The sequence below is a fragment of the Variovorax sp. GW531-E2 genome (assembly GCF_059423125.1).
Window position 1 is genome coordinate 63,545 of the sequence record NZ_JBWKXQ010000015.1, and the last position, 47,201, is coordinate 110,745.

41 protein-coding genes and 5 tRNA genes are annotated in these 47,201 nt (G+C 66.5%); 11 read left to right on the forward strand and 35 right to left on the reverse strand.

Features of this window, described 5'->3' with window-relative positions; all coding sequences use genetic code 11:
• Both AC07XP_RS11885 and AC07XP_RS11890 read left to right on the forward strand, forming a co-directional pair.
• Window positions 1-308 (forward strand): response regulator (locus AC07XP_RS11885; protein ID WP_495264779.1); only part of this gene is annotated, 308 nt, incomplete at its 5' end.
• A gap of 265 nt (window positions 309-573) precedes the next feature.
• Window positions 574-1,617, forward strand: a complete 1,044-nt coding sequence (locus AC07XP_RS11890) for a helix-turn-helix domain-containing protein (protein WP_495264780.1) — start codon at window positions 574-576, stop codon at window positions 1,615-1,617.
• Here the strand turns inward: AC07XP_RS11890 and AC07XP_RS11895 are convergent.
• The 5 genes from AC07XP_RS11895 to AC07XP_RS11915 all read right to left on the reverse strand — a co-directional run bounded on the left by AC07XP_RS11895 (window position 1,608) and on the right by AC07XP_RS11915 (window position 7,427).
• Window positions 1,608-2,063 carry a hypothetical protein gene (locus tag AC07XP_RS11895; protein WP_369631105.1) on the reverse strand — a complete coding sequence of 152 codons (456 nt, stop codon included), beginning with the start codon at window positions 2,061-2,063 and terminating at the stop codon, window positions 1,608-1,610. The two genes, AC07XP_RS11890 and AC07XP_RS11895, sit on opposite strands and share 10 nt — an antisense overlap.
• Window positions 2,064-2,263: 200 nt before the next feature.
• Entirely contained in the window at window positions 2,264-3,391 is a 1,128-nt protein-coding gene (locus tag AC07XP_RS11900; protein WP_495264781.1) for a fimbrial protein, read from the reverse strand.
• 43 nt (window positions 3,392-3,434) lie between these two features.
• Window positions 3,435-6,041, reverse strand: coding sequence for a fimbria/pilus outer membrane usher protein (locus AC07XP_RS11905; RefSeq protein ID WP_495264782.1), 2,607 nt, complete (start codon window positions 6,039-6,041; stop codon window positions 3,435-3,437).
• A gap of 13 nt (window positions 6,042-6,054) precedes the next feature.
• On the reverse strand, window positions 6,055-6,825 hold the full coding sequence (locus AC07XP_RS11910) for a fimbrial biogenesis chaperone (protein WP_495264783.1): 771 nt from the start codon (window positions 6,823-6,825) through the stop codon (window positions 6,055-6,057).
• A 65-nt stretch (window positions 6,826-6,890) separates the two neighbouring features.
• The gene (locus AC07XP_RS11915) at window positions 6,891-7,427 is read right to left on the reverse strand and encodes a fimbrial protein (protein ID WP_095949448.1); all 537 of its coding nucleotides are present in this window, start codon (window positions 7,425-7,427) and stop codon (window positions 6,891-6,893) included.
• 577 nt (window positions 7,428-8,004) lie between these two features.
• Between AC07XP_RS11915 and AC07XP_RS11920 the strand changes: the two genes are divergently transcribed.
• The 5 genes from AC07XP_RS11920 to AC07XP_RS11940 all read left to right on the forward strand — a co-directional run bounded on the left by AC07XP_RS11920 (window position 8,005) and on the right by AC07XP_RS11940 (window position 14,217).
• On the forward strand, window positions 8,005-8,562 hold the full coding sequence (locus AC07XP_RS11920) for a fimbrial protein (protein ID WP_095743456.1): 558 nt from the start codon (window positions 8,005-8,007) through the stop codon (window positions 8,560-8,562).
• Window positions 8,563-8,782: 220 nt separating this feature from the next.
• Entirely contained in the window at window positions 8,783-9,568 is a 786-nt protein-coding gene (locus AC07XP_RS11925) for a fimbrial biogenesis chaperone (RefSeq protein ID WP_495264784.1), read from the forward strand.
• A gap of 80 nt (window positions 9,569-9,648) precedes the next feature.
• Complete coding sequence (locus AC07XP_RS11930) at window positions 9,649-12,261, forward strand: fimbria/pilus outer membrane usher protein (RefSeq protein WP_495264785.1); 2,613 nt, start codon at window positions 9,649-9,651, stop codon at window positions 12,259-12,261.
• Window positions 12,258-13,253, forward strand: coding sequence for a fimbrial protein (locus AC07XP_RS11935; RefSeq protein ID WP_495264786.1), 996 nt, complete (start codon window positions 12,258-12,260; stop codon window positions 13,251-13,253). The genes AC07XP_RS11930 and AC07XP_RS11935 overlap by 4 nt, the downstream gene beginning before the upstream one ends.
• A gap of 208 nt (window positions 13,254-13,461) precedes the next feature.
• On the forward strand, window positions 13,462-14,217 hold the full coding sequence (locus AC07XP_RS11940; protein WP_095949443.1) for a winged helix-turn-helix domain-containing protein: 756 nt from the start codon (window positions 13,462-13,464) through the stop codon (window positions 14,215-14,217).
• Between the two features lie 132 nt (window positions 14,218-14,349).
• On the opposite strand, the gene AC07XP_RS11945 is transcribed toward AC07XP_RS11940, so the two are convergent.
• Window positions 14,350-14,598, reverse strand: a complete 249-nt coding sequence (locus AC07XP_RS11945; protein ID WP_495264787.1) for a hypothetical protein — start codon at window positions 14,596-14,598, stop codon at window positions 14,350-14,352.
• A gap of 264 nt (window positions 14,599-14,862) precedes the next feature.
• Here AC07XP_RS11945 and AC07XP_RS11950 point away from each other — a divergent pair, with 264 nt between their 5' ends.
• Together AC07XP_RS11950 and AC07XP_RS11955 are read left to right on the forward strand one after the other, a co-directional pair.
• A complete protein-coding gene (locus AC07XP_RS11950) occupies window positions 14,863-17,121 on the forward strand; it encodes a hypothetical protein (RefSeq protein WP_495264788.1) in 2,259 nt (752 codons plus the stop codon).
• Window positions 17,122-17,125: 4 nt separating this feature from the next.
• Window positions 17,126-17,554, forward strand: coding sequence for a DUF1810 domain-containing protein (locus AC07XP_RS11955; protein WP_495264789.1), 429 nt, complete (start codon window positions 17,126-17,128; stop codon window positions 17,552-17,554).
• Here AC07XP_RS11955 and AC07XP_RS11960 read toward each other — a convergent pair whose 3' ends face one another.
• Together AC07XP_RS11960 and AC07XP_RS11965 are read right to left on the reverse strand one after the other, a co-directional pair.
• Complete coding sequence (locus tag AC07XP_RS11960; protein WP_495264790.1) at window positions 17,555-17,881, reverse strand: hypothetical protein; 327 nt, start codon at window positions 17,879-17,881, stop codon at window positions 17,555-17,557.
• Window positions 17,882-17,911: 30 nt separating this feature from the next.
• Window positions 17,912-18,403 carry a ferritin-like domain-containing protein gene (locus AC07XP_RS11965; RefSeq protein WP_495264791.1) on the reverse strand — a complete coding sequence of 164 codons (492 nt, stop codon included), beginning with the start codon at window positions 18,401-18,403 and terminating at the stop codon, window positions 17,912-17,914.
• Window positions 18,404-18,669: 266 nt separating this feature from the next.
• Here AC07XP_RS11965 and AC07XP_RS11970 point away from each other — a divergent pair, with 266 nt between their 5' ends.
• The gene (locus AC07XP_RS11970) at window positions 18,670-19,098 is read left to right on the forward strand and encodes a low affinity iron permease family protein (RefSeq protein WP_495264792.1); all 429 of its coding nucleotides are present in this window, start codon (window positions 18,670-18,672) and stop codon (window positions 19,096-19,098) included.
• A 77-nt stretch (window positions 19,099-19,175) separates the two neighbouring features.
• On the opposite strand, the gene AC07XP_RS11975 is transcribed toward AC07XP_RS11970, so the two are convergent.
• The 26 genes from AC07XP_RS11975 to trpE form a co-directional block, all read right to left on the reverse strand.
• Window positions 19,176-19,251: transfer RNA gene (locus AC07XP_RS11975), tRNA-Phe, on the reverse strand.
• A gap of 18 nt (window positions 19,252-19,269) precedes the next feature.
• Complete coding sequence (locus tag AC07XP_RS11980) at window positions 19,270-19,971, reverse strand: response regulator (RefSeq protein WP_062480363.1); 702 nt, start codon at window positions 19,969-19,971, stop codon at window positions 19,270-19,272.
• Window positions 19,972-20,048: 77 nt separating this feature from the next.
• A complete protein-coding gene (locus tag AC07XP_RS11985) occupies window positions 20,049-22,379 on the reverse strand; it encodes a sensor histidine kinase (RefSeq protein WP_062480362.1) in 2,331 nt (776 codons plus the stop codon).
• Entirely contained in the window at window positions 22,376-22,945 is a 570-nt protein-coding gene (locus AC07XP_RS11990) for a DUF4390 domain-containing protein (RefSeq protein WP_175497139.1), read from the reverse strand. The genes AC07XP_RS11985 and AC07XP_RS11990 overlap by 4 nt, the downstream gene beginning before the upstream one ends.
• A 52-nt stretch (window positions 22,946-22,997) precedes the next feature.
• Window positions 22,998-24,386: a 16S rRNA (cytosine(967)-C(5))-methyltransferase RsmB gene (gene rsmB, locus AC07XP_RS11995; RefSeq protein WP_495264793.1), complete on the reverse strand. Its 1,389-nt coding sequence runs from the start codon at window positions 24,384-24,386 to the stop codon at window positions 22,998-23,000.
• A 94-nt stretch (window positions 24,387-24,480) separates the two neighbouring features.
• Entirely contained in the window at window positions 24,481-25,080 is a 600-nt protein-coding gene (locus AC07XP_RS12000) for a LemA family protein (protein WP_489060761.1), read from the reverse strand.
• Window positions 25,081-25,195: 115 nt separating this feature from the next.
• Complete coding sequence (gene rpoC / locus AC07XP_RS12005) at window positions 25,196-29,431, reverse strand: DNA-directed RNA polymerase subunit beta' (RefSeq protein ID WP_062479330.1); 4,236 nt, start codon at window positions 29,429-29,431, stop codon at window positions 25,196-25,198.
• 21 nt (window positions 29,432-29,452) lie between these two features.
• Window positions 29,453-33,577: a DNA-directed RNA polymerase subunit beta gene (gene rpoB, locus AC07XP_RS12010; protein ID WP_369631092.1), complete on the reverse strand. Its 4,125-nt coding sequence runs from the start codon at window positions 33,575-33,577 to the stop codon at window positions 29,453-29,455.
• Between the two features lie 300 nt (window positions 33,578-33,877).
• A complete protein-coding gene (gene rplL / locus AC07XP_RS12015) occupies window positions 33,878-34,252 on the reverse strand; it encodes a 50S ribosomal protein L7/L12 (protein WP_070063901.1) in 375 nt (124 codons plus the stop codon).
• Between the two features lie 47 nt (window positions 34,253-34,299).
• Window positions 34,300-34,839, reverse strand: a complete 540-nt coding sequence (rplJ, locus tag AC07XP_RS12020) for a 50S ribosomal protein L10 (protein ID WP_056584633.1) — start codon at window positions 34,837-34,839, stop codon at window positions 34,300-34,302.
• 246 nt (window positions 34,840-35,085) lie between these two features.
• Window positions 35,086-35,784 (reverse strand): 50S ribosomal protein L1, encoded by a 699-nt coding sequence (gene rplA, locus AC07XP_RS12025; RefSeq protein ID WP_062479319.1) that lies wholly within the window; start codon window positions 35,782-35,784, stop codon window positions 35,086-35,088.
• Window positions 35,785-36,216, reverse strand: coding sequence for a 50S ribosomal protein L11 (gene rplK, locus AC07XP_RS12030; RefSeq protein ID WP_056584627.1), 432 nt, complete (start codon window positions 36,214-36,216; stop codon window positions 35,785-35,787).
• Window positions 36,217-36,357: 141 nt separating this feature from the next.
• On the reverse strand, window positions 36,358-36,969 hold the full coding sequence (nusG, locus tag AC07XP_RS12035; RefSeq protein WP_062479316.1) for a transcription termination/antitermination protein NusG: 612 nt from the start codon (window positions 36,967-36,969) through the stop codon (window positions 36,358-36,360).
• Window positions 36,969-37,352 carry a preprotein translocase subunit SecE gene (secE, locus tag AC07XP_RS12040; protein ID WP_062479313.1) on the reverse strand — a complete coding sequence of 128 codons (384 nt, stop codon included), beginning with the start codon at window positions 37,350-37,352 and terminating at the stop codon, window positions 36,969-36,971. The genes nusG and secE overlap by 1 nt, the downstream gene beginning before the upstream one ends.
• 101 nt (window positions 37,353-37,453) lie before the next feature.
• Window positions 37,454-37,529, reverse strand: a tRNA-Trp gene (locus AC07XP_RS12045).
• A gap of 21 nt (window positions 37,530-37,550) precedes the next feature.
• Window positions 37,551-38,744 carry an elongation factor Tu gene (gene tuf / locus AC07XP_RS12050; protein WP_062478858.1) on the reverse strand — a complete coding sequence of 398 codons (1,194 nt, stop codon included), beginning with the start codon at window positions 38,742-38,744 and terminating at the stop codon, window positions 37,551-37,553.
• Window positions 38,745-38,817: 73 nt separating this feature from the next.
• A tRNA-Thr gene (locus tag AC07XP_RS12055) sits at window positions 38,818-38,892 on the reverse strand.
• Between the two features lie 42 nt (window positions 38,893-38,934).
• A tRNA-Gly gene (locus AC07XP_RS12060) sits at window positions 38,935-39,008 on the reverse strand.
• A 65-nt stretch (window positions 39,009-39,073) separates the two neighbouring features.
• A tRNA-Tyr gene (locus AC07XP_RS12065) sits at window positions 39,074-39,159 on the reverse strand.
• Window positions 39,160-39,253: 94 nt separating this feature from the next.
• Window positions 39,254-39,976, reverse strand: coding sequence for a uracil-DNA glycosylase (locus AC07XP_RS12070; protein WP_447740738.1), 723 nt, complete (start codon window positions 39,974-39,976; stop codon window positions 39,254-39,256).
• On the reverse strand, window positions 39,973-40,773 hold the full coding sequence (trpC, locus tag AC07XP_RS12075) for an indole-3-glycerol phosphate synthase TrpC (RefSeq protein WP_495264794.1): 801 nt from the start codon (window positions 40,771-40,773) through the stop codon (window positions 39,973-39,975). Before trpC ends, AC07XP_RS12070 begins: the two co-directional genes overlap by 4 nt.
• A gap of 37 nt (window positions 40,774-40,810) precedes the next feature.
• Entirely contained in the window at window positions 40,811-41,833 is a 1,023-nt protein-coding gene (gene trpD / locus AC07XP_RS12080; RefSeq protein WP_495264795.1) for an anthranilate phosphoribosyltransferase, read from the reverse strand.
• A 35-nt stretch (window positions 41,834-41,868) separates the two neighbouring features.
• Entirely contained in the window at window positions 41,869-42,927 is a 1,059-nt protein-coding gene (gene ltaE, locus AC07XP_RS12085) for a low-specificity L-threonine aldolase (protein WP_495264796.1), read from the reverse strand.
• Between the two features lie 6 nt (window positions 42,928-42,933).
• Complete coding sequence (locus AC07XP_RS12090) at window positions 42,934-43,518, reverse strand: aminodeoxychorismate/anthranilate synthase component II (RefSeq protein WP_489062753.1); 585 nt, start codon at window positions 43,516-43,518, stop codon at window positions 42,934-42,936.
• The gene (locus AC07XP_RS12095; RefSeq protein ID WP_495264797.1) at window positions 43,515-43,907 is read right to left on the reverse strand and encodes a GxxExxY protein; all 393 of its coding nucleotides are present in this window, start codon (window positions 43,905-43,907) and stop codon (window positions 43,515-43,517) included. Before AC07XP_RS12095 ends, AC07XP_RS12090 begins: the two co-directional genes overlap by 4 nt.
• Before the next feature lie 61 nt (window positions 43,908-43,968).
• Window positions 43,969-45,471: an anthranilate synthase component I gene (gene trpE / locus AC07XP_RS12100; RefSeq protein WP_056584602.1), complete on the reverse strand. Its 1,503-nt coding sequence runs from the start codon at window positions 45,469-45,471 to the stop codon at window positions 43,969-43,971.
• A 334-nt stretch (window positions 45,472-45,805) separates the two neighbouring features.
• Between trpE and AC07XP_RS12105 the strand changes: the two genes are divergently transcribed.
• The gene (locus tag AC07XP_RS12105) at window positions 45,806-46,411 is read left to right on the forward strand and encodes a chalcone isomerase family protein (protein WP_095743420.1); all 606 of its coding nucleotides are present in this window, start codon (window positions 45,806-45,808) and stop codon (window positions 46,409-46,411) included.
• Between the two features lie 16 nt (window positions 46,412-46,427).
• On the opposite strand, the gene AC07XP_RS12110 is transcribed toward AC07XP_RS12105, so the two are convergent.
• Window positions 46,428-47,105: a phosphoglycolate phosphatase gene (locus AC07XP_RS12110; protein ID WP_495264798.1), complete on the reverse strand. Its 678-nt coding sequence runs from the start codon at window positions 47,103-47,105 to the stop codon at window positions 46,428-46,430.
• Window positions 47,106-47,201 lie beyond the last annotated feature (96 nt).

The window sequence follows — 47,201 nt, forward strand, 5'->3', positions numbered from 1 at the left end:
CCCCCCCCCCCCACGCCACCGCCGCGCTCGAACGCCAGGCCTTCGACCTGGTGCTGTCGGACGTCAGCCTGGGCCCCGGCGGCGACGGCCTGCAGCTGATGCGCGACGTGCAGCGCCTCTACCCGCGCACTGCCGTGGTGTTGATCTCGGGACTTCCCTCCGACCTGCTCGCGCACCGCTACGCGGTGCCGCCGCGCACGCGGATCCTGCGCAAGCCTTTCCTCACGGCCGACCTGGTGCGGGCCATTGCGCAGGCCCTGGCCCACCACCGCACAGACGCACCAGCGACCACGGCCCACGCGGCCTGAGTTCCCCAAGCGGGCGCCCCCGGGCCGCGGGCCTCCGCATGCGCAGAACACTTGTTTGCATTGCGCGTGTTTCTTTGTGCTTTTGAATTGTTTACTTTTTATTTACAGAGCTCCGCCCCAATAGGTCTTGAGCGCCGACCGTTCGCCTGCCGCGAATCCGGACGGCCCGGCAACCGCCACAAGACACATACAAAGGGGAGTGCTCGATGCCAGGACGAGGGACACGCAGGAAGACCGCACGGGGCGCCGCCGCGCCGCATCCGCGATGAGGAGCGCCATCAAGCCGCAAGGCGTGCGCCGCAACCCCGCGCCGGAGATCGAGCACAGCTTCATGCACCATCCGCAGACCGGTCCGGTGCCCTCAGGCCAGCGCGGCTTCCTGCACAGCCTGCAGCACGGCAGCCCGTCGCCGCAGGAGCGCTGGCACTGCCACGACGCGTACGAGCTGCACCTGATCGCCGACACGGGGGGCTGGGCCTTCGTCGGCGACCACGTCGGGCGCTTCGAGCCCGGCCATCTGGTGCTCACCGGGCCCCGGTTGCCGCACAACTGGGTGTCGCTCAACCTCCCGTCCGAAGGCGTGGAACTTCGCAGCCTCGCCTTGCAGTTTCCGGACGCGCCGCTGCGCCAGGGCATGCAGGTGTTCGCCGAACTGCAGGAAGCAGCCCCGCTGCTCGAAATGGCCCGCTACGGGGTCGAGTTCTTCGGCGTCAGCGACGACGTGCGCGAGCACCTCGAGCGCCTGCAGCGCAGCGAAGGGCCTGAACGGTTCTCCGAGTTTCTCGGCCTGCTGAGCCTGCTCACGCGCTGCAGGCAGCATCGCGTGCTCTCGTCGGGCTGGCTGCCGGTCAAGGGCAACGCGGAGACGGTCGCTGGCATCGGCAAGGCCGTCGCGTACATCCGGCAGCACCTCGACCAGCCGTTGTCACTCTCGGAGGTCTGCGCGCAGACAGGCCTGAGCCAGGGTAGTTTCTCGCGACTGTTCAGCCAGGCCACGGGCGTGCCGTTCACAGATTTCGTGAACCGGCTGCGCGTCGGCAAGGCGTGCCAACTGCTGATGGAAAGCGACCAGCAGATCTCGAGCATCTGCTACGCCGCCGGGTACAACAACATCGCCAACTTCAACCGGCGCTTCCTGGAGATCAAGGGCATGACGCCCAAGGAGTTCCGCCTGCGGATGGCCATGCGCCACAGCCAGAGCCAGACGCTGCCGATCTCTCGACTCGACATGGCGGGCGTGGGCGTCGGTGCGATGGCCGCCACCGACATGGTTCACGCCAGCGTCGCGACGTCGCAGCGTCAGTCGTAGGCGAGCGTCACCAGTGCGGCCGATGGGCCGCCTGCTTGCGGCTGCGCCAACGCAAGCAGTGACAGCGTGCCGCCCTGCTGGCCGATCGCATGCCACTGCGCGGGATCGATGGCCTGCGTGCGCCCCCGGCTGTCCACGAAGCGCGCCGACACCGCCTGCGTGCGCGCCATCTCGACCTTCATTCGCGCGCTGGGCCGGTCCACGGTTTCACGGGAAAAGGCCAATTCGGCCTGGCGTTCGCCCGTCGATGTCGCCTTCATCCGCTGCGGCTGTTGTCGTTGATGTTGCTGGGGTTGCACCAGGGCCACTTGGTAGGGCGCGGCGACGATGGCGCCGGTGAAATGAATGGTGCCGTCCCCGGCGTGGCTGCCAAGCGCCAGCCCGCCCAGCCAGGAAATGCCAACCATCGCGGCCAGCCGACGAAGAGAAACCGTGCGTCGTTCCATGGGTGCTCCCTCCTTGCCATCTGCCGCCGAAGCGGCACGTTCAAGAGCGCCTTGGGCAAGGCGAAGGAGCCATGTTAAGCGTGCAATGTGACGCGTTTCTCAGTGCATTCACTCCACCTGACGGCGCTGTCTGCGTGCAAGATGGCGGGTTGTGCCGAGGGCGTGCGGACCGGATGCCCAAGGGGCGCGTTAAGGGCGTGCTACTGGTAGTTCAACGTGAATGTCATCACGGCATTGGCAGTACCGGGCCCGACCACTGCTCCGGTCTGGTAGTAGGCGGCCTGCAGCTTGACGGAATGGGTGCTACCCGAAGTAACGTTGTAGCCCGTCAGAGGATAGTTCTTTCCGAACTGTAGGACTGCGGACGCGGCGTCCTTCAGTTGCACGCCGATCCCCGAGGCGGTCGCCCCCGGAGACAACGCGATCACACCGTTGGATGGCACCAACACACCAGCGGGCGCGGCAAATTGATATCCGATGTTCAGCGGCCGTGAGATGCCGCCGACGGTGACCAGCATGCCCGAAGGGCACGTGACCGTGATCGCGAACGCCTTCGCGGGCCCCGTGGCTCCAATCCTGCTGAAGGCCGAGCTCTTGTGTGATCCCAGGGCAACGGCCACATCCTGCACAGTGCAGGTCGGAGGGCCTTGGATGACAGTGGGTCCCACGGTCACTCCCCATGCTCCCTTGCTGAGAACGCCATTGATGCTGTACCTCGATTCCAGCATCGACGCGGAGGGTGTGACGGTGCCACCGCTGATCGGGCCGGTTTTCACATACTGCATGCGCAGGCCAATCCCCAGCGTGGTCTTGGTCGACGACGCCAGCCCGCACTGGAACCAGACGCCGTATTCAGGCGCCGACTGGACCGTTCCTGCAACGCCTGCCGAAGGCAATCCACCGGGATCCAGTACACCACTCATGCAAGCAAGCCCTTGCACTGAAAGGCCGATGGCAAATGCGACGCCGACCCCTGGAACATTGGTTTCGAAGACACTGACCGCTGCCCCCGAGTAACTGGTCTGAATGCCTGACTTGGACAGTCCTGCGACCCTGATTGCTGCGCCGAAAACGGCATTCCCGGTGCACTCATACATGGAAGTCGTCGCTGAAGGCAGGCCTCGCCAATCCATCAGGATCCCGCCAACCGGCAGGTCACGAGGCACAGCGATCGTGGCTGGCACAGCAAGTATCTGATTGGCCATCGGAGCACATTTCGTTTGCGCAAGGGTCATCGAAGGCACCCCCAGCAAGCACGTGACGAGACACACCAGTGCCGCGCGCATGATGCGGCTGCCCGATCTCGATAGCCATCCCTTGCAGTTCATCGCGTGTCCTTGTTTGTCCGTTGTCTTGAGGCAGGCTCGCCCCTCACTGGGCGCACTGAGCGTCCACCGCCTGCCACGGCGACGCAGGGGCATCGGTCGGCGCCGCGCCCGACAGAAGTGGCAAGCTGCAGCGCTGCCCCTTCTCCTCGCCCCACGCCAACTCGTACTGCGCGGCGTCGGCGATCACGCTGCGCAGCAAGAGCCGCCCGTCCTGCGCCACCGTGCCGACCTCCTGCCCCGCCGCATCCGTCACCCGCGCACCAAACGGCACCGGCGTGCCGTCGGCCAGGGTGACGCGCACGAGCACCGAGCGCCCGCCGCCCGAGGTCTCGAACTTCAGCTTGACCACGGCACCCGCCGTGGGTGCGACGCGCTGCGTGCTCGACTTCAGCTCCACGCTCATCGGCAGGCCCTTGGGATCGAGCTCGACTTCGTTGCTCGCAAAGGGCGCGAGGTTCGACACCACGGCCTGCCCTCCTGGCCCGACACGCAACCCGCTTGCATTGGCGACGCGCGCACCGTTCGCGCCCGTCGCCTCGACGATGGCGAGCGTTTCGCCCATCGCAGGCGCGAACACCACGCCACCGCCGTGGGCCACCACACCGCCCGACACGCCCACGCCCAGCTGCGAATAGCCTTCGCCGGCCGACGCGCTGCCGCGCCAGGTGGCGACGGGCGAGACATGGGCCACCGTGGCGCCACCGCCGGTGCGTGACGACGTCGACACCCCGTCGCCCCCGCTGCTGTGGCTCGCGTTGAGGCTGTAGCTCCACGCGTTGTCTTCGCCGAACACGCCGCCTGCGGAGGTGCGCATGTCGATCGCGCCGCTGGAATCGCGCTGCACGCTCGACGTGGTGTAGACCTCACGCGACCCGGCGTCCAGCGGAATGCCGAAGGTCAGCATGACCGTGTTGTTCCAGCGCTTGCGCAAGGGGTCGAACTGCCGGGCGGCCGAGAGCCCGAGGTTCACGCGGCCGAAGCTCTTGCTGTAGCCGGCCTGGAACTGCGTGTCCCGGCCCTCGCGATTCCAGTAGTCCTGGGTCGAGCCACTCAGGTAGAAGGACCCCATGTCGCCCGGCAGGTTCTGGTTGAGCATGAGCTGAAGGCGGCCGCGCAGGTGTCCGCCCGGCAGGCCGCTGCCGTCGCCGCGCGAGGGCCCCGGGGCCTCGCCCAGCGCCACGGCTTCGCGCAGGCCCAGGTAGCCCTTGCTCGAATAGCGGTAGGCCGCAAGCGTGACGTGGGTGTCGGTGGGCGCCAGGATCTTGGTGTAGGCCAGCCGCACGCTGTGGCCGCTTCGGCGCTCCTGCCCGGACAGGCTGGCCGCGGTGCCGGTCAGGTCGACGCCGAAGGCGCCCCAGCTGGTGTTGAGCGCAGCCCCACCCACCAGGGCGCGATAGCCGCGTGCAACCAGCACGCCGCCGTAGCCCGTGAGCATGTTCGTGAAGCCATGCTGCACCGTGCCCTGGAACAACGCGCGCCGGGCGTGCAGCTGTGAATCGCGCAATTGGCCCGCCGTCACGCGGTAACGCGTGATGCCGGGACGCAGCGCGTTCACCGCAGCCGCATAAGGCACCTTCGACACCTGCACGCTGCCGTCGGCTTCAGTGACTTCGACGTCGAGGTCGCCGCCGTAGCCCGTGGGGTACAGATCGTCGATCACGAAGGCACCGGCCGCCACCGTGGTCTCGCGCAGCAGGTTGCCGTTCTGCCGCACGCGCACCACCGCATTGCCGCGAGCGATGCCGGTGATGCGCGGCGCATAGCCGCGCTGAGACTCCGGCACCATGCGGTCGTCGGTGGCCAGCTGCACGCCGCGAAAGCCGAAGCTGTCGAACAGCGCGCCCTCGGTGAAGGCATCGCCCACCACCAGCTGGCTGCCCCAGGGTTCGACGGCGCGCTGCACGTAGGTCTGCGTGCCCTGGTAGTGGGTGCCTCGCGCCGAGCCGGTCGTGAGGCTGCCGTGGTGCCGCAGCCGCCAGGGGCCGATGTTGCCGCCCGCCATCAGGCCCACATAGCCCTGGCTGTCCGAGCGTCCTGCGGTCTTCGAGCGGTAGTAGTTGGCGTCGTACTGCAGCAAGGCGGCGGGCACGCCGTCGTCCCATTGGCTCGGGTCCACATGGCCGCGCGCCTGGCGCCGAAGCGCCGCCTGCGGCACGCCGATGTCGAGCCGCTGTTCGCCGTTGTCGAAGAACGCGGTCGCGTCGGGCACCAGTTGGGCCAGTGCCACGCAGTCTTGTTGCGAGGGCGAGGCAACTGGCAACAGGGCCACTGCCTCGGGCGACAGCCGTTGCAGGTCGATGCCCACACGCTCCAGCAGATCGCGGTCGAAGCAGGTCGCAACATCGCCGCTGCGCGCGCCCACGGCCTTCAGCGTGACAGTGCTACGCCCGAGCCAGACCTGGTTGACGTAGAGGTCGGCGCGATAGCGCCCCGCCTCAGCGGGGTTGCCCTTGTTGTAGCGGCTCAGGTCCAGCGGCACGCCGTTGCCCAGCCGCAGGAAGTCTTCGTTGAAACGCACTTCCGCAGGCTGCGTTGCGGCGGCCGGCGTGTTGGCCCTGGCCTGCGTGCTGGCCGCCATCGCCAGAAGCGCCGCCAACGCGCAGGGGGACAACCGCCGCACGGTCCGCACGGCGTTCTTCGAGGCCTTCATGCGTCGCCATCCGCTAGCGTGCGGCGCCCTTGGGGAGCACGGCGTTGCCTTGCACGGCGCCACCGTAGTCGTTCAGCGTCTGATAGCGAAGCTGGAGGTCTGCGGCCGCACGGCCATCGAGCGAACCCTTCAGCGGGAGCTCCCTGGTTTCGCCCGGCGCCACCATCACACCATCGTCGAACCCTGCGCGCTTGCCATCGCTCTCGAGTTCCACCGAGACGAGGTTCAGGTGATAGGGCGTCGGGTTGCGCACCTCGAGCGCCGGCGCGCCCTCGCGCCCGACCAGCCGCCAGACCGCCTGGGCCGGGGCCCCTTCGGCCTTGCCCGCCAGCCCGGGCGGACGGAAGAACAGCTTGATCCGCGAACGGAACGCCAGCTGCAGCTTGTTCGCGTCGGCCATGGCCCCTTCGGGACGGGGCGGCACTTCGAGCATGTTGAGCCAGAACACCGACTCGCGGTCCGAGGGCAGCGGCTCCCCCGTGTAGGCGATGCGCAGGGTCTGGCTGCGCGTGGGATCGATGCGGGACACCGGCGGCGTGACCAGGAACGGCGCGCCCTTCGCGGCAGGACCGGCTTCGGCGTTGCCGTCATCGGTCCATACCTGCACGAGGGCGGGCGACGCCCCTTCGTTCGAGAGCCTCAGCGTGACCTCGGTTTCTTTCGCGGGATAGATGACGCGGGTGGCGGCGATCACCACGGCCGCCTGCACCCCGCCACACAGGACGAGCGCGCCGACGGCCGCCGTCACGGTCCGCATCGCAGCCGATGCATGCGCAGTCTTCATGGGTCCTCCCGAAGCGGTCATTCCGGACACGGGCGACCGCTGACTGCGGCCGCCCGCGCAACCCGTCACTGGTAGGCGATCGAATACACGACGCTCGTCGTGACCTTGCCGACGGTGGCGGCACCGCCGCTGGCGACGTACTCGGCCGTGTAGCGCAGCGAGGCCGCGCCGTTGACGATGTCGGCGGCCCTGGAGTTCTGCGCCGACAGCGCCAGGCCGAGCTTGATCGCGCTGGCGTCGTCTGCGTTGCTCAGGCCGACCTGCACATTGGTGGCCCCACCCGGGGCGGGAATGAGGCGGCCGGTCGTGCTGTCCACGGTGGCACCCGGTTCGAACTGGACCTGCACCTTGGCGGGTGTGGCGGCGCAGCCGGTCAGGTCGATGCTGAACGGCGTCTTCCCGGCCGTCTTGCCGGTCGCGCTGAGCGTGCTGGCGGCGACGGTCGGCAAGGTCACGATGATGTCTTTGTTGCCGCCGTTGATCACGCAGGTCTGGCCCGTGATCTCGCCGTTGAAAGAGATGTTCCCGTCCGCCGCCGAGGCGGATTGCGAGAGGGCGAGTGCGCCAGTGAAAGCAACGGCGGCAATGAAATGGGTACGCATATCGAGTGAACTCCTGAAGACGTGGGTTTGGATGTTGTGCGCGCGGGGTTTGTCTTCGGAGGCCCTGTCACGCCGGTGCTCCTGCGCCGGTCGCGTGGGAGTCAGGTCAATTTATGAACGGCATGTGTCCCGCAGGCATACGCGTTTGGAGTCGCGTGATATTCCAATGACCTGCGGACATTCAAAAGTGAACTAAATCACTCGAAAATTAACCGTTTGGCCAAGAGCTGATGCCGCCGGCCCAGCTCAAGCGGACTTTTGCAAAGACTCGATCGGCGTGGTGATCTGCATTTTCAATTAACAATTTGGACGCAATTTCTTGAGCGCCGACAACCCTCAATCGGCGATCTTCCTTTAAATCGCCATATTCATTCGCCTATGCGCGGTGAGTTTTTTAATTCCACCAAGCTGCATTTCTCATGAAATATGTCACCATTTCTTCACAAGAACGAACAACCAAACACAACCAAAGTTAATCACTGAAAACTCCGCATTTCATCGAGAAGATTTAAGAAATAGACTCCGCCCGCCTTACAAAGGCAAACGTTATTCATTCTTAAAAATTCAGGGAAATCAAATGCAAAAGGGTAGTTTTTTCAAGGCTGCAGCAGTCGCGGTCACCGTGGTTCTCTCTCAAGGCGCGCTGGCCGCCGACGGCACCGTGAACTTCACCGGCGAGATCGTCGACACGCTGTGCTCGATCGCACCAAGCAGCCAGAACCTGACCGTGCCGCTGGGCAAGGTGTCGCGCACCGTGTTCGACGGCGCCACCGCCGGCACCGCGGTCGTTGGCAAGAAGGCCACGCCCGCCAGGTTCAACATCGACCTGCTGGGTTGCGGCGCCACCGCCAAGGGCGCGACCGTGACCTTCAGCGGCACCGCCGACCTCGATGACGCCAGCAACCTGCGCCTGGCCAACGCCGGGCAGGTCGGCGTCGGTGCCGCCAGCGGCGTCGCCATCGAACTCGGCGATTCCGCCGGCACCAAGCTCCCGCTGGGCTCGCCGTCGGCGGTCTACATCCTGGGCCAGGGCGACAACGCACTCAAGTTCCAGGCTGCGTACGTCGCCACCCGCTCGGCCGTCACGGCGGGTCCGGCCAACTCGGTCGCGCAGTTCACGATCGCCTACAAGTAATCGCCGCATCCGCGGTCCTCGCACGCCGACCGAAGCCCTTCGCATCGCGTCGGCGCGATACCGCCCCGGCCTCACGGCACCACCGCCCGATCGACACACGGCGGCAGGTGCCACCTCCCGTTTTCTTTTCTTGCCCGCACGCCGGGCGCACTGCGTGGTGCGCCGGCACGGTCGGGTGCGCGCGGTTCATGTGTCGGAAACGCGCCGAGGAATTTTTTCTATGTTCAGCAAGAACCGCTTCCGATGGACCTTGGCCGTCCTGCTGGCGTTGAGCCTTCCGTGGCCGGCCGGTGCGGGCATCACGCTCAGCGGCACGCGCGTGATCCTGGGCGAGAAGGACCGCGAAGCCTCCATCCCGGTGAAGAACACCAGCACCTCGCCCTACGTGGTCCAGACCTGGATCGACGCCGGCGAAGGCCAGAACAAGACCCCGCTGCTCGTCACGCCGCCGCTGTCGCGGCTCGATCCGGGCATGGAGAACATCCTGCGCATCATGCGCGTGGCCGGCGACCTGCCGGCCGACCGCGAGTCGGTGTTCTGGCTCAACGTCAAGGAGATCCCCGAGCGTTCGAAGGAGGAGAACGTGCTCCAGATCGCGGTGCGCAGCCGCATCAAGCTGTTCTACCGGCCGGCGCGGCTGGCGGGCAAGCCGGAAGAGGCACGCGCGCAATTGCAGTGGGTGGTGAGCCCCGGCCCCGAGGGGCGCGGCGCGGTGCTGCGGGTCGCCAATCCGTCGGCCTACCACGTGACGTTCACGGCGCTGGACATCAACGACGGCCAGCAGAAGATCAACGCGGACATGGTGCCGCCCTTCGGCGAAGCCAGCTACCCGCTGACCGCGGTGAAGACGCCCGAAGCGATCCGGGTGAGCTTCACCACGCTCAACGACTACGGCGGCGAGACGCCCGGGGAGCAGGTCCGCGTTCCCCAGGGCTCCACGCCCGTGGCGGTAAAGGCTGAACTGCTGTCTGCGCCCGCCGCCTCGGCGGACGGCAGCAAGCAGTGACAACCCCGCGTCCGGGACGAATCGCCATGCGTCACTCCTGCGTCTTTCGCGCACCCGCCCGATCGGTACTTCATGCCGCCATGCTGGGTGCGCTCGGCATGCTGAGCGTGCCGGCGCTCGCACAGCAACCCGCGCCACGGCCGCCGTCGGGCGGTGCCGACTTCAATGCGGAATTTCTCAGCATCGGCGGCGACCAGCCGCACGCAGACCTGTCCCTGTTCTCCACGGGCAATCGCGTGCTGCCCGGGACGTATCTCGTCGATGTCTCGCTCAACGAGCGCAGCACCGGCCAGACCGACATCCGCTTCACCGCGGTGGAAGGCCATCTCGACGCCACGCCTTGCCTCACACGAGGCATGTTCGACACGTGGGGCCTCAACGTGCTGGTGTTTCCCGGCCTGGCGAGCCTCCCGGACGACGCCTGCGTCGACCTGGTCTCCGCCATTCCCGAATCCGCCGTCACCTACGACGGCAGCAAGCAGCGCCTGACGCTCAGCATTCCGCAAGCGGCCTTGAAGCGGTCGGCACGCGGGGCCGTCGGCCCCGAAAAGTGGGACCGCGGCGTCACCGCCGGGATGCTGGACTACCAGCTGAACTTCGCGCGCTACAGCGGCAACAGCACGCGCGACACCGCGCCGATGCCGACGGCGCCACAGAACATCTTCGACGGCAATCCGTTCGCCGACAACGCGCGCAAGCCGCAGCGCAACACGCTCTTCGCGGGACTGCGCGCGGGTTTCAATGTCGGCGACTGGCGCTTTCGCCATTTCTCGACCTACAACCGCGGCCTCGACGGCCACAGCCGCTGGCAAAGCGTGAGCACGTATGCGCAACGCGACCTGGCATCGATCAACGCCTACCTGCGCATCGGCGACGGCAACACGCCCGGCAACTTCTTCGACAGCCTGCCATTCCGGGGCGTGCAGCTGGCCTCCGACGACGCGATGCTGCCCGACAGCCAGCAGGGCTACGCCCCCACCATCCGCGGCGTCGCCCAGACCAACGCGCGGGTCACGGTGCGTCAGAACGGCTACATCATCTACAGCACCTACGTCGCACCCGGCCCGTTCGTCATCGACGACCTCTACCCCACCTCGTCGAGCGGCGACCTCGAAGTGAGCATCGCCGAGGCCGACGGCCGGCAGACGCGCTACACGCAGGCCTTCTCGGCCGTGCCCACGCTGCTGCGCGAAGGCACGTGGCGCTTCTCGGCCGCCGTCGGCAGGTACCGCAATGGCGAAGGCGTGGAGACCGCGCCGACCACGCCTGCAGCGGCACGACCGGCCTTCCTGCAGGCCACGCTGGCGCGCGGGCTGGGCAACGAGCTCTCGCTGTACGGCGGGCTGCTGGGGGCGAACATGTACCAGTCGCTGCTCATCGGGGTTGGCAAGAACCTGCGCGATTTCGGCGCCGTCTCGGTCGATCTGACGCACGCGCGGACCACCGATCGCACGCCCCTGAACGGCGCGTCGGTCTACAACGGGCAGTCGCTGCGCTTCCTGTATTCGAAATCCTTCCTGGACGCCGGCACCAGCTTTCGCGTGGCGGGCTACCGCTATTCGACCAGCGGCTACCGCACCTTCCAGGAGGCGGTGCAGATGCAGGACCTGCAGCCGCAGGAGTCGCTCCACAGCCGGCGCAACGAACTGCGCTTCGAGCTGTCGCAGCAGCTCGGCGAGTGGGGATCGGTGTACGCCTCGGCGCGCCAGCAGAGCTACTGGGGCACCTCCGCCCAGGACCGGCTGGTGCAAATCGGCTACTCGGGCAGCTACAGGCAGTTCGGCTACAGCCTCTTCTACAACCACAGCACCAGCCTGAACCGCGCGCCGAACCGGCAGATCATGTTCACGCTGACCATTCCCCTGGGCGACACGCGCGCCCATGCGCAGTACGCCGCCACGCGGGAGATCGGTGGCCGGCTGGTGCAGCAGGCCAGCGTCTACGGCGCGGCGTTCGACGACAGTCGCCTGACCTACAACCTGACCGCGGCGCATGCCAACCAGGGAGGCGACAGCAGCGGCAGCGCAAGCGCCAGCTACCTCTCGCCCGTGGGCCGCCTCGACCTCGGGCATTCGCGCGGCCTGGGCTACGGCCAGACCACGGTCGGCGTGGCCGGCGGCCTGCTGGCGCATGCGGGTGGCGTGACGCTGTCGCAACCGCTGGGCGAAACCGTGGCGCTGGTGCAGGCGCCCAAGGCGCAGGGCGTCGGCCTCGAATCGCGTCCGGGCGTGAGCACCGATTGGGCGGGCGACGCCGTCATTCCCAACCTCAGCCCGTACCGGCTCAACCGCGTCGCGCTTCGCACCGGCGACCTGGGTGACACCGTGGAAGTCAAGAACGCCGCCATGGACGTGGTGCCCACGCGCGGCGCCGTGGTGGCCGCGCGGTTCGAGACCTCGGTGGGCTACCGGCTGCTGATCACGCTGACCAACGGCAAGGGACGCGCACTGCCGCTGGGCGCGCGGATCGAGAGCGAGAGCGGCCAGGAAGTCGGCGTCGTCGGACCAGACGGCCAGGCCTTCGTCACGGGCGCGGGCGACAGCGGCCAGCTCACGGTGCGCTGGGGCCAGGACGCGGCGGACCAGTGCAACGTGCCCTACCGCCTGCCGGTCGATCCCAGTCCCCCGCCCATCCGCGAACTGACCGCGCAATGCCAGGCGACAGACAGCGCGCCACCGAAGGGAATGAAATGAGCAGACCCATCCTGTTGAATGCACGCACAGTCGCCTCGGCGCTGGGCCTGCTGCTGTGCGCCTCGCCAGTGCTGGCCGAGTGCTACGTGACCAAGGGCTACGTGGAAAAAATCGTCAACATGAACATCGGCCGCGTCGTCATTCCCAACGACGCCACCGTGGGCACGGTGTTCAAGCAGCAGTTCTTTCCCCTGCCCCTTTCCGGCACGACCGACAAGCCATGGACCTGCAAGAAAGGCGGCGTCGTGAAAGGCGTGATGCTGCAGGGCACCCCCGTGCCGGGCTACGACCACGTGTTCACCACCAGCGTCCCCGGGGTGGGCATCCGCCTGTCGCGCTACTTCGACCAAAGCTCGGTCTCCTACTACCCGCACGAGCGCTCGACCACCGACGACTTCGGCGATTTCAACGCGGCGTCCCGCTTTCAGGTGGAACTGTTCAAGACCGCGCCCGTCACCGGCAACGGCCCGCTCGCGCAGGGCACCTACACCCAGTACTACAGCGTCGCCGACACGCAGTCGGTTCTCACGACGAACCTGCTGGGCGAAGGCATCACCATCATCACGCCCTCGTGTTCGGTCGACCTGGGCTCGCGCAACATCCTGGTGCAATTCGGCAAGGTGCCCAAGGACGGCTTCAAGGGCCGCGGCAGCACCACGGCCGAACGCAAGTTCAGCATCAAGCTCAACTGCAAGGCGGGACAGAACGCGCAGAACACGGTGTACCTGCGCATGGATGCGCCACAAGATCCGTCGAACGAACCCGGCGTGCTGCGACCCACGCGAGGCACGCCGAACCTGGCGACCGGCGTGGGCATCCAGGTGATCGACGCGAAGAACGTGCCCGTGAAGTTCGGGGAAGAAGCGCTGGTCGGCACCTCGAGGAACGGCGACTACGTGCTGAACTACACCGCGCGCTACTTCCAGACCGGCAACCAGGTGACGCCGGGTCGGGCCGACGGCACCGCCACGTTCAGCATCGAATACAAGTAAGAGCCCATGGAGAGGCTCGCTCCGTACCAAGAAGCGGGCAAGGAAGGATCACCCAGCGGCAGGATCGGATCAAGAAAAGCACACCCCCTGACCAGAATCAAGATTCTTCGCGCACCGCGGAGGCAGCTTCGGCGCCTTGCAAGCAGGTTCAAGGTCGCTGGCTGATTCCGCTGTGAGTTACCGCCGTCTTTTGGAATCGACCCATCCCATGACCCTCGAGGGAAAACTGTCCCTGGCCCTGCTGGACAACAGCAGCTCGCGCAGCACCTTGCTCCAGGAGCGCCTGCGCACCATGGGTCACCGGCCCGTGATGTTCAGCACCATCGGCGAGCTGCTGTCCACCTTGAGCCGCGGCAGCCGCTTCGACCTGCTGCTGGCTGCGCCCGATGCCATGGGCAGCGAGAGCCTGCTCACCGTGTGCTGGGTGCTGGGCATGCCCGCGCTACCCATCACCGCACAGGGCGAACCCGACGTGGTCGCGCTGCCCTCCTATTTCGACGACATGCCCCTGCTGGGCAGCGGTACCAATTTCGACCTGCGCCGCATCTCGAACGAGGCGCTGGTGCAGCACATGCACACGCTCTACACGGAGCAGGACACGAGCGCCGCCACGCGCCAGGCCCCCTCCACGGACCGCTGGACCTGGGGCGAGTACCGCTTCGTCGACGGCAACAACACCGTGCTGCACCGCGACCGCGAGATCGCGCTCCAGCCACGGCAGTTCTCCTTCGCACTCGAGCTGTTCCGCAACCTCGGCAACGTGCTGACGCGCTCGTGGCTCATGAGTTCGGTGTGGAAGCTCCCGCCCGAACGCCCCGTCACGCGCTCGCTCGACGCCTGCGCCACGAACGTGCGGCGCAAGCTGTCGCTGCAGCGCGAAAACGGGTACGTGCTGCGCGCGGTCTACGGACAGGGCTACCAGCTGGTGCCTGTCTCGTCGCCTGCGCCGTCGTATCGCATGTGAGATCCGGGGGGCGAACGCACCCTCGCGCATCAAGAGAAAAAAGCGACCGCTTCGAACGGTCGCTTTTCTTTTGGGGAGTGCAACTTCTTGCGGGTCCGAGGTCTGCGCAGAAGATCGCAAGACCGCCCAAGCTCAGGGCCGCGGCGTCCTACCCTCGCGCTGCCGCATGCGCCACTCCCCGACGAAGTAGTCGGCGCGAAACTTCAGCCGTTCGATCACGGCCTCGCGGGTCGGCTGCTGCGCAATCACCAGCATGCACCGCGGCTCGTTGCCCTCGCGAAGTTCCGCCTTGCCCGAACAGGCGCCTTCGGCGGATTGCTGCAGTTCGAGCCAGCAACTCCACCCGTCAGGCAGATCGAGATCGATGCGTGTGGCGGCCATGGCGACCGGAGGATAAGTCGGCGCGGCGCATCCACTCAATACCCTGGCATTGCCCCTGTTGGCCGTGGGTGGGATGACGCGGTCACGCGCGCAATGTCGGCGTCGACCGACATCGCTGCGCGCCGTCTGTCCTCAAAGCCGATCCGTCGCGCGATCTAGGCTGACGCCCACGAGACAAAGGCGCTGCGTCGTGCATGACGGCGCACGCGGCCTCTCCTTCAAACACTCCCGACCCCGCACAACCACCCCAAGGACATCAACCCGTTGACGACCGCCACCGCCCCCGTTCCCGCAGACCTTCCCGGCACCCACACGCCAGGCCCGACGCCGCACCGCTGGCAGTTCATCCGTGCGGGCGGCGTGGACCAGGTGGTGTTCCGCAGCGGCGAGGACATTGCACGCATCGCCGAGCTCGACCAGAAACTGTGGGTCGCACTCGCCTGCCCCACGCGCGGCATCGACTTCGATGCGCGCACGCTCGACCTCATCGATACCGACGGCGACGGCCGCGTGCGACCGCCCGAGGTCATCGCGGCCTGCCAGTGGGCCTGCGAGCGGCTGCGCAGCGCCGACGTGCTGCTCGCGGGCGGCGGCACGCTGTCGCTGGACGACCTCGACGACACGCGCGCGCCGGGTGCCGACCTCGCGAAGGAAGGCCGGCGCATCCTCGACCTGCTCGGCAAGCAGGGCACGCACACGCTGACCCTCGCCGACATCGCCGACCGCGGCGAATGGCTGGCCGCGATGCGCTTCAACGGCGACGGCGTGGTCACGCCGGCCACGGCCGGCACCGACGACGCGCTGCGCGCCACCATCGAGGACGCGATGCGCACGCACGGCAGCACGCCCGACCGGCACGAACAGACGCCCGGCCTCGATCGCACACGCGCCGAAGCCTTCATGGCCGAGGCGCAAGCGGTCCGCGACTGGCATGCGCAGGGCGACGCAGAGGCGCTGCTGTCGCTGGGCACGCGCACGCTGGCCGCGGCCGAGGCCCTGCGCGCGGTCGCGGCCAAGGTCGACGACTTCTTCGCGCGCTGCCGCGTGGCCGCCTACGACGTGCAGGCGGTGGCGGCGCTCAACCCCTCGCCCGAGGCCTACGACGCGCTCGCGGGGCACACGCTCGACGCCAGCGTGCAACGCGTGGCGGAGTTGCCGCTGGCGCCGGTGACGCCCCATCGCTCGTTGCCGCTGGGCGGTGCGAGCCTCAATCCCGCCTGGGCCGAAGCCATGGCCGCGTTCGCGCGCGACGCGGTGGCGCCGTTGCTCGGCGAACGCGACACGCTCGAAGAAGCCCAGTGGCAAGTGCTGCGCGAGCGGCTCGCGCCTTGCGACGCGTGGATCGCCGCGCGCCCTGCCAACGCGCTCGCGGGCCTGCCGCGTGAACGCATCGACGCCCTGCTCGCGACACGCGACGCGTTGCTCGCACTCATTGCCGAAGACGAGGCCGCCGAGCACCACAACCGGCTGCTGACCGACCTCGAGAAGCTGCTGCGGCTGCAGCGCGACCTGCGCGTGCTGCTGCACAACTTCGTGTCGTTCAAGGCGTTCTACCGGCGCGAGGGCGCGATCTTCCAGGCGGGCACGCTCTACCTCGACGGGCGCAGCTGCGAGCTCACGGTGCAGGTGCAGGACACCGCGCGCCACGCCGCGCTGGCCGGCCTGGCGAAGACCTGCCTCGCGTACTGCGACTGCACGCGCCAGGGAGAGAAGATGAGCATCGTCGCCGCCTTCACGGCCGGCGACGTCGACTTTCTTTTCGCCGGGCGCAACGGCGTGTTCTACGACCGCCAGGGCCGCGACTGGGACGCCACCGTCACCAAACTGATCGAGAACCCCACGAGCGTCGCGCAGGCCTTCTTCGCGCCCTACAAGAAGTTCGTGCGGTTGATCGAGGAGCAGGTGGCCAAGCGCGCGGCGGCCAGCGAGGCCGGTTCGCAGAGCGCGTTGCAGACGCTGGCCGGACGCGTCGCCACCGCCGACCAACCGACCGACGCAGCGACCTCGTCAACGAAGACGCCGGCCAAGCCGGGACCGATCCTTCCCACCGCCAGCCGCATCGACGTGGGCACCGTGGCCGCCATCGGCGTGGCACTGGGCAGCATCAGCGCGGTGCTGGTCGGCATCTTCGGCAAGTTCGTCGACCTGGGGCAATGGATACCAGTGGCGCTCGTCGGCATCGTGATCGCGATCTCGGGACCGAGCATGCTGATCGCGTGGCTCAAGCTGCGCCAGCGCAGCCTGGGTCCGATCCTCGATGCGAGCGGATGGGCCATCAACGGGCGCATGAAGGTCAACGTGCGCCTGGGCGGCATGCTGTCGCAGACGGCGCGCGTGCCACCGGGCGCCCAGCGCATCGCACCCGATCCGTACCGCCAGCGGCACGGCCTCGCGGGCGCGCTGGCCGTCACCTGCGTGGTCGGTGCGGTGCTGCTGCTGGCGTGGCGCATGGACTGGCTCGACCCTCGGTTGCCGCCGCGGTTGCAGCATGATCGGGCGACTGCAACCACACCGGGCGCGTGAACACATGACCATCGACTGGCACCTCGAACGCTTCGTGGCGGCGCAAGAGCCCGTGTACGCACAGGTCTGCGCGGAACTTGCGGCGGGACGCAAGCGCACGCACTGGATGTGGTTCGTGTTTCCGCAACTGAAGGCGCTGGGCCGCAGCGCGACCGCGCAGTTCTTCGGCCTCGACGGTATCGCCGAGGCGACGGCGTACTGGCAGCACGCTGTGCTCGGTGAGCGACTGCGCCACTGCGCAGGGCTGGTGCGCGCCCTGCCCGGCACCGATGCGCATCAGGTCTTCGGCTCGCCGGACGACCTCAAGCTGCGCTCCTGCATGACGCTGTTCGAGATCGTGGCGCCTGAAGCCTCCGTGTTCGGCGATGTGCTGGCGCAGTACTTCAACGACGCGCGGGACGACGCGACGATCGCGCTCATCCGAGCTGCGTGATCAGAACCGGCCCTGGCCGTCGCCCGTGCGGTCATGCGCCCAGCGAATGGCTTGCTGCTCGGCGTGGCGCAGCGCCTCGGCTTCGCTGCCGTACGCGACGTTGTCCGTGTCGGGCGGCAGGCGCTGCTCCGCGCCTTCGACCTCGCCGCCCCCATGGGCGCGGCAGAAGACCACAGGCCTGAAGGTCTGATCGTCCACCTGCTGCGCGGCGCACGAAAACCACCAGCCGAGGTAGCTGAAGGTGAGAAGGCGCTCGCCGACGCCGTCCACAACTTCCGTCGCGGACGGCGCAGGGGGCATGGCGGGCGCGTGGCGGTCACCGGTCATGGTGAAAGGCATCCCTAGGGTACCGGCCGGTCAGCCCTTGGCACTGCGGAATTGATCGCGCAGGCCCTTGATCTGGTCGTGGTTGGCCTGCGCGCCGTCGGCCTGGCGCTGCACCAGCATGCGCACCTCGGCCGGCAGGTCGGCCTTGAGGGCCTTGCGGTAGCGCGCGAGTGCCGCGTCCTCGCCGCGCTCGCATTCCTCGAGCATCGACAGCGCGCTGTTCGCGCCGACCGCGCCCTTCACATGCACCCAGCCGCGATGCACCGCACCGCTGACCGTGCCGCCGTCGTCGGGTTTGCCGCCGAGTTGGCGGATGAGTGCGACGAGTTCGGATGCCGCGCTGGCGCATTGCGAGGCGCGGCTTTCGAACACCGACTTCAGTTGCGCCGAGTCGACTTCCTTCGCGCAGGCGCGAAAGCCGTACTCGCCGTCGCGCGTGTTCTCCAGAAGGTCATTCAGAACGTCGATCACCTGATCGTTGGACACCGCGTCCGCGGTGGCTGCCTGGGTATCGTTGGCCATGGGTGGTTGCTCCTTGAAGGCCGGTCGCCGAAGCGAGGGCCGGGTTGAGAAAGAAAGACTGCAATGAGCCTTCATGGTCGACACGGTGCGGGAAGCGCCCTGTCGTCTCGACCCGACGACGCGTGTAAGCCGTGTCCGAGGCCACGGCCGCGCGCCGCCATGCGCCGACAGCCTCAGGGGAATTGCGATGCCATGCGAGGCGGGCGTCGGCTGACGCGCTCGCGCGCACCGCCGCGGCAGCATCGCCCCGACTGGAGGACACGCGCATGGAACGACTCTTTGATTCCTTCGCCAACACCGTCGCACGCTGGACGGGCAGCCCGGCGGCCTTCCTGGTCTGCGTGGTCGTCGTCGTGGCCTGGGCGGTCGCGGGGCCGTTCTTCGGCTTTTCGGAAACGTGGCAGCTGGTGATCAACACGGGCACCACCATCGTCACCTTCCTCATGGTGTTCCTGATCCAGAACACGCAGAACCGCGACAGCGTCGCCCTGCAGACCAAGCTCGACGAACTGATCCGCACCTCCGACGCGGAGGACGACTTCATCGGCATCGAGCGGCTCACGGACAAGGAGCTGATCGCGCTGCACGCGCGCTGCGAGGCGGCGGCCAAGCAGAGCCAGGCCACGCTGGCGAAGGCGCGGGCCGAACGCAGGCGCCGCGGGCATGACGACCTCAACGGGGATCGGGCCGGATAGCGGGAACGTGATTCCCCAAACACGGCGCCAGAATGCAAAAAGCCCAACCTCGGAAGGTCGGGCTTTTTGACTGAATTTGGTGGCCTGGGGCGGAATCGAACCACCGACACGCGGATTTTCAATCCGCTGCTCTACCAACTGAGCTACCGGGCCATTGTGTGCAGCCTCAAATTATACAGCGCTTCTGCGGCCTCGGGAAAGGTCCACGCCCAATTGTTTGAGTTTTCTGTACAGGTGGGTGCGCTCGAGGCCGGTTTTCTCGGCCACGCGGGTCATCGAACCGTTCTCCATCGCCAGATGGAACTCGAAGTAGGCCTTCTCGAAACCGTCGCGCGCGTCGCGCAGCGGGCGGTCCAGGTCGAAGCTCTGGGTCGACTGCGGACCCGCGTCGGCCACCGGCACGGCCGCGAGCGACGCCATCAGCAGGCTGTCGCCCGTGGTCGTGATGGCGGCGGCCTGGTGAGCGCCCGTGGGCGGCGGCACCACGCCGGCGGCGGTGCGGCGAGCGCTCTCGCGCGCCAGCCCCTGCTCCACCGCCTTGAGCAGCTTCTGCAGCGTGATGGGTTTTTCGAGGAACGCGAAGGCGCCGATGCGCGTGGCATCGACCGCGGTGTCGATGGTGGCGTGCCCGCTCATCATGATGACCGGCATGCTCAGCAGGCCCGCGGTGGACCACTCCTTGAGCAAGGTGACGCCGTCGGTGTCCGGCATCCAGATGTCGAGCAGCACGAGATCGGGCCGGGCGCGTTGTCGGGCCGCGCGGGCTTCAGCGGCGTTTTCCGCGAGCTCCACGTTGTGGCCTTCGTCATTGAGAATTTCGAAGAGCAGGTCCCTGATGCCCAGCTCGTCATCGACCACGAGAATGTTTGCCATGAGTGCTGCTTGTTGTATGCGCTGGTGTGTATTGATCCGCTCCCGATCCAGCCCCTATGCGCTGGATTCGCCGGTACTCAGGCGGACGAAGATTTCGAATCTTCGGTGTGAGCGACCGCTGCCCGCGGTTCGCCTGCCAGCGCGAATGATAGCGAGACTTGCGCCCCCGCCACAGCCCCGTCGACGACACGGTTGGAAAGCTCGATGCGCGCGCCGTGTTCGTCGGCGATCTTCTTGACGACGGCCAGGCCCAAACCGGTACCTTTTGTTTTCGTGGTGACGTAGGGCTCGAAGGCGCGCTTGAGGATGTTTTCGGCAAAGCCGGGCCCGCTGTCCTGCACGGTGAGGCGCACGCGCTGGCCCGAATCGCCCAGCCGGGTGCGGATGACGACCTCGCCCACCCGGCCCGTGCCACTGGCGGCGGCCTCGGCGGCGTCCTGCGCGTTCTGCAACAGGTTGTGCACGACCTGGCGGATCTGCTGTTCATCGCCGCGCACGGGCGGGCAGCGCTCGTCGAGCTCCGAACGCAGCGTGATCGGCAGGTTCTCGGCGTGGTACAGCTGCAGCACATCGGCCAGCAGTGCATTGAGGTCGACCGGCTTGAGGTCGGCCGCGGGCAGTCGGGCGTAGTCGCGGAATTCGTTCACCAGCCGCTTCATCGCATCGACCTGGTCGACGATGGTCTTGACCGACTTCACCAGGATGGCCTGCTCGGGCGGCTCGACCTTGCCCGAGAGCTTCATCTCGAGCCGCTCGGCCGACAGCTGGATCGGCGTGAGCGGATTCTTGATCTCGTGCGCGAGGCGGCGCGCCACCTCGCCCCAGGCCTGCGCGCGCTGGGCCGAGACGATTTCGGAGATGTCGTCGAACACCAGCAGTCGCGCGTCGCCCGGCAGTTCGGCGCCGCGCGCGACGATGTTGATGGCGTCGTCCTGCTGCGGCAGGTCGTTGCCGGTGGCATGCAGCTCGAAGGCGTGCTGCCAGTGATCGAGGCCGTGCTGCATGCGCTCGACCAGGAACTCGTCGAACTGCTGCTGCACCTTGGCACCGAAATCGGCCAGCCCCGGCACATCGACCAACGCCTTGCCTTCATAGGCGGCGAGCGGCGCGCGCAGCACGCGGGTGGCGCCCGGGTTGGTGGACAGCACGGTGCCCTTGGCGTCGAGCACGATCACGCCTGAGGTCAGGTTGTCCAGGATGGTCTGCAGGTTGCCGCGGGCGGCGTCGAGCTGGTCCATGGTCTTCTCGACCGCGCCGCGCGCGTCGGCCAGCTGCTGGGTCATGACGGCGAAGGAGCGCGTGAGGCCGCCCAGCTCGTCCTTGCCCTGCAGCACGGCGGTGGGCCGCAAGTCGCCGGCGGCCACCTGGCGCACGCCGTCGGCCAGCACGAGCAGCGGCCGTGCGAGCTGGTTGCCGAACAGCACGGCCAGCAGCACCGCGCCGAACACGGCGAGGAACAGGCTCAGCGTGAGCGTGCCGATGTACATGCGCCGCAACCCCTCGCGCGCGAGGGCCCGCTCCTGGTACTCGCGGTTGGCTTCCTGCACGGCCAGCGCGTTGGCGACCACGGCCGGCGGCAGCGGCCGCGTGACCTGCAGGTAGCGCGGCGCGGTGTCGAAGTCGAAGCCCGGGCGCTGCACCATGGCCAGCGCGCGCACGCTGGCGCTCGACGGCGTGGCGCTGGGCAAGGCGGTTTCCTCCAGGCCCTCGACATGCGCGACGGCACGGTCGGGCCGCACCTGGCGGAACTGCTGCGCCGTCGGCCGCTCGGGGTTGAGCTGGAAGCGCGACGCGCCCGCGCTGGCCACGAGCTGGCCCGAACCGGTCCAGAGGATCACGTCGCTGGCTTCGAGCTGGTCGCGGATGCGCTCCAGCAGCAGCCCCGCGCTCGCGTCGGGCACCTGCGACAGCTGGGCGCTGGCGGTGCGGGTCTTGGCGGCGAGGTCGTCGGACAGCGAATCGAGCGTGGCCCGGCCCAGGTTCAGGCCGGCATCGAGCGCGCCTTCGACCTTGACGTCGAACCAGCTCTCGATCGAGCGCGCGACGAACTGGTAAGACACCACGTAGACCAGCGCCCCGGGCACCACCCCCACGAGCGCGAAGATGGCCGCGAGCTTGATCAGCAGCCGGCTGCCGAACTTGCCCTGGCGCAACCGCCGCAGCAGCCGGAACGCGACCCAGCCGATCACCAGCACCAGCAGCACGGCCACCACCACGTTGATGCCGAACAGGCGCACGTAGTAGCGCTCGTACAGCGCGCGGTTGTTGGTGGCCTGGGCCAGCAGGAACATCAGCACCAGGCCGATGGCCGTGACCATCGCGGCGCCGACGCCCACGGCCCAGCGCAGCGCGCGCGAGCGGCGGGCGGCAGGCGTGGCCGCGGCGCCGCTGCGCGGCTTGCTGCTCACCGCTGTTTCTCCAGCGGCAGCCGGGCTGTGCGCTCGGCGGCGATGTTCCACTCGGCCTGCCCGACCATGCCGATCTGGAAAGGACGCGGCAGCTGCGAGGTGTCGAGCCGGAAGCGGAAGGTGACCTGGTGCAGCGGCTCGTCGCCGATCTCGGCGGCGTCGCCCAGCCGCAGCCGGCCGATGCGCTTGATGGCCTCGAGCGCGTCGCCGAGGCTGTCGAAGTTCTGGTTCAGCGAGATGCCGAAGCCGGCGGCGCCGGTGATCGGCACCGGCGACACATTCAGCCGCCAGCGGCGCGTGAGGGGCTGGTAGGCCAGCCGCATGTGGCGCGCCACCTGGGCGACCTTGCGGTCGGTCCAGTACCAGCGCTCCTGGAAGACCTCGGCCTCGGCCACGAAATAGATGGCGATGCCCTTGTCGAGCACGTCTTCCACCAGCGTGGGCAGTTCGAACTGCACGGCGGCACTCAGGTAGACGCCGTCGTCGGCCTGCTCCAGGCGCATCTGGGTGATGGTGGCGCCGCCGGGCCTGCCCTGGGCGGTGGCGGCGGCCGGGAACAGGGCCATCCACAGGGCCCAGGCCAGCCACAGGCCGGCCAGCAGGATCGACCGGCGGCCGTCAGTGCGGCGCGGGTTTTTCAAGCAGGGCGTAGAAGAAGCCGTCGTGGTCACCAGAGGGATTGTCCGGGACGCCACGGGCATTCGCCCCACTTTGGGGTAGCAAGTGTCCCGGGGACGGCAGCAAACGGGCGTCGGTGTTGCGTACAAGAAACGCATCAATTTGTTGCGAGCCTTCTTCGCGGAACACGGAACAGGTGCAGTAAAGCAGCCGGCCGCCGGGCCGCACGAGCGGCCAGAGCGCCGCCAGCAGCATCGCCTGCTGGGTCGCCAGCTGGGCCGTGTCACTCTCGCGGCGCAGCCAGCGCACGTCGGGATGGCGCCGCACGATGCCCGAAGCGGTGCACGGGGCGTCCAGCAGGATGGCGTCGAACAGGGCGCCGTCCCACCAGTCGGCGGTGCGGCCGGCGTCGGCCACCACCACCTTGGCCTTCAGGCCGAGGCGCGCGAGCGTCTCGTCGATGCGGCGGCTGCGCACGGCGTCGACCTCCAGCGCGGTCACCTCGACGGCGCCGGGGCCGGCCCGTTCGATCAGGTGCGCGGTCTTGCCGCCGGGGGCGGCGCAGGCGTCCAGCACGCGCAGCGGCGCGGCGCCGGGCGTGGCCGGCAGCAGGCCGTCGAGCAGCAAGGGGGCCGCGAGCTGTGCGGCGGCGTCCTGCACCGAGCAGGCGCCGTCGGCGAAACCGGGCAGCTGCTGCACCGGGCGGGCGCGCGCGAGCTGCAGGCCGTCAGCGCCGACGCGCGTGGCCGCGAGGCCCACCGCTTCCAGTTCCAGCAGGTACGCGGCCGGCGTCGATTGCAGCGCGTTGACGCGCAAGGTCATCGGCGCCTGGGCGTTGTCGGCCGACAGCACGCGCTGCCAGTCGCGCGGATGGTCGCGCTTGAGGCGTTCGATCCACCAGCGCGGGTGGTTCCACTGCGCGACCGGTTCGGTGTCGGTGGCGGCCACGAGCTCGTCGCGCTCGCGCAGGAAGCGGCGCAGGCAGGCGTTGATGAAGCTGGCCTGTGCCCGCGTGGCCGGGTTGCGCTTGGCGGCTTCCACGGCCTGGTCGACCAGCGTGAAGGGTTCGTAAGGGGCGTGGTCGCTGTGCCAGGCCAGCGCGAGCGCGGTGCATAGCAAGGCGTCGGGCAATGGCGGTGGCGTGCGCTTGGCCAGGTGGCGGCGCAGCGCCTCGGCGCGGCCGAGCCAGCGCAGCACCTGGAAGCCGAGCGCCTGCACGCCGGGGCGCAGCGCGGGCTCGACGGCCTCGAACGCGACGGTGCCCGAGGTGCCGGCGCGAATCGACGCCAGCGCCCCTGCGGTCAGTTGCAGTTGGCGCCAGAGCGGCGGTTGTTGCGGCGCCGAGGAAGCGCTGCCCGAAGAGGGGTCGGAGGAAAGATCTGCTGGCAAGTTGGAGCCGATGGTAACGGGCGAGAAAGACAGCACGCCGCGCGGTGGGAATGGAAACGAAGGCGTTACCCGCCTGTCGTCGGGTCGAGGCCGGTCAGAGCAAGGGCGCCGCAGGCCGCAGGCGCACGATCCAGGCCACCAGCAGCGCCGGGAACTGGGCGATGCCCGCGTTGTACTGCGCCACGGCCAGGTTGAACTGGCCGCGTGCGATTTCCGCCGCCGCCGAGGGCTCGGGCCAGGCAATGGGCGCGGCCGGATCGGACGCGCCACCCAGGCCGGGCATCAGCGGCGCGGGCCGCGAGAGCGTGCCGTCCGCGTCGAACACGGTGACCGCGCCCGGGTACTGGCGCCGCCATGCGGCGATGAGCACCTGCAGCGCAGTGGCCAGCGCCGCCATGCTGCCCGGGTCGAGCGGGCGCACCCGCGTCGCGCCGAGCAGGGTCGCGAGCTGCGTCGTGGCGGCCTGCAGCGGCGCCACGGTGGGCGCGCCTTCGGGCGGCGACTCGGGCCGGGGCGCCGCGGTGATGCTGGCCTGGACGAAATCGAGCTGCTTGCGAAGCGCCACGTCGAGCACGGCGTAGGCTTGGAGCACGGCCGCGCGCAGTCGCACCAGCCGGTTGTAGGCGCCCACGAACCAGAACAGCAGCAGCGCGGCAACGAGCCAGCCGGCCAGCGAATCGGGCAGGACGCTCATCGGAAACAGAACCTCTTGGTCATCGGTCGGACCCCTGCGAACACAAAGAAAAACGCCCCCCGACCGGAGCGGTCGGAGGGCGTGGGCAACCGGTCATGCCGGTGATGCTAACCAGTTATTCGGTCGCGGCGCCTTCGTTGGCGTCCACCGTGCTGGTCGCTGCATCGCTGTCGCCGGAGCCGGCCAGTTCGGCAGCTTCCGACTCGGCGATGGCGCGGCGCTCGGCCTCGTCCATGGCGTCCTTGACCTTGCGGGCCTGGTGGTAGGCCATGCCGGTGCCTGCGGGAATCAGGCGGCCGACGATGACGTTTTCCTTCAGGCCACGCAGCTCGTCGCGCTTGCCCATGATCGCGGCTTCGGTCAGCACGCGCGTCGTTTCCTGGAACGAAGCGGCCGAGATGAACGAGTCGGTCGACAGCGACGCCTTCGTGATACCCAGCAGCAGGTTGGTGAACGTCGCGGGGATCTTGCCTTCGGCGCGCAGGGCGTCGTTGGTGTTGAGCATTTCGCTGCGTTCGACCTGTTCGCCGGAGATGTAGCTCGTGTCGCCGATGTTGTCGACCACGACGCGGCGCAGCATCTGGCGAACGATCACCTCGATGTGCTTGTCGTTGATCTTCACACCCTGCAAACGGTACACGTCCTGCACTTCGTCCACGATGTAGCGCGCGAGTTCTTCCGAACCCAGCAGGCGCAGGATGTCCTGCGGGTCCGCCGGACCGTCGACCACGCTTTCGCCCTTGTTCACCACCTGGCCTTCGTGCACCAGGATGTTCTTTTCCTTCGGCACGAGGTCTTCGTAGACGCCGCCTTCGGGATCGGTGATCTGCAGGCGAATCTTGCCCTTGGTCTCTTTACCGAACGACACGGTACCGGTCATTTCGGCCAGCATGCCCTTGTCCTTCGGCGAACGGGCTTCGAACAGCTCGGCCACGCGCGGCAGACCGCCGGTGATGTCTCGGGTCTTCTGACCTTCGACCGGGATGCGTGCCAGCACTTCGCCGGGGCCCACGTCCTGGCCGTCGCGGATCTGCACCAGGGCGCCAATCGGGAAGCCGATCGTCACCGAGTGGTCGGTGCCGGGGATCTTCACTTCCAGGCCTTGGGCGTCGATCAGCTTGACCTGCGGACGCACGACCTTGGCAGCGCCGCGGCGCTTCGGGTCGATCACGACCAGGGTCGACAGACCGGTCACTTCGTCCACCTGCTTGGCGACCGTCAGGCCTTCCTCGACGTTCTCGAACTGCGCCTTGCCGGCGAACTCGGTAATGATCGGGCGGGTCAGCGGGTCCCAGTTGGCGAGCACGTGGCCGGCCTTGATCTGCTGGTCGGCCTTGACCGTCAGCGTGGCGCCGTACGGCACCTTGTGACGCTCGCGCTCACGGCCGTGCTCGTCATGGATGACGATCTCGCCCGAACGCGAAATCACGACCAGCTCGCCCTTGCTGTTGGTCACGTAGCGCATCGTGGCGTTGAAGCCGATCGAGCCGTTCGACTTGGCTTCCACGCTCGAGGCGATGGCAGCGCGCGAAGCGGCACCACCGATGTGGAAGGTACGCATCGTCAGCTGCGTGCCGGGTTCGCCGATGGACTGGGCAGCGATCACACCGACGGCTTCGCCGATGTTGATCAGGCCGCCGCGGCCCAGGTCGCGGCCGTAGCAGGTCGCGCAGATGCCGAAACGCGTTTCGCAGGTCAGCGCGGTGCGAACCTTGACTTCGTCGACGCCCTGGGCTTCCAGTGCTTCGATGTTGTCTTCGTCGAACATCTCGCCGGCCTTGAGCAGCACCGAACGGTTTTCCGGGTGCAGCACGTCGTCCGCCGCCGAGCGGCCGAGGATTCGGTCGCGCAGCGACTCGATCACTTCACCGCCTTCGACGATGGCGCGCATCAGGTAGCCGCCGTGCGTGCCGCAGTCCTGCTCGGTCACGACCAGGTCTTGCGTCACGTCGACCAGACGACGGGTCAGGTAACCCGAGTTCGCCGTCTTCAGCGCCGTGTCGGCCAGACCCTTACGGGCACCGTGGGTGGAGATGAAGTACTCCAACACGTTCAGGCCTTCGCGGAAGTTCGCGGTAATGGGCGTCTCGATGATCGAGCCGTCCGGCTTGGCCATCAGGCCCCGCATACCGGCCACCTGGCGAATCTGCGCTGCGGAACCGCGGGCGCCGGAGTCGGCCATCATGTAGATGGAGTTGAACGACTCCTGCTCGACTTCCTTGCCGTGGCGGTCGATGACCTTCTGCTTGGACAGCTTGGCCATCATGACCTTCGACACTTCGTCGCCGGCCTTGCCCCAGATGTCCACCACCTTGTTGTAGCGCTCGCCGGAGGTCACGAGACCGGAGACGTACTGCTGTTCGATCTCCTTCACTTCCTTGGCCGAGCGCTCGATGATGCCGTGCTTCTCAGCGGGCACCAGCATGTCGTCGATCGCGATCGAGATGCCGGCCTTGGTCGCCAGGCGGAAGCCGTTTTGCAGCAGCTTGTCGGCGAACACGACGGTCTCTTTCAGGCCGCACTTGCGGAACGAGACGTTGATGAGCTTGGAGATTTCCTTCTTCTTCAGCGCCTTGTTGATGTTCGAGAACGGCAGGCCCTTGGGCAGGATCTCGGACAGCAGGGCACGGCCCACGGTGGTGTCCACGAGCGAGGTCGACGGCGTGAACACGCCGGTTTCCTTGTCCTTGGTGTACTCCGTGATACGCACCGCGACCTTGGCGGTGAGCTCGACTTCGTTGGCGTCCAGCGCGCGCTGCACTTCACCGATGTCGGAGAAGATCAGGCCCTCGCCCTTGCCGTTGATGCGGTCGCGGGTCGTGTAGTACAGACCCAGCACCACGTCCTGCGAAGGAACGATCGACGGTTCGCCCGAAGCCGGGAACAGCACGTTGTTGGAGGCCAGCATCAGCGTGCGGGCTTCCATCTGCGCTTCCACCGACAGCGGCACGTGGACAGCCATCTGGTCGCCGTCGAAGTCGGCGTTGAAGGCCGCGCAAACGAGCGGGTGCAGCTGGATGGCCTTGCCTTCGATCAGGATCGGCTCGAACGCCTGGATGCCCAAACGGTGCAGCGTAGGTGCACGGTTCAGCATGACCGGGTGTTCCTTGATCACTTCTTCCAGGATGTCCCAGACCACCGGCGTGCCCGATTCGACTTCCTTCTTGGCAGCCTTGATCGTGGTCGCGATGCCCATGGCTTCCAGGCGCGAGAAGATGAAGGGCTTGAACAGCTCGAGCGCCATCAGCTTGGGCAGGCCGCACTGGTGCAGCTTGAGCGTCGGGCCCACCACGATGACCGAACGGCCCGAGTAGTCCACGCGCTTGCCCAGCAGGTTCTGGCGGAAACGACCGCTCTTGCCCTTGATCATGTCGGCCAGCGACTTCAGCGCGCGCTTGTTGGCGCCCGTCATGGCCTTGCCACGGCGGCCGTTGTCCAGCAGCGAGTCGACCGCTTCCTGCAGCATCCGCTTTTCGTTGCGCGCGATGATTTCCGGAGCCTTCAGCTCCAGCAGGCGGCGCAGACGCGAATTGCGGTTGATGACGCGGCGGTACAGGTCGTTCAGGTCGGAGGTCGCGAAGCGGCCGCCGTCCAGCGGCACCAGCGGACGCAGGTCCGGCGGCAGCACGGGCAGCACTTCGAGCACCATCCACTGGGGCTTGATGCCCGACTTGCGGAAGGCCTCGAGCACCTTCAGGCGCTTGGAGTTCTTCTTGACCTTGACTTCGGAGCCGGTCAGGTCGCCGCGCAGGCGTTCGATCTCGCTGTCGAGTTCGATGCCTTCGAGCAGGTCCTTGATGCCTTCGGCGCCCATCTTGGCGATGAACTCGTCACCGTATTCCTTGCGCTTGGCGTCGTAGTCGTCCTCGGACATGATGCCGAACTTCTTCAGCGGGGTCATGCCGGGGTCGGTGATCACGTACGCTTCGAAATACAGCACGCGTTCGATGTCGCGCAGCGTCATGTCGAGCACGAGGCCCAGACGCGACGGCAGCGACTTCAGGAACCAGATGTGGGCGCAGGGCGCGGCCAGGTCGATGTGACCCATGCGCTCGCGACGCACCTTGGTCTGCGTGACTTCAACGCCGCACTTCTCGCAGATCACGCCGCGGTGCTTCAGGCGCTTGTACTTGCCGCACAGGCACTCGTAGTCCTTGATGGGGCCGAAGATCTTGGCGCAAAACAGACCGTCGCGCTCGGGCTTGAACGTGCGGTAGTTGATCGTCTCAGGCTTCTTCACCTCGCCGAAAGACCACGAACGGATCTTCTCGGGCGAAGCCATGCCGATCTTGATGGCATCGAAATGCTCATCGGGCGTGAATTGCTTGAACAGGTCGAGTAGCGATTTCATAAGACTCTTTCCCTTTTCAACTTAGGAACGCTCGAGCTCGATGTCGAGACCCAGCGAACGAATTTCCTTGACCAGCACGTTGAACGATTCCGGCATGCCGGCTTCGATCGAGTGCTCGCCCTTGACGATGCTTTCGTACACCTTGGTACGGCCTTGCACGTCGTCGGACTTCACGGTCAGCATTTCCTGCAGGACGTAGGCGGCGCCGTAAGCTTCCAGCGCCCACACTTCCATTTCACCGAAACGCTGGCCGCCGAACTGCGCCTTGCCGCCCAGCGGTTGCTGCGTGACGAGCGAGTACGGGCCGGTCGAACGGGCGTGCATCTTGTCGTCCACCAAGTGGTGCAGCTTCAAGAAGTGCATGTAGCCGACGGTGACGGGACGCTCGAACTGGTCGCCAGTGCGGCCGTCGTACAGGTAAGCCTGCGTGCGCGTCTCGGTCAGGCCCTTGAGCTTGGCGATGTCGTCCGGGTAGGCGAGCTTGAGCATGCCGCGGATTTCTTCTTCCGAGGCGCCGTCGAACACCGGCGTCGCGAAGGTCGCGCCGCTTTGCAGGTTGGCCGCCATGGCGAGCAGCTCGGTGTCGCTCAGCTGGTCGAGCTCTTCCTTGCGGCCGGAGCCGTTGTACAGCTGCTCCATGAACTTGCGCAGCTCGGCCACCTTGGCCTCTTGCTGCAGCAGGTCACCGATGCGCTGGCCGATGCCCTTGCCGGCCCAGCCCAGATGCACTTCGAGCACCTGACCCACGTTCATCCGCGAAGGCACGCCCAGCGGGTTCAGGCAGATGTCGCACGGCGTGCCGTCGGCCATGTGGGGCATGTCTTCGACCGGAACGATCTTGGACACCACACCCTTGTTGCCGTGACGGCCGGCCATCTTGTCGCCGGGTTGCAGGCGGCGCTTGACGGCCAGGTAGACCTTGACCATCTTGAGCACGCCCGCGGGCAGCTCGTCGCCCTGCGTGAGCTTCTTGCGCTTTTCTTCGAACGCGAGGTCGAAGCTGTGGCGCGTCTGCTCGAGCGAGTTCTTGATCGACTCGAGTTGCGAGGCCACGTCGTCTTCCGCCGGGCGGATGTCGAACCAGTGGAACTTCTCGACCGACGACAGGTAGGCCTTGTCGAGCTTGGTGCCCTTGGCCAGCTTGTTCGGGCCGCCGTTGGCGACCTTGCCGGTCAAGAGCTTCTCGATACGGTCGAACGCGTCGGCTTCGACGATGCGCAGCTGGTCGTTCAGGTCGAGGCGGAAGCGCTTGAGCTCATCGTCGATGATCTGCTGGGCGCGCTTGTCGCGCTGGATGCCTTCGCGGGTGAACACCTGCACGTCGATCACGGTGCCTTGCGAGCCCTGGTCCACGCGCAGCGAGGTGTCCTTCACGTCGGAAGCCTTCTCGCCGAAGATGGCGCGAAGCAGCTTCTCTTCCGGCGTCAGCGTGGTCTCGCCCTTCGGCGTGACCTTGCCCACCAGCGTGTCGCCCGGCTGCACTTCGGCACCGACATAGATGATGCCGGATTCGTCGAGGCGGTTGAGCTGCTGCTCGGCCAGGTTCGGGATGTCGCGCGTGATTTCTTCGGCGCCCAGCTTCGTGTCGCGAGCCATCACCACCAGTTCCTCGATGTGGATCGAGGTGTAGCGGTCTTCGGCGACGACGCGTTCCGAGATCAGGATCGAGTCTTCGAAGTTGTAGCCGTTCCAGGGCATGAACGCGATCAGCATGTTCTGGCCCAGGGCCAGTTCGCCGAGGTCGGTCGATGCGCCGTCGGCCACCACGTCGCCCTTGGCGATCTTGTCGCCGCGCTTGACGATGGGACGCTGGTGGATGTTGGTGTTCTGGTTCGAACGCTGATACTTGATCAGGTTGTAGATGTCCACACCGACTTCACCGGCAGCCGCTTCGGCGTCGTTCACGCGCACCACGACACGGGTCGCATCGACGTAGTCGACGATACCGCCGCGGGTGGCCGTGACCACGGTGCCCGAGTCGACCGCGGAAACGCGCTCGATGCCGGTACCGACCATCGGCTTTTCGGGACGCAGCACAGGCACGGCCTGACGCTGCATGTTGGCGCCCATCAACGCGCGGTTCGCGTCGTCGTGCTCCAGGAACGGCACGAGCGAGGCAGCCACCGACACGATCTGCGCGGGCGACACGTCCATGTACTGGATGCGCTCGGCACCGACCAGGATCGATTCGCCGGCTTCACGCGCGGAGACCAGGTCGCCGGTCAGCTTGCCGTCCTTGTCCAGGACCGCGTTGGCCTGGGCGATGACGTACTTGCCTTCTTCGATGGCCGACAGGTAGTCGATGTCCATCGTGACCTTGCTGTCGACCACGCGGCGGTACGGCGTCTCGATGAAGCCGTACTCGTTCAGGCGGGCGTACAGGGCCAGCGAGTTGATCAGGCCGATGTTCGGGCCTTCAGGCGTTTCGATCGGGCACACGCGGCCGTAATGGGTCACGTGCACGTCGCGCACTTCGAAGCCTGCACGTTCACGCGTCAGACCACCCGGGCCAAGGGCCGACACGCGGCGCTTGTGGGTGATTTCGGACAGCGGGTTCGTCTGGTCCATGAACTGCGACAGCTGCGACGCACCGAAGAATTCCTTCAGCGCGGCCGAGATCGGCTTGCTGTTGATCAGGTCGTGCGGCATCAGCGGCTCTTGCTCGGCCTGACCCAGACGTTCCTTCACGGCCTTCTCGATACGCGCCAGGCCGGTGCGGTACTGGTTTTCGGCCAGTTCGCCGACGCAACGCACGCGGCGGTTGCCCAGGTGGTCGATGTCGTCGACTTCGCCGTTGCCGTTGCGCAGGTCCACGAGGATCTTGACGACGGCCAGGATGTCTTCGTTGGTCAGCACCATCGGGCCGGTCGATTCGTCGCGGCCGACCTTGGCGTTGAACTTCATGCGGCCCACGCGCGACAGGTCGTACGTGTCCGGGTTGTAGAACAGGCGCTGGAACAGGGCCTGCACCGCGTCTTCCGTCGGCGGCTCGCCGGGGCGCATCATGCGGTAGATGGCCACGCGCGCGGCGAACTCGTCCACCGTTTCGTCGATGCGCAGCGTTTGCGAGATGTACGCGCCCTGGTCCAGTTCGTTCGTGTAGATGACCTGGATGTCCTGCACGCCAGCCGTGCGCAGCTTCTTGAGCAGCGCTTCGGTCAGCTCGTCGTTGGCCTTGGCCAGGATTTCGCCGGAGTCGGCGTCGACGATGTTGCGAGCGATGACGCGGCCGACCAGGAAGTCTTCCGGCACGCTGATGTGCGTGGTGCCGCCCTGCTCGAGCTCACGCGTGTGGCGCGCGGTGACGCGCTTGTCCTTGGCGACCACGACCTTGCCCGACTTGTCGGTGATGTCGAAGCGCGCGACTTCGCCGCGCAGGCGCTCGGAGACGAACTCCATCTGCGCGCCGCTGTCCATCAGGCGGAAGTTGTCGTTCACGAAGAAGTTCGCGAGGATCGATTCCGGGTTCAGGCCGATGGCCTTCAGCAGGATCGTGACCGGCATCTTGCGGCGACGGTCCACGCGGAAGTACAGCATGTCCTTCGGGTCGAACTCGAAGTCGAGCCACGAACCGCGGTAGGGAATCACGCGGGCCGAGAACAGCAGCTTGCCCGAGCTGTGCGTCTTGCCCTTGTCGTGTTCGAAGAACACGCCAGGCGAACGGTGCAGCTGCGAGACGATCACGCGCTCGGTGCCGTTGATGATGAACGAACCCTTGTCGGTCATGAGCGGCACTTCGCCCATGTAGACCTCTTGTTCCTTCACTTCCTTGACCACCTTCGACTGCGAGGTCGACGACTCGCGGTCATAGATGATGAGCTGCACCTTGGCGCGCACGGCCGAGGCGAAGGTCAGACCACGGGTCTGGCACTCACGCACATCGAACGCCGGCTTCGCCAGGTTGTACTCGAGGAACTTCATCTCGACGAAACCGTTGTGCGAGACGATCGGGAAGGCGGCGTCGAACGCGGCCTGCAGGCCTTCGACGGTGCGTTGTTTGGGGGCGATGCCGGCTTGCAGGAACGCGGTGTACGCGTCCTTCTGCATCTGCAGCAGGTAAGGGATTTCGACGACGCTGTCGCGGTTACCGAAACTTTTTCGGATGCGCTTGCGTTCGGTGTAACTGTACGCGGACGATTGGGCCATGAGAGCTCCGGTGCTTGAGATCTTCAGCGACTTGTCAGCAGTGCCGGGCGAACGGCACCACTGCTTGGCGGCTGGCCACTACCAGCCGTTGGCGGACGGCGATGCATTGCACATCGCCCGAACCAAGGGGTCTTCTGCAGTCGGGTTCAGAAGACACTCAAAAACGTCTTGGCTTTTGCTTTTTCATCGACCTTTCGGTCTCTGAGAAAACCGGCGCCAAGCCGGCTTTTGGGTGCGCTCTGAAAGCGGCAAAGGCTGGAGGGCCTTTTCAGGCACCTCCAGCCCTCTAGGGGGTCTGAATTACTTCAGTTCCACCTTGGCGCCGGCATCTTCCAGCTTCTTCTTGGCGGCTTCAGCGTCAGCCTTCGACAGGCCTTCCTTGACAGCCTTGGGAGCGGCTTCCACCAGGTCCTTGGCTTCCTTGAGGCCCAGGCCGGTGATTTCGCGCACGGCCTTGATCGCCGACACCTTGTTCGCGCCAGCATCCATCAGCATGACGTTGAATTCGGTTTGCTCTTCAGCGACTGCAGCAGCAGCGCCACCGCCGGCAGCGGGTGCCGACATGGCTGCGGCGCTCACGCCAAACTTCTCTTCGATGGCCTTCACCAGGTCGTTGAGTTCCAGGACCGTCATTGCGTCGAGCGCGGTCAGAAATGCGTCTTTATCGAATGCCATTTTTGTTTCCTAACAATTGGGTTGAATATTCAAAAACGAGGGCGCGCTCAGGCGGCCTGCGCTTCTTCTGCCGGTGCATCGGCGACGGGTGCAGCTTCGCCACCACCACGCTTCTCGGCCAGCGCCGCGAGCACGCGGGCGGTACGAGAGATCGGGGATTGCATCAAGCCCAGCAGTTGCGCCAGCAGCACTTCCTTGGAAGGGATGTTGGCCAGTTGCTTCACGCCTTCGACGTCCAGGGCCTTGCCACCGAATGCGCCACCGCGAATCACCAACTTGTCGTTGGTCTTCGCGAAATTGGCCACCACCTTTGCGGCAGCCACAGCGTCTTCGGAGAAGCCATAGATCAGCGGACCGGTCATCTGGTCGCCGACGATCTCAAACGGGCTGCCAGCGACAGCACGGCGAGCCAGCGTGTTCTTCAGAACACTCAGGGTCACACCGTTGCTGCGCGCTTCGCTGCGCAGTTTGGTCATATCGGCCACCGTGATGCCACGGTATTCCGCCATCACGAGCGTTTGAGCTTTTGCGGCGAGGCTGGTCACATCACTGATGACCGCTTCTTTCTCACTGCGATTCAGACTCAAGGTCTACTCCTTTTAATGCGACCTTCGGCCGGGGCCTCGGATCGCGCTTCATGCAGCGACCAACTGTTTCGGAACAAAAATCAAATTCCTTGCAGTGGGGTCGCCATCTGCGCTGGATACCGGAAGGATCGATCCGGCCATTAAGTGCAGCGCCCTGCACACCAGCGGTCTTGGATGGCTCGCGGCAACCGAAGCTGCCGCGACCCACCACATTCGCCCTCTCCTTGCGGGATCGGGCCAATCTCTTTAGCTTGCCGAGATGGTTTGCGTGTCCACGCGGACACCCAGACCCATCGTCGACGACACAGCCACCTTGCGCAGGTACACGCCCTTGCTGGTCGCCGGCTTGGCCTTGACCAGAGCGTCGATCAGCGCAGCGAGGTTGCCTTGCAGCTTGTCGTTGTCGAACGAGCGACGGCCGATCGTGCCGTGGATGATGCCGGCCTTGTCGACGCGGAATTGGACCTGGCCAGCCTTGGCGTTCTTGACAGCGGTGGCGACGTCAGGCGTCACGGTGCCAACCTTGGGGTTGGGCATCAGGCCACGCGGGCCGAGGATCTGACCGAGCGTACCGACGACGCGCATGGCATCGGGGGCAGCGATCACGACGTCGAAAGGCATGTCGCCAGCCTTGACCATCGCAGCCAGGTCGTCCATGCCGACGATGTCGGCGCCGGCGGCCTTGGCTTCTTCAGCCTTGGCGCCTTGGGCGAACACGGCGACGCGCTTGGTCTTGCCGGTGCCGTTCGGCAGCACGACAGCACCGCGAACCACCTGGTCCGACTTCTTCGCGTCGATGCCCAGTTGCACGGCCACGTCGATCGATTCGTCGAACTTGGCGGTGGCGGCATCCTTGACGATGACGATGGCGTCAGCCAGGGGGTACAGCTTGTTGCTGTCGACCTTGCCTTGCAGCGACTTTTGCTTCTTGGTGATCTTGGACATTTACACGCCCTCCACATTCACGCCCATCGAGCGGGCCGAGCCGGCGATGGTGCGAACTGCTGCGTCGAGGTCGGCGGCAGTCAGGTCCTTCATCTTGGCCTTGGCGATTTCTTCGAGCTGAGCGCGCGTGATCTTGCCGACCTTGTCGGTGTGCGGACGGGCCGAGCCCTTGTCCAGCTTGATGGCCTTCTTGATCAAGGTGATCGCCGGGGGCGTCTTGATGATGAAGGTGAAGCTCTTGTCAGCGAACGCGGTGATGACCACCGGCAGCGGCAGACCCGGCTCGACGCCTTGGGTTTGCGCGTTGAACGCCTTGCAGAACTCCATGATGTTCAGACCGCGCTGACCCAGTGCGGGACCGATCGGCGGGGACGGGTTGGCCTTACCAGCTGGCACTTGCAGCTTGATGAAGCCGACGATTTTTTTCGCCATGCTTTGCTCCTTGCGGGTGATATCGCCTTGGCTCTCGCCGCGGCTCCCCGGGGTTAAACGACTCTTCGATCAAGACCGCGCGCCGAGTCGGACAACGCGCAGCCGGAAACTGGCAGGCCCGCCCGAAGGCAGGCCATGGGATCAGGTCTTCTCGACCTGACCGAATTCGAGCTCCACAGGGGTGGCGCGGCCGAAAATCATGACCGACACGCTGACCTTGCTCTTCTCGTAGTTGACGTCTTCCACCGTGCCATTGAAGTCGGTGAACGGGCCTTCCTTGACGCGCACGAACTCACCCACGGTGAACTCGACCTTGTGGCGCGGCTTCTCGGTGCCCTGCTGCATCTGGTTGACGATGTCCTCGACCTCTTTCTGCGAGATCGGGGCCGGACGGTTCTTGGCACCGCCCACGAAACCCGTCACCTTGTTGGTGTGCTTCACCAGGTGCCAGCTCTCGTCGTCCATGATCATTTCGACCAGCACGTAGCCCGGGAAGAAACGGCGCTCGGTGGTGCGCTTCTGGCCGTTCTTGATCTCGACCACTTCTTCGGTCGGAACCAGGATGCGGCCGAACTTGTCCTGCATGCCGGCGCGGGTGATGCGCTCGGTGATGTTGCGCTCGACAGCCTTTTCCATGCCCGAGTAGGCATGCACCACGTACCAACGCAGATCAGGGTTGGCAGCGGGGGTCAGGAGAGGGTTCTGCTCCTCTTCCGGCGTGCTCTGCGTGGTTTCAACTGCGTCGTCGGTCATTATTTTCTCCAGCCCAGAATGAGGTCAAAGAACACCCATTCGAGCGTCTTGTCGGTGAGCCAGAGGAAGACGGACATGATCGCCACAAAGGCGAACACATAGGCCGTCATCTGCATCGATTCCTTGCGGGTCGGCCACACGACCTTCTTGACCTCGCGCCACGAGTCACGACCGAAAGCCCACAGCTGACGGCCATTCTCGGAGCTGCCGAAGGCGCCCACGGCCGCGGCCAGGCCGACCAGCAGCGCAGCCCATTGCACCAGCGAGCCTTGGCGCGACAGCAGGTAGAACGCCACGATGGCGCCCACTGCCAGCACCACCGCCGCAGCCAGCTTGGCTTTGTCGGCACCCGTGCTCACGGTTTCGATTTGAGAAGTGGCCATGTCGGCTGATTTCCTGTGGCCTCGCGGCCTTCAATTCAATGCGTCTCTTGAGACGCCGAAGCCCATCGGATCGCGATGGGCTTGTCGGGGTGCCACCTAGGTGGCAGGGGCAGTAGGAATCGAACCTACAACCTTCGGTTTTGGAGACCGACGCTCTGCCAATTGAGCTATACCCCTCCGGTACTCTTTTCGCTCGACTTAGATGTCGAGGATCTTGGCCACGACGCCCGAACCCACGGTACGGCCGCCTTCACGGATGGCGAAGCGCAGGCCTTCTTCCATCGCGATCGGGTTGATCAGCTTCACGGTGATGCTGACGTTGTCGCCAGGCATGACCATTTCCTTGTCCGCGGGCAGCTCGATCGCGCCGGTCACGTCCGTCGTGCGGAAGTAGAACTGCGGACGGTAGTTGTTGAAGAACGGCGTGTGACGGCCGCCTTCGTCCTTGGACAGGACATACACCTCGGCGGTGAAGTGCACGTGCGGCTTGATCGAGCCGGGCTTGCACAGCACTTGGCCGCGTTCGACTTCTTCGCGCTTCGTGCCGCGCAGCAGCACGCCGACGTTGTCGCCAGCTTGACCTTGGTCCAGCAGCTTGCGGAACATTTCCACGCCGGTGCAGGTGGTCTTGACGGTGGGGCGGATACCGACGATTTCGATTTCTTCGCCGACCTTGATCACGCCGCGCTCGACAGCGCCGGTCACCACGGTGCCGCGACCCGAGATCGAGAACACGTCTTCCACGGGCATCAGGAACGTGCCGTCCACAGCGCGCTCGGGCGTGGGGATGTACGTGTCCAGGGCTTCTGCCAGCTTCATGATGGCGCCTTCACCCAGGTCACCCTTGTCGCCTTCCAGGGCGAGCTTGGCCGAGCCGTGGATGATGGGGGTGTCGTCGCCGGGGAATTCGTACTTGTCGAGGAGTTCGCGAACTTCCATTTCGACCAGCTCGAGCAGTTCCTTGTCGTCGACCATGTCGCACTTGTTCAGGAACACGATGATGTAGCCCACGCCCACCTGGCGAGCCAGCAGGATGTGTTCACGGGTCTGGGGCATCGGGCCGTCAGCGGCCGAGCACACCAGGATGGCGCCGTCCATCTGGGCAGCGCCGGTGATCATGTTCTTCACGTAGTCGGCGTGGCCGGGGCAGTCGACGTGTGCGTAGTGGCGGTTGGCCGTTTCGTACTCGACGTGCGCGGTATTGATCGTAATGCCGCGAGCCTTTTCTTCAGGCGCTGCGTCGATCTGGTCGTAAGCCTTGGCTTCGCCGCCGAACTTGGCCGACAGCACGGTGGCGATCGCAGCCGTCAGCGTGGTCTTGCCGTGGTCAACGTGACCGATCGTGCCCACGTTCACGTGCGGCTTGGTGCGGGTGAATTTACCTTTTGCCATTTTTCGACTCCGAAAAAAACGATTTCAACGCATGCAGATGGGTCGCAAGCCTGTCGTTGCAACCCCAGAAAACTGGTGCCCTTTGCGGGAATCGGACCCGCGACCTCTCCCTTACCAAGGGAGTGCTCTACCACTGAGCCAAAAGGGCTTTTGTTCTAACCAAATCGCTTCCGGCGCCGAACCGGGTCTCTGGAGCGGGAGACGGGAATCGAACCCGCGTCATCAGCTTGGAAGGCTGGGGTTCTACCATTGAACTACTCCCGCATCGGGGGCACTTCAAGGCACCCAAAGCGCTAGATCCAATCGCTCTTAGAAACCAAATTCATCGCTGGTGGAGAGGGCTGGATTCGAACCAGCGTACTCGTAAGAGGGCAGATTTACAGTCTGCTGCCATTAACCACTCGGCCACCTCTCCGGCGAACCTCGAAATATAGCACGATTTTGTGACTACACAGGATTCCCAGCAAAAGATGAAGCGTGGAAACCTGCTCGAGGTGTGAAGCCTCTGATTATGAGCGAAGTTCGGAGCCTCCCGACTGCTGCGCCTCACGCCATGCACGGGCTTGACCAAAATGACCGCAGCCGATGAACGGAACCGGCGGCCGGAGCGCAGAAAGCGGCGAGGGATGATTCGACATCAGCACCTTATGGCGCCCAACGTCGATCAACGCACGCTTACTTTGCGCGTGCGAGCCCCATAGCATAAAAACAACAGGTCGCTCGCCCTGCGCCACATGGCGAATCACGGCGTCGGTCAGCACCTCCCAGCCGCGGCCTGCATGGCTGGCCGGCTGGGCTTCCTCGACCGTCAGACAGGTGTTGAGCAGCAGCACGCCGTGCGTCGCCCATTTCACAAGACTGCCGCCCGGGTTCGGAAACGCCGGCGGCGGCGTGCCCAGGTCGCGCTGGAGCTCCTTGAAGATGTTGCGCAGCGACGGCGGCAGCGCCACGCCCGACGCCACCGAGAAGGCCAGCCCCTCGGCCTGCCCGCGCCCGTGGTATGGGTCCTGGCCCAGGATCACCACCCGCACGTCTTCCGGCGGCGTGAGTTCCAGCGCCCGCAGCGGCTGCGGCGGAAAGATCACCGCCCCCGCGTCGAGGCGCTCGCGCAGGAAACCCTGCAGCTTCTGGCCGACCGCGCCGGCAAAGAACTCGTCGACCAGCGGCTGCCAGCCCGGTGCCACCGGCCAGTCGGCAGGATCGCTGCTCGACAGCTGGTCCGGCCGCGTCATTTGAACAATGCGGCGAGTGCCTCGCCGGGTTCCTTGGCGCGCATGAAGGCTTCGCCGACGAGGAAGGCGTTGACGCCCGCGCCGCGCAGCGTGGCGACGTCCTCGCGCGTGGCGATGCCCGATTCGGTCACCGGCAGGCGATCGGCCGGCAGCTTCGGCAGCAAATCGATGGTGGCCTGGATCGACACCTCGAAGTTGCGCAGGTTGCGGTTGTTGACGCCGATGAGCGGTGTCTTGAGCTTCAGCGCGCGATCGAGCTCGCCCGCGTCGTGCACCTCGACCAGCACCGCCATGCCCAGCCCGCGCGCGATGGCCTCGTAGTCCTTGATCTGCGCGTCGTCGAGGCAGGCGGCGATCAGCAGGATCGCGTCGGCGCCCATCGCGCGCGACTCGTACACCTGGTAGGCGTCGACGATGAAATCCTTGCGCAGCACGGGCAGGTCGCACGAGGCGCGCGCCTGCTTCAGGTAGTCGACGCCGCCCTGGAAGAACTGCTTGTCGGTCAGCACCGAGAGGCAGGCCGCGCTCACCACGCCGTCGCCCTCGGCATAGCTTTGCGCGATGTCGGCCGGAATGAAGTCTTCGCGCAGCACGCCCTTGCTCGGGCTGGCCTTCTTGACCTCGGCGATCACCGCCGCCTGGCCGGCCGCGATCTTGGCGCGCAAGGCGGCCTCGAAGTCGCGCGTGAGCACGCGGCTTTCGGCGTCGAAGCGCACGGCTTCGAGCGGGGCACGCTTCAGTGCAGCGGCGACTTCCTGGTGTTTGACGGCGACGATCTTGTCGAGAATGTCTGACATGGCTTGCTCTGCTTTCGGTGGCACGACGGCCTGATTCTCAGAAGGAGGTGGAGGCCTTGACCAGCTCGTCGAGCTTGGCCCTGGCCGCACCCGACGCGATGGCCTGGCGCGAGCGCTCCACGCCCGCCGGCACCGAGTCGACCACGTTGGCTGCGTACAGCGCCGCGCCCGCGTTGAGGAGCACGATGTCCAGCGCCGGACCGGCCTGGTTGTCCAGCACGCCGATCAGCATGGCCTTCGACTGCTCGGGCGTCTCGACGCGCAGCGAACGGTTGCTCGCCATCTGGAAGCCGAAATCTTCCGGGTGCAGTTCGTACTCGCGGATTTCGCCGTCCTTGAGCTCGCCGATCATGGTGGCAGCGCCCAGTGAGATCTCGTCCATGCCGTCGCGGCCGTAGACCACCAGCGCATGCTCGGCGCCGAGGCGTTGCAGCGCACGCACCTGGATGCCCACGAGGTCGGGGTGAAACACGCCCATCAGGATGTTCGGTGCGCCGGCCGGGTTGGTCAGCGGGCCGAGGATGTTGAAGATCGTCTTGATGCCGAGCTCCTTGCGCACCGGCGCGACGTTCTTCATCGCGGGATGGTGGTTCGGCGCGAACATGAAGCCGATGCCGACCTGCGCGATGCACTGCGCGATCTGCTCGGGCTTGAGGTTGATGTTGACGCCCAGCGACTCCAGCACGTCGGCACTGCCCGACTTGCTCGACACGCTGCGCCCGCCATGCTTGCTCACCTTGGCGCCGGCCGCGGCCGCGACGAACATCGAGCAGGTCGAGATGTTGAAGGTGTGCGAGCCGTCGCCGCCGGTGCCGACGATGTCCACGAGGTTCGTGGTGTCGGCCACGGGCACCTTGGTCGACACCTCGCGCATCACCTGCGCGGCGGCGGTGATTTCGCCGATGGTTTCCTTCTTCACGCGCAGGCCGGTGATCAGCGCGGCCATCATCACGGGCGAACACTCGCCGCTCATGATGAGCCGCACGATGTGCAGCATCTCGTCGTGGAAGACTTCGCGGTGTTCGATGGTGCGCTGCAGCGCTTCCTGGGGGGTGATCATGAAGAGTCTCCTCGGTGTGTGCGTATCGGCAGGCCTCAAGCCTTGAAGAAGCCGCGGATCGCCGCGACGGCGCGGTCGACGCCCGCGGCATCGACATCCAGGTGCGTCACGAAGCGCAGGCGGTACAGCCCGGTCGCGAGGATGCCCCGCTGGTTGAGGCTGGCGAGCAGTTCCGCGGAACGCGCCTGCGCCGCCCCCGTGAGATCGACGAACACGATGTTCGTGTGCGGCGCCTCGACCTTCAGGCCGTCGATGCCCTCGAGCCCCTGTGCGAGGCGCTGCGCCAGCGCATGGTCGTCCGCCAGGCGGTCGATGTGGTGGTCGAGCGCATGCGAGGCCGCCGCCGCCAGCAGGCCGGCCTGCCGCATGCCGCCGCCCGCCATCTTGCGGATGCGGTGGGCGCGCGCGATGAACTCGCGCGAACCGACCAGCGTCGAGCCGATGGGTGCGCCCAGGCCCTTGCTGAAGCACACCGACACGCTGTCGAAGCACTGCGCGATACGGCGGGCTTCGGCGCGGATGTCGGTTCGCTTGTTCAGCGCAGCCTGTGCGGTGGCGGCATTGAAAAGCCGCGCGCCATCCAGGTGCCGCTGCAGCCCCTTGCTTTTCGCCAGGTCGGTCGCGGCCTGCACGTACTCGAAGGGCAGCAGCTTGCCGCCCAGCGTGTTCTCCAGCGCCAGCAGCTTCGTGCGCGCAAAGTGCGCGTCATCGGGCTTGATGGCCGCCTCGATCTGCGCGAGCGGCAGCGTGCCGTCGGGTGCGTGGTCCAGCGGCTGCGGCTGCACGCTACCGAACACCGCGGCGCCGCCGCCTTCCCAGCGGTAGGCATGCGCCTGCTGGCCGACGATGTACTCGTCGCCGCGGCCGCAGTGCGACAGGATCGCGCACAGGTTGCTCTGCGTGCCGGTAGGCACGAACAGCGCCGCCTCGAAGCCCAGCAGCGCGGCGATCTTCTCCTGCAGCGCATTGACGCTCGGGTCGGTGCCGAAGACGTCGTCGCCCAGCGGCGCAGCCGCCATGGCCTCGCGCATCGCGGGCGTGGGCTGCGTGACGGTGTCGCTGCGCAGGTCGACGATGGGAGTGCGTTCGGTCATGGTGGGTCAGTCCAGAAAGTTCTTAAGCATGGCGTGGCCGTGCTCGGTGAGGATCGATTCGGGATGGAACTGCACGCCTTCGATGCGCACGTCGTGCGCAAAGCCGGTGTGCCGCACGCCCATGATCTCGCCGTCGTCGGTCCAGGCGGTGACAGCCAGTTCCTTCGGGCAGCTCTCGCGCTCGATCGAGAGCGAGTGGTAGCGGTTGACGATGAACTTCTGCGGCAGCCCCGCGAACACGCCCTCTTGCGTGGTCGTGATCTCGCTGGTCTTGCCGTGCATGAGCTGCTGCGCGCGCACGATCTTGCCGCCGAAGGCCGCGCCGATGGCCTGGTGGCCCAGGCACACGCCCAGAATGGGCAGCTTGCCCGCGAAGGCCTCGATGGCCGCCACCGACACGCCCGCCTCGGCCGGCGAACACGGCCCCGGCGACACCACCAGCCGCGTCACGCCCGAGGCGATCAGCGCGCCGATCTGCTCGAGGGTGATCTCGTCGTTGCGGTGCACCTGCACGTCCGCTCCCAGCTCGCCGAAGTACTGGACGATGTTGTAGGTGAACGAATCGTAGTTGTCGATCATCAGCAGTTTCATGGCTTGCTCACAATCCGGTGCACGCCCTTGACGACGGGGAACACGTTGAAGTTGATCAGGAGGCCCAGCTTGAGGCCCGACAGGCGCAGTGCGGCGAGCACCTGCGCGCGGTGCAGGTCGGTCAGCACATCGACGGCGCGCAGCTCGACGATGACCGACTGCTCGATCACGAAGCCCGCGCGGTACACCTCGCCGAGCGACCGGCCCTTGTAGCTGGCCGACAGCGCCACGTCGCGCGTGAAGCCTATCTCGCGTTCGGCGAGTTCGATGGCCAGTGCTGCAGCGTAGGCGCCCTCGTCGAGCCCCGTGCCGAGCACGCGCTGCACCTCGACGGCGGCACCGATGATCTCGTGCGAGAAGTCGTTCTGGATGTCCGGTGCGGAATTCATCGTATTACCTCCGTGCTGCGCACTGCGGTGCGAGCTTGCTTGGGGCGGCCCGGCGCTGCGCTCATTCCAGGCCTTCCTCGACCAGTTCGGCGGCGCGCAGGAGTGCGCGCGCCTTGGCTTCTGTTTCCTTCCACTCCAGCTCGGGCACCGAGTCGGCGACCACGCCGGCCGCAGCCTGCACGTGCAGCATCTGGTCCTTGACGATGCCGGTGCGGATCGCGATGGCCACGTCCATGTCGCCCGCGTAGCTGATGTAGCCGCAGGCGCCGCCGTAGAGGCCGCGCTTGGTGGGCTCCAGCTGGTCGATGAGTTCCATCGCATGCACCTTGGGCGCTCCGGTCAGCGTGCCGGCGGGGAACGTGGCCTTGAGCACGTCGATGGCGGTCATGCCGTCCTTCAGCGTGCCTTCGACGTTGCTCACGATGTGCATCACGTGGCTATAGCGCTCCACCGCGAAGGCCTCGGTCACCTTCACGGTGCCGGTCTTGGCGATGCGGCCGATGTCGTTGCGCGCCAGGTCGATCAGCATCACGTGCTCGGCGCGCTCCTTCGGGTCGTTGATGAGTTCCACCTCGGCCGCCTTGTCGAGCTCGATCGACGCGCCGCGCGGGCGCGTGCCGGCCAGCGGGCGGATGGTGATCTTCTGCTCGCCGTCGCCCGTGTTCTCCTGGCGCACCAGGATCTCGGGCGAGGCGCCCACCACGTGGAAGTCGCCCAGGTTGTAGTAGTACATGTAGGGCGACGGGTTCAGCGAACGCAGCGCGCGGTACAGCGACAGCGGCGACTCGGTGTAGCGCTTGCTGATGCGCTGGCCCACCTGCACCTGCATGAAGTCGCCGGCGGCGATCATCTCCTTGGCACGCTCCACGGCCGCGAGGTAGTCGGCCTTGGCGAAGCTGCGCTCGGGCGGATGCGCCTGCGTGGGCTTCACGACGGGCGCACTCACCGAGTACTTGAGCTTGTCCTTCAGCTCGCGCAGGCGGCGCTTGCCCACGGCGTAGGCCTCGGGCTGCTTCGGGTCGGCGTAGACGATGAGGTACAGCTTGCCCGACAGGTTGTCGATGACCGCGAGTTCTTCGCACTGCAGCAGCAGGATGTCGGGGCAGCCCAGCGCGTCGGGCGGGCAGCTCTTTTCGAGCTTGCGCTCGATGTGGCGCACGGTGTCGTAGCCGAAGTAGCCGGCCAGGCCGCCACAGAAGCGCGGCAGGCCGGGCCGCAGCGCGACCTTGAAGCGCTTCTGGTAGTCGGCCACGAAGTCCAACGGGTTGCCCTTGGCGGTCTCGACGACCTGGCCGTCGGTCACGACTTCGGTGACGGCCTCGTCGCCGAAGCCCGAGGCACGCAACAAGGTGCGCGCCGGCAGGCCGATGAAGCTGTAGCGCCCGAAGCGCTCGCCACCCACGACCGATTCGAGCAGGAAGCTGTGCTTGCCGCCGCCCTGCGAATGGGCGAGTTTCAGATAGAGGGAAAGCGGCGTTTCGAGGTCGGCAAAGGCCTCGGCCATCAGCGGGATGCGGTTGTAGCCCTGGGCGCTGAGGCTCTTGAATTCAAGTTCGGTGATCACGGATCGTTCTCCAGTTGCCTGCCGACGCTCCTTTGGCCGGTGGCAAGGTCATTCACGAGAGTGGCCCGGTGCCGGCATGCGTGCCGGCTCGGAACCGCGGGCGCACGGCGTGCGCCGCGCAATCAAACAGTCAGCGATGTATGGCGACGCCAGGGCCAGGCTCCCCGGCTGCCTTCACCTGTTTGAATGATGTGATGAACGAACATGGAGCGCCGAGTTTAGCCCACGAAAACGAGGCCTTGTGCAACCGCAGGCTTCAGGGTTCCCCCGGAGCCTCTCGGATAAAACGAAAAGATACATTCGCACGACCGTTCGCAAATTCAAGGAGACTCACTTGCTCGCACCCCTGCTCCCGGCCGTGTTCTCCCGCCTCGCGGCGCTCGCTGTCCTGTCGGCCGCGCTCTGCGGCAGTGCCTTCGCGGCGCAGGTCGAGGTGGCGGGCGTCAAGCTCGACGACCAGATGGACCTGCGCGGCGCCCCGCTGGTGCTCAACGGCGCGGGCATCCGCTACAAGACCATCATCAAGGTCTACACGGCCGGCCTGTACCTGGGCAAGAAGGCCTCGACCACCGAAGAGGCGCTGGCCGTGCCGGGCCCCAAGCGCGTGGCGATCACGATGCTGCGCGACATCGACGCCAACGAGCTCGGCAAGCTCTTCGTCAAGGGCGTGGAAGACAACTCGCCCAAGAGCGAGATGGTCAACCTGATCCCCGGCCTGTTGCGCATGGGCCAGATGTTCGCGGACCAGAAACAGCTCAAGGCCGGCGACACCTTCACCATCGACTGGGTGCCCGGTACGGGCACGCTGATCACGGTGCGCGGCGTGCCGCAGCCCGACCCGGTGAAGGAAGTGGCGTTCTTCAATGCGCTGATGCGCATCTGGCTCGGCCCGAACCCGGCCGACTGGAAGCTGAAGGACGCGCTGCTCGGCAAGCAGTAAGTAGCCGGGCGGCCCGTCAGGCCGCCGCGAGGTCGGCCAGCGATTCCACGAAGCCGTCCGCATCCACGCCGCGCACCGGCTCGCCGTGGTTGTAGCCGTAGGTCACGAGCACCACGGGGCAGCCGGCGGCGCGCGCGGCACGCGCGTCGTTGCTCGAATCGCCCACCATCAGCGTGCGCGCGGGCACCGTGCCCAGCGCCTCGCAGGTCTTCAGCAGCGGCAGCGGATCGGGCTTCTTGCGCTCGAAGGCGTCGCCGCCGAACACCTGCTCGAAGAAGCCGTCGAGCCCCTTCGCGGCCAGCAGCGGCTTGGCGAAGGAGGTCGGCTTGTTCGTGAGGCAGGCCAGTCGCAGCCCGCGCGCGCGCAGCGCCTTCAGGCCCTCGACCACGCCGGGGTAGGCGGACGAATACCGGCCGTTGATCTCGAGGTAGTGGTGCTGGTAGCGCTCCCACGCGCGATCGAACAGCGCCGCCGGGGCCGGTGCACCCACGTGCGCCAGCGCCGACAGGATCAGGTGCTCCGAGCCCTTGCCCACCATGCGCTCGATGGCGGCGGGCGCCACCGGCGGCAGCTCGAGGTCGCGCAGCATGCGGTTCAGGGCTTCGGCAAAGTCGCCGAGCGTGTCGACCATGGTGCCGTCGAGGTCGACGATGGCGGCGTCGAAGCGGGAGAGATCGGTGCGAAGAGTGTCCAAAACAGGCGGCTCCCGGGGAGCGAAGTGGGTGGTGGATGCGCGAGGCACGCATTGTCCCCCGGCCGCAAAATAGGCGCCCATGACCCCCACGACGCC

What these genes read in the sequence shown, in the direction of transcription:
- AC07XP_RS12000 (WP_489060761.1), bottom strand. Translation starts at nt 25,080, where the DNA reads ATGAGCGTCCTGCCCGATTCGCTGGCCGGCTGGCTCGTTGCCGCGCTG.
- trpC (WP_495264794.1), bottom strand. Translation starts at nt 40,773, where the DNA reads ATGTCAGACATTCTCGACAAGATCGTCGCCGTCAAACACCAGGAAGTC.
- AC07XP_RS11970 (WP_495264792.1), top strand. Translation starts at nt 18,670, where the DNA reads ATGGAACGACTCTTTGATTCCTTCGCCAACACCGTCGCACGCTGGACG.
- AC07XP_RS11915 (WP_095949448.1), bottom strand. Translation starts at nt 7,427, where the DNA reads ATGCGTACCCATTTCATTGCCGCCGTTGCTTTCACTGGCGCACTCGCC.
- AC07XP_RS11905 (WP_495264782.1), bottom strand. Translation starts at nt 6,041, where the DNA reads ATGAAGGCCTCGAAGAACGCCGTGCGGACCGTGCGGCGGTTGTCCCCC.
- AC07XP_RS11930 (WP_495264785.1), top strand. Translation starts at nt 9,649, where the DNA reads ATGCTGGGTGCGCTCGGCATGCTGAGCGTGCCGGCGCTCGCACAGCAA.
- AC07XP_RS12070 (WP_447740738.1), bottom strand. Translation starts at nt 39,976, where the DNA reads ATGACGCGGCCGGACCAGCTGTCGAGCAGCGATCCTGCCGACTGGCCG.
- AC07XP_RS11980 (WP_062480363.1), bottom strand. Translation starts at nt 19,971, where the DNA reads ATGGCAAACATTCTCGTGGTCGATGACGAGCTGGGCATCAGGGACCTG.
- AC07XP_RS11925 (WP_495264784.1), top strand. Translation starts at nt 8,783, where the DNA reads ATGTTCAGCAAGAACCGCTTCCGATGGACCTTGGCCGTCCTGCTGGCG.
- AC07XP_RS11935 (WP_495264786.1), top strand. Translation starts at nt 12,258, where the DNA reads ATGAGCAGACCCATCCTGTTGAATGCACGCACAGTCGCCTCGGCGCTG.
- AC07XP_RS11965 (WP_495264791.1), bottom strand. Translation starts at nt 18,403, where the DNA reads ATGGCCAACGATACCCAGGCAGCCACCGCGGACGCGGTGTCCAACGAT.
- AC07XP_RS11890 (WP_495264780.1), top strand. Translation starts at nt 574, where the DNA reads ATGAGGAGCGCCATCAAGCCGCAAGGCGTGCGCCGCAACCCCGCGCCG.
- ltaE (WP_495264796.1), bottom strand. Translation starts at nt 42,927, where the DNA reads ATGACCGAACGCACTCCCATCGTCGACCTGCGCAGCGACACCGTCACG.
- secE (WP_062479313.1), bottom strand. Translation starts at nt 37,352, where the DNA reads ATGGCCACTTCTCAAATCGAAACCGTGAGCACGGGTGCCGACAAAGCC.
- nusG (WP_062479316.1), bottom strand. Translation starts at nt 36,969, where the DNA reads ATGACCGACGACGCAGTTGAAACCACGCAGAGCACGCCGGAAGAGGAG.
- rplK (WP_056584627.1), bottom strand. Translation starts at nt 36,216, where the DNA reads ATGGCGAAAAAAATCGTCGGCTTCATCAAGCTGCAAGTGCCAGCTGGT.
- AC07XP_RS11895 (WP_369631105.1), bottom strand. Translation starts at nt 2,063, where the DNA reads ATGGAACGACGCACGGTTTCTCTTCGTCGGCTGGCCGCGATGGTTGGC.
- AC07XP_RS11945 (WP_495264787.1), bottom strand. Translation starts at nt 14,598, where the DNA reads ATGGCCGCCACACGCATCGATCTCGATCTGCCTGACGGGTGGAGTTGC.
- AC07XP_RS12090 (WP_489062753.1), bottom strand. Translation starts at nt 43,518, where the DNA reads ATGAAACTGCTGATGATCGACAACTACGATTCGTTCACCTACAACATC.
- rpoC (WP_062479330.1), bottom strand. Translation starts at nt 29,431, where the DNA reads ATGAAATCGCTACTCGACCTGTTCAAGCAATTCACGCCCGATGAGCAT.
- trpD (WP_495264795.1), bottom strand. Translation starts at nt 41,833, where the DNA reads ATGATCACCCCCCAGGAAGCGCTGCAGCGCACCATCGAACACCGCGAA.
- AC07XP_RS11940 (WP_095949443.1), top strand. Translation starts at nt 13,462, where the DNA reads ATGACCCTCGAGGGAAAACTGTCCCTGGCCCTGCTGGACAACAGCAGC.
- AC07XP_RS11990 (WP_175497139.1), bottom strand. Translation starts at nt 22,945, where the DNA reads ATGGCCCTGTTCCCGGCCGCCGCCACCGCCCAGGGCAGGCCCGGCGGC.
- AC07XP_RS11955 (WP_495264789.1), top strand. Translation starts at nt 17,126, where the DNA reads ATGACCATCGACTGGCACCTCGAACGCTTCGTGGCGGCGCAAGAGCCC.
- AC07XP_RS11960 (WP_495264790.1), bottom strand. Translation starts at nt 17,881, where the DNA reads ATGACCGGTGACCGCCACGCGCCCGCCATGCCCCCTGCGCCGTCCGCG.
- tuf (WP_062478858.1), bottom strand. Translation starts at nt 38,744, where the DNA reads ATGGCAAAAGGTAAATTCACCCGCACCAAGCCGCACGTGAACGTGGGC.
- rplA (WP_062479319.1), bottom strand. Translation starts at nt 35,784, where the DNA reads ATGTCCAAGATCACCAAGAAGCAAAAGTCGCTGCAAGGCAAGGTCGAC.
- AC07XP_RS11910 (WP_495264783.1), bottom strand. Translation starts at nt 6,825, where the DNA reads ATGAAGACTGCGCATGCATCGGCTGCGATGCGGACCGTGACGGCGGCC.
- AC07XP_RS11920 (WP_095743456.1), top strand. Translation starts at nt 8,005, where the DNA reads ATGCAAAAGGGTAGTTTTTTCAAGGCTGCAGCAGTCGCGGTCACCGTG.
- AC07XP_RS11900 (WP_495264781.1), bottom strand. Translation starts at nt 3,391, where the DNA reads ATGAACTGCAAGGGATGGCTATCGAGATCGGGCAGCCGCATCATGCGC.
- rpoB (WP_369631092.1), bottom strand. Translation starts at nt 33,577, where the DNA reads ATGGCCCAATCGTCCGCGTACAGTTACACCGAACGCAAGCGCATCCGA.
- AC07XP_RS12095 (WP_495264797.1), bottom strand. Translation starts at nt 43,907, where the DNA reads ATGAATTCCGCACCGGACATCCAGAACGACTTCTCGCACGAGATCATC.
- rplL (WP_070063901.1), bottom strand. Translation starts at nt 34,252, where the DNA reads ATGGCATTCGATAAAGACGCATTTCTGACCGCGCTCGACGCAATGACG.